46 protein-coding genes and 2 pseudogenes (1 of these 48 running past the window's edge) are annotated in these 57,671 nt (G+C 58.1%); 9 read left to right on the top strand and 39 right to left on the bottom strand.

Annotated elements, in window-relative coordinates:
* The 6 genes from F591_RS0114670 to F591_RS0114640 all read right to left on the bottom strand — a co-directional run.
* Positions 1–515: the 5' portion of a TVP38/TMEM64 family protein gene (locus F591_RS0114670; protein ID WP_019535376.1), read on the bottom strand. Its footprint begins 127 nt before the window's first position; the window shows 515 of its 642 coding nt (coding positions 1–515); the start codon lies at positions 513–515; its stop codon lies off the left edge, out of view.
* A 407-nt stretch (positions 516–922) separates the two neighbouring features.
* Complete coding sequence (locus tag F591_RS0114665; protein WP_019535375.1) at positions 923–1,822, bottom strand: NAD(P)/FAD-dependent oxidoreductase; 900 nt, start codon at positions 1,820–1,822, stop codon at positions 923–925.
* A 262-nt stretch (positions 1,823–2,084) separates the two neighbouring features.
* Positions 2,085–3,113, bottom strand: coding sequence for a hypothetical protein (locus F591_RS0114655; protein ID WP_019535373.1), 1,029 nt, complete (start codon positions 3,111–3,113; stop codon positions 2,085–2,087).
* A gap of 232 nt (positions 3,114–3,345) precedes the next feature.
* A complete protein-coding gene (locus F591_RS0114650; protein WP_019535372.1) occupies positions 3,346–4,227 on the bottom strand; it encodes an amidohydrolase family protein in 882 nt (293 codons plus the stop codon).
* Between the two features lie 19 nt (positions 4,228–4,246).
* On the bottom strand, positions 4,247–7,342 hold the full coding sequence (locus tag F591_RS0114645) for a GNAT family N-acetyltransferase (RefSeq protein ID WP_019535371.1): 3,096 nt from the start codon (positions 7,340–7,342) through the stop codon (positions 4,247–4,249).
* Between the two features lie 118 nt (positions 7,343–7,460).
* The gene (locus tag F591_RS0114640; protein ID WP_019535370.1) at positions 7,461–9,200 is read right to left on the bottom strand and encodes a glycoside hydrolase family 2 protein; all 1,740 of its coding nucleotides are present in this window, start codon (positions 9,198–9,200) and stop codon (positions 7,461–7,463) included.
* A gap of 248 nt (positions 9,201–9,448) precedes the next feature.
* Here F591_RS0114640 and F591_RS0114635 point away from each other — a divergent pair, with 248 nt between their 5' ends.
* Both F591_RS0114635 and F591_RS31480 read left to right on the top strand, forming a co-directional pair.
* Positions 9,449–9,844: a GyrI-like domain-containing protein gene (locus tag F591_RS0114635; protein WP_019535369.1), complete on the top strand. Its 396-nt coding sequence runs from the start codon at positions 9,449–9,451 to the stop codon at positions 9,842–9,844.
* Between the two features lie 83 nt (positions 9,845–9,927).
* Positions 9,928–10,089, top strand: a complete 162-nt coding sequence (locus F591_RS31480) for a hypothetical protein (RefSeq protein ID WP_019535368.1) — start codon at positions 9,928–9,930, stop codon at positions 10,087–10,089.
* 166 nt (positions 10,090–10,255) lie between these two features.
* On the opposite strand, the gene F591_RS0114625 is transcribed toward F591_RS31480, so the two are convergent.
* The 3 genes from F591_RS0114625 to F591_RS0114615 form a co-directional block, all read right to left on the bottom strand.
* Positions 10,256–11,227 (bottom strand): rhomboid family intramembrane serine protease, encoded by a 972-nt coding sequence (locus F591_RS0114625; RefSeq protein ID WP_019535367.1) that lies wholly within the window; start codon positions 11,225–11,227, stop codon positions 10,256–10,258.
* A gap of 40 nt (positions 11,228–11,267) precedes the next feature.
* A complete protein-coding gene (locus F591_RS0114620; RefSeq protein WP_019535366.1) occupies positions 11,268–11,717 on the bottom strand; it encodes a CBS domain-containing protein in 450 nt (149 codons plus the stop codon).
* A gap of 117 nt (positions 11,718–11,834) precedes the next feature.
* A complete protein-coding gene (locus F591_RS0114615; protein ID WP_019535365.1) occupies positions 11,835–12,350 on the bottom strand; it encodes a DUF2179 domain-containing protein in 516 nt (171 codons plus the stop codon).
* A 190-nt stretch (positions 12,351–12,540) separates the two neighbouring features.
* On the opposite strand from F591_RS0114615, the gene F591_RS0114610 reads away from it, so the two are divergent.
* Positions 12,541–12,756, top strand: a complete 216-nt coding sequence (locus F591_RS0114610) for a hypothetical protein (protein ID WP_019535364.1) — start codon at positions 12,541–12,543, stop codon at positions 12,754–12,756.
* Positions 12,757–12,850: 94 nt separating this feature from the next.
* Here the strand turns inward: F591_RS0114610 and F591_RS0114605 are convergent, their stop codons facing one another.
* From F591_RS0114605 to rpoD, 5 genes are all read right to left on the bottom strand, one after another.
* The gene (locus F591_RS0114605; protein ID WP_019535363.1) at positions 12,851–13,426 is read right to left on the bottom strand and encodes a class I SAM-dependent methyltransferase; all 576 of its coding nucleotides are present in this window, start codon (positions 13,424–13,426) and stop codon (positions 12,851–12,853) included.
* 290 nt (positions 13,427–13,716) lie between these two features.
* Positions 13,717–13,845: a hypothetical protein gene (locus F591_RS33295; RefSeq protein ID WP_281166702.1), complete on the bottom strand. Its 129-nt coding sequence runs from the start codon at positions 13,843–13,845 to the stop codon at positions 13,717–13,719.
* A 175-nt stretch (positions 13,846–14,020) separates the two neighbouring features.
* Positions 14,021–14,944: a S66 peptidase family protein gene (locus F591_RS0114595; RefSeq protein WP_019535361.1), complete on the bottom strand. Its 924-nt coding sequence runs from the start codon at positions 14,942–14,944 to the stop codon at positions 14,021–14,023.
* A gap of 169 nt (positions 14,945–15,113) precedes the next feature.
* Positions 15,114–15,725 (bottom strand): hypothetical protein, encoded by a 612-nt coding sequence (locus F591_RS0114590; protein ID WP_019535360.1) that lies wholly within the window; start codon positions 15,723–15,725, stop codon positions 15,114–15,116.
* A gap of 134 nt (positions 15,726–15,859) precedes the next feature.
* Complete coding sequence (gene rpoD, locus F591_RS0114585; protein WP_026326626.1) at positions 15,860–16,978, bottom strand: RNA polymerase sigma factor RpoD; 1,119 nt, start codon at positions 16,976–16,978, stop codon at positions 15,860–15,862.
* 513 nt (positions 16,979–17,491) lie between these two features.
* Here rpoD and F591_RS0114575 point away from each other — a divergent pair.
* Positions 17,492–17,944, top strand: coding sequence for a hypothetical protein (locus F591_RS0114575; RefSeq protein WP_026326625.1), 453 nt, complete (start codon positions 17,492–17,494; stop codon positions 17,942–17,944).
* Here F591_RS0114575 and F591_RS28175 read toward each other — a convergent pair.
* The 8 genes and pseudogenes from F591_RS28175 to F591_RS0114545 all read right to left on the bottom strand — a co-directional run bounded on the left by F591_RS28175 (position 17,928) and on the right by F591_RS0114545 (position 28,179).
* Positions 17,928–20,213 carry a heavy metal translocating P-type ATPase gene (locus tag F591_RS28175; protein WP_019535356.1) on the bottom strand — a complete coding sequence of 762 codons (2,286 nt, stop codon included), beginning with the start codon at positions 20,211–20,213 and terminating at the stop codon, positions 17,928–17,930. The two genes, F591_RS0114575 and F591_RS28175, sit on opposite strands and share 17 nt — an antisense overlap.
* 342 nt (positions 20,214–20,555) lie before the next feature.
* The gene (locus F591_RS0114565; RefSeq protein ID WP_019535355.1) at positions 20,556–21,599 is read right to left on the bottom strand and encodes a dienelactone hydrolase family protein; all 1,044 of its coding nucleotides are present in this window, start codon (positions 21,597–21,599) and stop codon (positions 20,556–20,558) included.
* A gap of 915 nt (positions 21,600–22,514) precedes the next feature.
* On the bottom strand, positions 22,515–22,904 hold the full coding sequence (locus F591_RS33410; protein WP_156829581.1) for a hypothetical protein: 390 nt from the start codon (positions 22,902–22,904) through the stop codon (positions 22,515–22,517).
* Between the two features lie 223 nt (positions 22,905–23,127).
* Positions 23,128–24,399, bottom strand: coding sequence for a stalk domain-containing protein (locus tag F591_RS0114560; RefSeq protein ID WP_019535354.1), 1,272 nt, complete (start codon positions 24,397–24,399; stop codon positions 23,128–23,130).
* A 165-nt stretch (positions 24,400–24,564) separates the two neighbouring features.
* Positions 24,565–25,134: a suppressor of fused domain protein gene (locus tag F591_RS0114555; RefSeq protein WP_019535353.1), complete on the bottom strand. Its 570-nt coding sequence runs from the start codon at positions 25,132–25,134 to the stop codon at positions 24,565–24,567.
* 70 nt (positions 25,135–25,204) lie between these two features.
* Positions 25,205–25,810 carry a pentapeptide repeat-containing protein gene (locus tag F591_RS0114550; RefSeq protein ID WP_019535352.1) on the bottom strand — a complete coding sequence of 202 codons (606 nt, stop codon included), beginning with the start codon at positions 25,808–25,810 and terminating at the stop codon, positions 25,205–25,207.
* 234 nt (positions 25,811–26,044) lie between these two features.
* Positions 26,045–26,322, bottom strand: a pseudogene (locus F591_RS32845) (carbohydrate-binding module family 20 domain-containing protein); the annotation flags it as partial.
* Between the two features lie 60 nt (positions 26,323–26,382).
* Positions 26,383–28,179, bottom strand: a complete 1,797-nt coding sequence (locus tag F591_RS0114545; RefSeq protein ID WP_019535351.1) for a glycoside hydrolase family 13 protein — start codon at positions 28,177–28,179, stop codon at positions 26,383–26,385.
* 529 nt (positions 28,180–28,708) lie between these two features.
* Between F591_RS0114545 and F591_RS0114540 the strand changes: the two genes are divergently transcribed.
* The 3 genes from F591_RS0114540 to F591_RS0114530 are packed head-to-tail and all read left to right on the top strand — an operon-like array spanning position 28,709 to position 32,174.
* Positions 28,709–30,013, top strand: a complete 1,305-nt coding sequence (locus tag F591_RS0114540) for a sugar ABC transporter substrate-binding protein (protein ID WP_019535350.1) — start codon at positions 28,709–28,711, stop codon at positions 30,011–30,013.
* Between the two features lie 20 nt (positions 30,014–30,033).
* The gene (locus tag F591_RS0114535; protein ID WP_019535349.1) at positions 30,034–31,341 is read left to right on the top strand and encodes a sugar ABC transporter permease; all 1,308 of its coding nucleotides are present in this window, start codon (positions 30,034–30,036) and stop codon (positions 31,339–31,341) included.
* A complete protein-coding gene (locus tag F591_RS0114530; protein WP_019535348.1) occupies positions 31,338–32,174 on the top strand; it encodes a sugar ABC transporter permease in 837 nt (278 codons plus the stop codon). The genes F591_RS0114535 and F591_RS0114530 overlap by 4 nt, the downstream gene beginning before the upstream one ends.
* A gap of 172 nt (positions 32,175–32,346) precedes the next feature.
* Here F591_RS0114530 and murC read toward each other — a convergent pair whose 3' ends face one another.
* The 6 genes from murC to F591_RS0114495 form a co-directional block, all read right to left on the bottom strand.
* Entirely contained in the window at positions 32,347–33,639 is a 1,293-nt protein-coding gene (gene murC, locus F591_RS0114525; RefSeq protein ID WP_019535347.1) for a UDP-N-acetylmuramate--L-alanine ligase, read from the bottom strand.
* A 238-nt stretch (positions 33,640–33,877) separates the two neighbouring features.
* Positions 33,878–34,138 (bottom strand): fibronectin type III domain-containing protein, encoded by a 261-nt coding sequence (locus tag F591_RS0114520; RefSeq protein ID WP_019535346.1) that lies wholly within the window; start codon positions 34,136–34,138, stop codon positions 33,878–33,880.
* A gap of 177 nt (positions 34,139–34,315) precedes the next feature.
* Positions 34,316–35,419: a GerAB/ArcD/ProY family transporter gene (locus tag F591_RS0114510; RefSeq protein ID WP_019535344.1), complete on the bottom strand. Its 1,104-nt coding sequence runs from the start codon at positions 35,417–35,419 to the stop codon at positions 34,316–34,318.
* A gap of 17 nt (positions 35,420–35,436) precedes the next feature.
* The gene (locus tag F591_RS0114505; protein ID WP_019535343.1) at positions 35,437–35,676 is read right to left on the bottom strand and encodes a hypothetical protein; all 240 of its coding nucleotides are present in this window, start codon (positions 35,674–35,676) and stop codon (positions 35,437–35,439) included.
* A 2-nt stretch (positions 35,677–35,678) separates the two neighbouring features.
* Positions 35,679–36,905, bottom strand: a complete 1,227-nt coding sequence (locus F591_RS0114500; protein WP_019535342.1) for a Ger(x)C family spore germination protein — start codon at positions 36,903–36,905, stop codon at positions 35,679–35,681.
* Positions 36,898–38,493, bottom strand: a complete 1,596-nt coding sequence (locus F591_RS0114495; protein WP_019535341.1) for a spore germination protein — start codon at positions 38,491–38,493, stop codon at positions 36,898–36,900. The genes F591_RS0114500 and F591_RS0114495 overlap by 8 nt, the downstream gene beginning before the upstream one ends.
* A 703-nt stretch (positions 38,494–39,196) precedes the next feature.
* Here F591_RS0114495 and F591_RS32840 point away from each other — a divergent pair.
* Positions 39,197–39,402, top strand: a pseudogene (locus F591_RS32840) (hypothetical protein).
* A gap of 550 nt (positions 39,403–39,952) precedes the next feature.
* Here F591_RS32840 and F591_RS0114490 read toward each other — a convergent pair.
* The 5 genes from F591_RS0114490 to cysC all read right to left on the bottom strand — a co-directional run bounded on the left by F591_RS0114490 (position 39,953) and on the right by cysC (position 48,206).
* Complete coding sequence (locus tag F591_RS0114490) at positions 39,953–40,420, bottom strand: GNAT family N-acetyltransferase (protein WP_019535339.1); 468 nt, start codon at positions 40,418–40,420, stop codon at positions 39,953–39,955.
* A gap of 141 nt (positions 40,421–40,561) precedes the next feature.
* A complete protein-coding gene (locus F591_RS0114485; protein ID WP_051109198.1) occupies positions 40,562–44,929 on the bottom strand; it encodes a DEAD/DEAH box helicase in 4,368 nt (1,455 codons plus the stop codon).
* Positions 44,930–45,413: 484 nt separating this feature from the next.
* A complete protein-coding gene (locus F591_RS0114475; protein WP_019535336.1) occupies positions 45,414–46,418 on the bottom strand; it encodes a phosphotransferase enzyme family protein in 1,005 nt (334 codons plus the stop codon).
* A 121-nt stretch (positions 46,419–46,539) separates the two neighbouring features.
* Positions 46,540–47,493 carry a D-2-hydroxyacid dehydrogenase gene (locus F591_RS0114470; protein ID WP_019535335.1) on the bottom strand — a complete coding sequence of 318 codons (954 nt, stop codon included), beginning with the start codon at positions 47,491–47,493 and terminating at the stop codon, positions 46,540–46,542.
* Between the two features lie 158 nt (positions 47,494–47,651).
* Positions 47,652–48,206 carry an adenylyl-sulfate kinase gene (cysC, locus tag F591_RS0114465; RefSeq protein ID WP_019535334.1) on the bottom strand — a complete coding sequence of 185 codons (555 nt, stop codon included), beginning with the start codon at positions 48,204–48,206 and terminating at the stop codon, positions 47,652–47,654.
* 334 nt (positions 48,207–48,540) lie between these two features.
* On the opposite strand from cysC, the gene F591_RS0114455 reads away from it, so the two are divergent.
* Complete coding sequence (locus F591_RS0114455) at positions 48,541–49,854, top strand: hypothetical protein (protein WP_019535332.1); 1,314 nt, start codon at positions 48,541–48,543, stop codon at positions 49,852–49,854.
* 43 nt (positions 49,855–49,897) lie between these two features.
* Here the strand turns inward: F591_RS0114455 and F591_RS0114450 are convergent, their stop codons facing one another.
* From F591_RS0114450 to F591_RS0114420, 6 genes are all read right to left on the bottom strand, one after another.
* Complete coding sequence (locus F591_RS0114450; RefSeq protein WP_019535331.1) at positions 49,898–50,137, bottom strand: hypothetical protein; 240 nt, start codon at positions 50,135–50,137, stop codon at positions 49,898–49,900.
* 54 nt (positions 50,138–50,191) lie between these two features.
* Positions 50,192–52,528, bottom strand: coding sequence for an S-layer homology domain-containing protein (locus F591_RS28170; RefSeq protein ID WP_019535330.1), 2,337 nt, complete (start codon positions 52,526–52,528; stop codon positions 50,192–50,194).
* A gap of 48 nt (positions 52,529–52,576) precedes the next feature.
* Positions 52,577–54,175, bottom strand: a complete 1,599-nt coding sequence (locus F591_RS0114440) for a DHA2 family efflux MFS transporter permease subunit (protein WP_019535329.1) — start codon at positions 54,173–54,175, stop codon at positions 52,577–52,579.
* Positions 54,176–54,186: 11 nt separating this feature from the next.
* A complete protein-coding gene (locus tag F591_RS0114435; RefSeq protein ID WP_019535328.1) occupies positions 54,187–55,500 on the bottom strand; it encodes an efflux RND transporter periplasmic adaptor subunit in 1,314 nt (437 codons plus the stop codon).
* Between the two features lie 19 nt (positions 55,501–55,519).
* Positions 55,520–56,179, bottom strand: a complete 660-nt coding sequence (locus tag F591_RS0114430; protein ID WP_019535327.1) for an HlyD family secretion protein — start codon at positions 56,177–56,179, stop codon at positions 55,520–55,522.
* Positions 56,180–56,857: 678 nt separating this feature from the next.
* The gene (locus tag F591_RS0114420; RefSeq protein WP_019535326.1) at positions 56,858–57,307 is read right to left on the bottom strand and encodes a MarR family winged helix-turn-helix transcriptional regulator; all 450 of its coding nucleotides are present in this window, start codon (positions 57,305–57,307) and stop codon (positions 56,858–56,860) included.
* Positions 57,308–57,671 lie beyond the last annotated feature (364 nt).

Raw genomic sequence — 57,671 nt, 5'->3', positions numbered from 1 at the left:
CGCCAAGGGTCCTCCGCATAGCGGGAAAGGTCGTAGCCGATATACGAGACCGTGAACACCATAACGGCTTTCCCTGCAGAGACGGCGAGCGCGAAGGTGCGAAACCGCATCCCTGCCAGCGCGGCGGCAACGTTGATGACGACGAACGGCCCGACGGGAAACAGGCTGAGCAGAAAGACGTAGCTGAATCCATTGCGCTGCACCCACCTCATGCCCTTGCGCACCTTGGGCTTGCCGGCCCAGTGCTGCAGCAGCCGGTGCCCGGCGATTTTGCGCACGAGCAGGAACGTCACCATGCAGCCGCCAATCATGCCGAGCCACGAGTAGAGAAATCCGAGCCATAACCCGTATACGACCGCGTTCACGCTGACGATGAGCAGCGTGGGCAGCGGCGGAACGAACGATTTCATAAACGTGAGCGCGATGCCCGGCAGCGGTCCGAACGACCGAAATCGCTCCAGCAGCTCGAGCAGCTGCGCTTCATTCAAATTCGCAATCCAATCGGTTAACCCCATGTTTCGTTTTCGCCCGCTTCCTAATATGTAGACACCGCTGACGACGAACGCAGCCTCGTCACCTGGCCGTCTCCTTCGGTTGCTAACCATGTGCTGACGATCCTCATCCAATGATTAAGAAAAACGTCTATCGACGCCCATTCAAGGATGAGCGACCGCGATTCAGCGGTTGTTTTTCTTGGTACAGAAAGTCGCACTTCGCTTGCCTTTAGCGAAGTTAGACTTTCTGTAACGATAAGAAAAACGTCTATCGACGCCCATTCAAGGATGAGCGACCGCGATTCAGCGGTTGTTTTTCTTGGTACAGAAAGGTGATCCCTTACGAATTCCATCGTACCGGAAGCGAGCCGAGAAAACAAGCGGTATCCCGTTTCTGCCACCCGGTCGCCACCGGTCTGGCATGGCGGTCAGTACATTTCTGCGGCCAAATCCATATGAACTCCGATGGCCGCCCGGCTTCCTTCGGCTGCGGCAATGACCAGCTGCGACGGCGCCACGCTGGTCGCGTCCCCGGCGGCGTATACGCCGCCTACGCTCGTGCGGCCGTAATCGTCTGTCGCGATGCCGCCCATCTTGTTGAAGGCGCAGCCCAGCTTGGCGCCGAACGCCGATCGCTGGGAAAGCTGCGGCGTCACGAAGCCCCCTTCCCTGAAAATCGTTGTGCTGTCCCGGAAGCGGATGCCTTCCAGGTGGCCTTCGCGGCCGTAAAAAGCGGCAATCGGACTGAGCGCGACGCGAATGCCGTGCCGGCGCAGCCGTTCCAGCTGCTCCGCGGTCAGCAAGGCACGCCCGTTCGTGCACACGACCAAATCCCGGCTCCAGCTGCGAATCAGCATCGCCGTGCGGAACACGCTCGGCTGCTCCGACACGAGCGCCAGCGGCTTGTCCCGAAGCTCCCAGCCGTGGCAGTGCGGGCAGCTGAACAGGCTTTGCCCGTAAAAATCGCGAAAGCCCTCGATAGCCGGGAACGATTCCTTCAGTCCGGTGGCGATGATCAGCTTGCGCGCTTCAAAGCGGTCGCCCTGCACGGTATGAATCCGAAAGCCGCCGGCCGTTTTCTCCACATCCGCAGCCTCGCGCTCGCACCGGCGAATCGACGGATAACGCGCCAATTCCTCGTGCGCGATCCGGCGCAGCTCGGACGGCTTGACGCCGTCCCGCGTCAAAAAGCCGTGAGAGGCATGCGCTGCGGCATGGCGCGGCCGGTTGCCGTCGATCAGAAGCACGCTCCGCCGCGCTCTGCCGAGCATAAGCGCCGCATTCAGCCCGGCCGGGCCTCCCCCGATAATGGCGCAGTCGAAGTGCATGGCTCTCTCCCCTTCCATTCGGCAGCGAAATCGTCGCTTGCGCGCTGTGCCGATTCATTCGCACCTACATCCTATGAAGGGGCCAAGCGCGATATGCGAAGCGGTTCGCCGCTTGCCAATCGAGCCGCTTGCGGAGCGGCCCTTCCTCCTCCGCCGACTCGAACAGCGCGTTGCCGCTCTGAGGTTCAGGGGGGAATCCCATCCGCTTCCATCTACTCATGCGGCGAACCGGGAGTCGCGGCTCTGCCTAATCGGCGCCGTTTCAAGGACGAGCGCTCGCGATCGCCTCGGCGGTCTCGCGGAGCCTGGGCAAATACCGAAGCGCCTCCCCGGCGCGGCGGCGGCGGGCTTCGGCGGTCGCGGCGCCCAGGTCCGCAAGCAACTCCTCGAACGCCGGGACGAGCGCCTCCTTCGCCTGCGGCAGAGCGTCGGCGGCCAATATTTTATGGCAGCGGGCGAAGGTGGCCGCGATCCAGAATACTGCTTCGCGGTGGTTGCCGGCCCGGATCAGCTGGATGCTGCCGTCGATGACGATCGGCCGGGCGGCCGGCGTAATGTCCGTGCTGAAGAAGAACGGCGTTCTGGCCGCTCTGGCCGCCGCATCGAACGTGCGGGCGAGCGCGTCCACATGATGCCGGACGCGCTGCGGCGTCATCCCGGCGCAGCCGAGCAGCTCCAGCAGCTCGCCGTACCGGTCGGCGAAGCCAAATTCCTCCAGCACGCCGCGCGCGGCCAGATAGCGGAGCCGCACCGTCGGATTGCGCAGCGCGGCGACGAGCGGCGCGTGCGCCATGACGCCGGTCGGAAACAGCCAGGCCGTCGCCTGGTCGTGCAGCGGCGCGGTCTCGTCGAGGCTGCGCAGACCGTGCTCGATCTTCTGCAGAACATGCTCGCTGCGGCGGCGCACCCACTTTCGCTCGGCGAAGCAGCGCGACACCTCGCGCTGCAGCTCGCGCAGCTGCCCCGTCGGATCGGCGATGATCGTATCCGTGCGGAAGCTGCCCGCCAGGTGGTAGGAAGCAAGCACCGCCTCAGGTGAGGATAGCTCGCTGCGGGACAAATACGTGACTTCCAGCAGAGCGTCCCGGTATATGAATTTCCCCGGCTTCATCGGCGCCTCGTCGTGGGAAATCACGACAACGACGTCGATATCGGAAGCGGATGACAGCTCCTCCCCGTCAGGTCGCCCTACCGTCGAGCCGCTGAAATAGGCTCCGACGAACCATTCCTCCCGGCCGGCGTACTTATGAACCCAGTCCGCCGCTGCCTGGCGCGCTTCGCCGATCTTCATGAACGCTCCCCCCGCCTCTGTGCCGGAGCGATTCCTTCAGCCGCAATCGCGCCGCTCCGAGCGCTTGTTTGGTTCCAAAGGTGTTGCCGCATCAAGCCCATCCCCTCTCTTGACTGCTGCCCATGCGGGAATTTCCATCAGCCTGCAGCCGGATCGCACAAGCCATCGCCATATTCGCGCGGGTGTTCCTGCACTTCCGGCAAGCCCGTTAAGCGCTAAGCGCAAGTCGCCGTCATTGCCCCAGGCGGGCGAGCCGCTCCTCCACTCTCGGAAAAACCCGCAGCGCATTGCGGTAAAACACGTCGTCATGATGCTGCTCGGGAACGAGCCGCCGGACAAAATCGATATAGACGTCGATCGGGGCGAGCGGCCAGTCGGTGCCGAACAGCATTTTGTCGTAACGGTCCGCATAGACGAGCGCCCGCCGGAAGTGATCCATGAACAGCGGCTCGTTCATAAACCGCTCGAAATGCGGCCGGTTGCCGACGACCAGACCGGACAAATCGGCGTACACGTTCGGGTTTTTGGCCACGACCTCGGCGGCGTCCATCACCCACGGGTCGCCCAAATGGCAGAGCATAAAGCGGACGTCCCTGTAACGATAAGCCAGCTCGTCGACCGTCAGCGGATGGGAATATTTCAGCAGGCCGTTCATGGAATAAGTATCCCCGGTATGTATGACGACCGGCACATCGAACTGCCGGGCCAGCTCATAGACCGGCGCGTACACCTCGTCCGTGACGAAATAATGATAATACCCGGCATACAGCTTGATCCCCGCGACCTCGTCGGAGGCCAGCCGCTCTTCAATGCGCTCCAGCTCCTTTCGGCCTTCGGGCGAAGCGAGACGAACCGGGTTGATGCCGACGCATTCCATCAGAAACGGCGGAAGCGGATCGGACAGATCGAGCCTCATCGGATTCGCCGCCTTGATGTCGGGAAAAGCGCCGGGGGACGTCTCCTCGACGCCCATGCCGACGCCCAGCACGACGCCGCAGCGCTCGAATTCGCGCCGCAGCCCGAGCTCGGTATAGTCCACGCCCGAGAGCTCCCGCGCCGTATGGCGGAAGCTCTCGATGCTCGAAAGATGAATATGAATATCGATAATCGGCATGATGCCCTCCTGTTGTCGCTTACGAATTGGCAAAGCGGATGTCCGCCAGGCCGCGCAGTTCCTTGTACGTTAAAGGGGCATGGGCAAAGGCGAAGAAGACCGGCGACGCCCATGCCGTATCTCCGTCCGCCAGCGGCAAGCGCTCCGCGCATTCGTGCTGGATGAGCAGATTGTTGGTATAGAAGCCCGCTTCCGAGCCCGGATGGCGGTTGACCGCGTGCAGCACCGCCTGACGGCGGTCGGAGCCGAAGCGGGTCACGCCTTCCGCCGGCGCATCGCAGCTGCTTTGGCCGCAGCGGTACCGGATGCCGCCGCTCGTCTCGATCCATCCTGCGTCAAGCGCCGGGCCGGGGAGGAAGAAGCTTTGGATCGTGCTCCGGAAACGGTGAAAAGACAGTCCGCTCCGATTCGTCAGGCGGGTTACGCAGCAGAGCACCGGAGCGCCCGGCAGCAATAGCGCGAACAGGGTGAACGCGATGCCGCGGTTTTTCTCGTGCTTCCGCACCCGGGTATGCAGGGCGATGCCGCGCCATTCGTTGCCCAGGTTGTCGGTCAGAGCGGCAAACTCGGCGCAGCGCTCTTCCTCCTGCTGCGACAGCGCGGACAGTCCCTGCACCGCCGCCGAAATGCCGCCGTGCCACGGATTCCACCACGAACGGGGGCCCGGCTGCGGGTAGGAGCTGTCAAGCCATTCCTCGCCCTCGTATACGAGCGAATGGAGACCTGCGCCGAACGCAGGCGACGCGGCAATCGTCAGCACGCCGTTCGTGCAGCGGTACAGTTCCCCGTCCGCCTCCCGTTCGCTCCGCACCGGTTCGTCCGACAGCGGGATGAGGGCGGTGCGCCGTTCCAGACGGTGCGCCGTCGTCTCCAGCTGCATCCGCACCGGCACGATCGTCCCCGGCTTCAGCGGCCCGACCGGGAACTCCGCGGCGCGGATATCGTCCTCCTGACGGAACGAGGCCCGGACCTCTTCGAACGACCCGTCCGGCGAAGACAGCGTCAGCTCTCCGTCCAGCGGCTGGTTCCGGTGCTGCCGCACCGCAAGCCGCGCGTCCGGAAGCACGAACGGATGGCCGCAGGCCGCCTGAAGCTCGACATCCTCCTTAAGCAGTGGCCGCAGCGGCTCCCTTCGCTTTTGCGCGTAGCTGCGAAAGTCCCACCAGTCCGTAAACGTGCCGATGGCAAGCAGCGTCGGCTCTGTGCGGAAGCTTGCCCCTGCGGCCAGCCGGCCGAGCGAATGCTCGATGCCGAGATGCCATTCGGACTGCACGAGCTTCGCGTCCGGATGCCAGCAAAAGCCGCTCGCCAGCCGCTTGCCGCGGCTGAACAGCCAGTTTTCGGAGATGCGCCCGATGTCCCATTCGTCAAAGTTGGTCGGTAGCTCCTCAAGATCGAAGTAGCTGCCGTCGTAAGGAAGCACCAGCCTCCTGGAATCATGATAGAAGCCTGTGATCAGATGCAAATCGCCGCGCCCCGGCTCGCCGGATTCGTTCGTCACCTCGCACTCGTGACGCACGATGCCGCTTGCCTGGAGCCGGACCAGCACCGTCACGGTATAGCCGGGAAAATCGTCAGACCGGTATACCGCCTTCAGCGCCATCGCCTCGCCGTCCTCATACACCTCGACCGTCTCCGCCTTTTTCTTCGAAAACTCCAGGGAATACGGCTTGCCGAGCTTCGGAAAAGTCCACTCCGTATACAGGTCGTGCATCAGACGGGACGCCCACACCGTGTTGCTCGTCTTGTTCAGCACGATCTTGTACGGGCCGTTCACCGCAACCCAGTTGTCGACCGCATCCCCGCCGAAGCGGCCGCTGCTGCCCTGGAACAAGCCGTGCAGCCTGCGGACGAAGACGAGCGGTTCGCCGCCCTCGGGCAGCGCCTTCATCTCCACTTCCTCCGAGTATAACCCGAAATCGCGAAGCGTGTAAGGCAGCCGCACCGTCGCCCTGCCGAGCGCCGGCACGCGGACCGAGACGCGGGAGAGACCGAAATCGACGAAGCCGGACGGCGGAAGCGTAAATTCGAAAGCTGCCGGCACCTTGTAATTATTCTCGAATGTGAGGAAAGCTTCCTCCTCCGCGCCGAGAAACTGCTCCTCCCTCTTCGTCTCCAGCTTCACCTTGGCGGGAAACTTCGGAGCGATGCCGGTGCGCAACTCCGCCTTCCTCCCGTTAATCGTCCATTCCGATGTCACGGCGGGATGCGTCTTCCACTCGTTCTGCTCCTCCAGCACCGGGTCCAGCGCGAATTCCCCTTCGACCGTCACCTCATCCCGCACCTGCACGGTGCGCTCCAGCCCGAAGCGGATATTTTTGTCGTCGCGCCCCCGAATCGTGCATTCCAGCGGTTTGCCGGATTTGTTGCGGATCACGTAACGGACCGGATAACGGCGGCCGAACACGAGCCCGTGCCCTTCAATCTCGGTATGAATCGAATAATCGTCCGTCTCGATCAACCGCAGCCCTCTGCCTGTCTTCTCGTATTCCAGCCTGAGCGATGCGCCCTCGCGCTGCCAACGGTATTCGAAATAATCGAAGCCGTTCTCGGAGCGGCCGTCCGGCGCGATGTCAAGGCTGCGGCAGCTGTCGGCATACCAATCGAACTGCGCCAAATAAGGCTCGAGCGCCTCGGTCTGCAGCACAGAAGGTATGAAATTCATCAGGTGGACGGAATCGTCCTTCTTTTCCCAGAAAAAGCCGCATTTCTTGTACATCGGCACCGCTTTCGTATTGCCGGCCCAGGTGAACAGGTCGAGCCGCGGCCAGCCGAGTGCAACGGTCGTCTCCACCGCTTTGAGAATGAGCGCCTTTCCGATCTTGCGTCCGTGATAATCCGGCCTCACGTTCAGCAGCGGCACATACAAGGCGCCTTCGTCGTGCCGGTAATGGGAGAAGCTGCAGAAGCCGACGACCTCTTCCCCGTCCACGGCGAGAAACACCCGCAGGTGTCCGGCGTTTTCCAGATCGCGGGCGACGTTGTCCGCGCTTTCGACGGTGCTGTCCCCGCCCCAGCTGTCGCGGCTGCGGTTCCACATATCGGCGATGGCCTGAGCCCATTCGGGAGCATAATCAATGATGCGAACGCTTTCGAGTACATTGCTGCGATGCATCGCTTCACCCTCTTTTAAATATGGAATACCTGAATTGTAAAATACTTCATACCAGAGGGTAAAGGGATTTTTCCAATCATAATCGTTTTTGCTTGTTCGGGCGAGGCGAAAGCTGCGCTTAATCCTCGATGGCCGCCTTGCGCGCATTGATGCGGCGAATCCGCTCGGGATCGAATTTCGGCCTGCGGTCGTACGTATACAGTCCGTTCACTTCCTGCTCGATATCGTACAGCTGCGTATAGCAGAAGCCGCAAATCATCGGATGCTCCAGAAGCGCGCTCGTCAGTCCCTCGTACCGTTCCAGAAATTCCTGCTCCGATGCAGGCCTGTTGCCGTATCCCCACGCCTTGCCGTCCTGCTGCCCGGGATTCCACCAGATGCCGCCGTATTCGCTGACGAAGTAAGGCTGCCCCTCGTACGTTTGCCTGTCGGGGAACGTATTGTACGCTTCGCCGCCCGCCTTCATCGGCTCGAACTTGGCCCGGAACGTCTCCGGGTTTTGCTCGTAATCGTGGATGTCGAATATGTCGGTCGCGACATGGAAGTTGCCGCTCGTATCGATGACCGGGCGCGTCGGATCGAGCCGCTTGGTCGTCTCGTACACGATGCGCAGCACCTCGTCGTTCTGCCTCGTCCCGTCTCGGTCCCACGTTTCGTTGAACGGGCACCAGCCGATGACGGAAGGATGATTCCGGTCGCGCTCCACCCCCTCGAGCCATTCCGGCAAAAAGGCTTCCAGCCCGCGAGAAGTCGTAATATCGAGCCCCCAGTTGCCGTGCTCGCCCCAGACGAGGTAGCCGAGCCGGTCAGCCCAGTACAAAAAGCGCGGCTCGAACATTTTCTCATGCAGCCTTGCTCCGTTGAAGCCGAGCCCCAGCGCGATTTCGATATCGCGGCGTAGGTCGTCGTCCGTCGGGGCCGTGTAGATGCCGTCCGGGTAGAAGCCCTGGTCGAGCACGAGCCGCTGAAACAGCGAGCGGCCGTTCAGACGAAATGCCAACCCGTCCAGCGCGACTGTGCGCAGGCCGAAATACGAGGCGACCGTATCGCTTTCATATCCGGGCCTGTCGAGGGACAGAGACAAGTCGTACAGCCGGCCGCAGCCCGCCTCCCACAGGTGCGTCTCGGCAAGCGGAAGCGTCAGCCGCACCGTGCTGCCGGACGCCTTGGCGGATGCGCTGCCCATCGGCTTGCCCTGATACGAAGCGGAAGCGTTCAGCGTCGCTTCCGCCGCATAGCGGGACAGCTTGGCCTCGATATGCACGCAGCCATTGTCCGGATCGGGGACGAGGCCGAAATCGGCCAAATAGACGTCCGGCACATATTCCAGCCACACCGTCTGCCAAATGCCGGTCGTTCTCGTATAATCGCAATCGTGCGATTCGTACCGCCCGCTCTGCTTACCGCGCGGCTGCAGCCCCGATCTGACGTCGTCCTCGGCATAGACCGTGACAATATTGGCGCCCGGCCTGACGACAGCGCTGATGTCGAAGCAGAACGATGCATAGCCGCCGCGATGAATGCCGACGGATTGGCCGTTAATCCACACCTCCGCCGCGTAATCGACCGCGCCGAAGTGCAGCAGCGTGCGGCCGTTCAACCAGGCTTCGGGCACAGTAAATTCCCTTTTGTACCAGACGGCGGCCATAAAATCTTTGTACTCGACGCCCGACAGCCGGCTCTCCGGGCAGAACGGCACGGTAATCGCGCCAGCCAGCTGCGCGCCGGGCTCCTGACGGCCCCGCTGCTTGCCGCTGCGGCCGTGATCGATCTCGAACTGCCAGACGCCGTTCAAATTGATCCAATGCGGCCGAACCCGCTGCGGCCTCGGATGCTCGGGACGGGGAATGGCGGTCATGGAACATCTCTCCTTTATTTTACTATATAGTTAATTAAATAACATATTCAACAATCATATTAGCAATATAGCCGAATTAATGTCAATAATAAATTATTATATTAACTAATAAGTTAACTATTCTTGCAGCCAGACGAGAAATGATAGAGGAATAATATAGAAAATATTTTGATTTATCCGAACTGGTGTTCTATAATTAAAAAAGCACAGTTTCTTAGTTTACCATGTACACGAAGGGAAGATTGCAAGTGCAGCTATTTTTGCTCGACAGCATTAGAACGAATAATTTTAACGACGAACGGGTGATGGAGAAAATCGGAGCGCTGTGGAAAGAGGTCTCCCGCAAGCTGGCAAGCCATCGGGATTGCATTTACGGCGTTTACTACGATTACGCAAGCGATTATAAGGGAGACTATACGCTGGGCATCGGGATCGAAGGCGATGGATCGCCCCGGCTGGATGTTCCCGATACGGAGAGCTGCCGCATTTTCAAAGTTGACAACAAGGATGCACAAGGCTTGCTGCATGCGTGGAAGCAGATTTGGGCATTGGAAGAGGCCGGCGAATTGCGCCGGGCATATACGTTCGATTATGAAAAATATTACCCAAGCGGAGAGATTGAGATTTATATCGCTTTAAAATGAACGCCGGGCCTGTGACAAGTACCGTCTCGAAGGAGGGTTAGCCCTGTGGACTGGTTTTCGGAGAGCGGCTACCCGTTTTCACCATGCTGACCCCGCAGCACCTGCTGCCGCTGCTGGTCATCGCCGGCTCGATCGCCCTGCTGTATGCGTATCGAAAGCCGCTGCGCCGCGGGATGCTGCGCCGTACGGTCCGGGTCCGCTACGGGCTCGCCGCCGTGCTGCTTGCGTTCGAGGCGGCGCAATGAGGCAAATGGAGAAGGCCCCCGCAGCTGGCGAGGTTCCTTGATCGCGCGCCCCCATTTGGAGGAAAGAATAGATCAAGATAGATAGGTATGCCGAGAAGGCATCCGCCGCCCGCATCTCCCGCCTGCCCTTATTCTCTGCCATTCCAGACTGGAGAAAGCCTGCATCCTATTCCCAGGATTCCGGCCGCTCGTCCCTGCTCTCGGCCCGGTGCCTGCGGCGGACGAACAGCGTCAGCAGCCAGATGACCGCCACGCCTCCGACAAAGCCGCCGGCATGCGCATAAATATCCACATTCGGGATGACCAGCGAATAGACGAAGCCGATGATGACGATGATTCTTATCGTTTTCTTCGCTTCGCCGTCGATCAGATCTTTGCGGAAGACGGACAAGAACAAATACGCGCCATACACGCCATAGATGGCCCCTGACGCGCCGGCCCCGATATAATAGTCCGGATGCAGCCACGCGCTGGCGATGTTGCCGATGACGCCGCACGCTGTATAGAACAGCATATACCTCCAAGCCCCCAGCATCCGCTCCAGCGGCGCGGCAAACACATACAATGCAAAGCTGTTGAAGAGCAAATGCTCAAACCCGACATGCAGGAATATGGAGGCGACATAGCGCCAAGGCTCGGGTCGAAGGCCGGGCAAGTCGAACATCGCTCCGAAGCGAAGCAGAGTGGCGTTATCCGTCGACGAGCCGTACCATTCCATAACCGCCATCATAACCAGCTGAAGGACGATAATTGCAGCGGTAACCGGATACAACCGAATATACTGCTTGAGGCTCTCCCTGCGTGCGAACACGGCTCTCTTCCCTTCCGGACGCCCGATTCCGCTGACGGTTTCCGGCATCCAAGCATCGATAATGGATATTGTTCCATTATAGCGGACCCGGCTTCGTTTTCCAAGAAAGGGCCGAAGCTCCTTATGCGCAGAAGTCCCCGGAAACAAGGGCGGCAGCTGAACGCGGGGCAGCAGCTGCGCCGAGCTCATGCCGACGCTGCGCCCCGCTTCCGCAATGGCCGGGTCCACCTGCGTCAAGTCGACATACGTATTGCGGATGACCGGCAGCAGCGAGTACAGGAACAGCGCAATGGCCACAGTCATAAAGCCGAGCCCGAAGACGATCATCAGGAGCACAAGCAGAGGCCAGACTCGGAAAACACCTGGATCACATTGGCTGTCGCCAGGATGACCGGGCCAGCCGCGGCCGGCGCGCGGCAAGCACGCCGGGCGGTATCGCCAGCGCCGCGCCAAGCAGCACGGAGACGAACGAAAGGATCAGATGCTCCTGAATCGCTTGAATAATGTCCCCCTGCCGTTCCGCCAAAAAAGCGAGACAAGCTCCGGCGCCCCCGTTCATTCGCCCCCCTCCCTGCCCGGACCGTGGTCCGGATTCGTCCTCCGTCGGAATGTACACCTCGGGCAGATGGCGGACGATGCTGCCTTTCGTCATCAAACCGGCCAGACGCCCGTCGCGGACGACCGGCACGTACCACATGCCCTTCTCGTTCATGAGCGCCACGGCTGCCGGCAGCGGCGTGCCCGATTCGACGACATGCTCGAACGGCTTCATAACGTCGGCCAGTGTGGCGTTTTCTTCCCGATACCGGTCCAGCACCTGGCCTCCTTTTCCATTTTAATTGGTTTGCCCCAATCCTGCGCCGATAAAACATCGCTCCGCAAAAACAGATAACGATCTTTGCGGACGCAAAAAAGACCCTGCCTGGCAGAGTCTCTACAACCGTTTCGTCCAAAATCCGCCGCGGAACGTGCGCGGCTCGTAGGAGATCACGAACGCTTTCGGCGCCAGCTCCTGAATGAGCTTCATCAAGCTTTTTTCCCGATTGCGCTTGGTCAGCACCTGCATTACGAGCCGAGGGCCGTCCTTGCCTTCCGCCGTCCAGCTGGTGACGCCGTACCCGTGCTCGCGCAGCAGCATGGGGAGACGGGTCGATTCGTAATCGACGACGATCTGCAGGATCGAGTAACCGAGCGCCAGCCATTCCTCGATCTTGATGCCGAGCCATACGCCCGCTCCCCAGCCGATACAGTAAGCGGCCAGGTTCAAAGGCTCGTCGATGTTGCTGAGCACGATATTGAGCGCCATCAAATAGACGAACACCTCAAACATGCTGATGACCGACGCCAAAATTCGCCGAGACTTCATCACCAGAATGATCCGAATCGTAAACAGCGATACGTATACGATATTCATGATGCCGATCGTCGCGACCGTTTCCAGTACGTTCACCTGTCCATCTCCCTTCTCGCGGCGCTAATCCGTGACGCCCCGGAGACAATTCGTGAAGCATTGAAGCTCCCTGTCGGGAACACGCCGCCGGAGTAAACGGGCTTGGGCAAAGCTTTTCCGCATCCCTGCCTTCTGTTACAATAAGCCTGACAATCATTCAATCCTTGAAAGATAAAGCGAGGAGGTCGCTATGGCCAGGAACCGCCGATTAATCACCGATCAAGATATGCAGGAAGCCATGGAACGCCAGACGGCCGTTCGCGTATTTCAGAACGACCATGTCGTCGATTCGGGCGGCGTGATCGTTCGCTTCGATGACCAGACCGTCGTCACCCAGGCCGGGGTGAGCGAGATCAGCTATCATGACCGGACGTTATGCGAGTTTTTCGAGATGAAAAGCAAGTAACGGCGGCCGCACACAGCAGCCTTCCCCGGGCCGCAGGGCCGGCCTTCTCTTGCGGCTCGGGAGCTTCGCCGAAGCGGCCGAAAGCGCAGGCCGGTTACGATTTTTTGCGGCAAAGATAGACGAATGCCGGCGGCAAATTGTACGGTACGAATTGAATCGCTTCGATATCGAATTGCCGGCTCAGCTGCCGCTTCATCTGCAAAGAGTATTGGAAAGCGACGAAATATCCGCCTGGGCGCAGCGACTCCTGGATTTCCTCCATAATCCGGTCCCTGACCGGCTGGGAAAAATTAAAAAACGGCAGCCCGCTAATGACGACGTCCAGATAAGGTATGCCTTCCACACTCATCGCGTTCCTGATTTGACTGGCATCGGCATAGCAGGGGAATCCCGGATATTTGACAAGCAGCCGTTCGCGCAGCTGGGGGTCCTTCTCGAACAGCATCACGCGCACCTTCCCTCCCGCCGCTTGCCGCGGACACGACGTAATCGCGCCGGTGCCTGCGCCAAGCTCCGCCGCATGCTCGACCTTATCCCAATCAATGCCCTTCACCATGGCCGCTGCCAAGTATTTGGTGCTCGGTGTAATGCTGCCGATTTCTTTGGGCGATTGAATAAATGTATTGAGAAAGCGGATTTTTTCTTGTACCAGCTCGCTCAGCTTGGACATTCGCCATACTCCTTCATCACCTAATATTTTTTAAAATACCCAGCGGCGTTTCATTCTATCTTGAAAATTTGGCGGTATACGCCGACAAAATTTCAATACCGCAGGTGACGACCGATGACGATAGGAAGCGCTCGTCATAGGCGTCTCTATCTCGCAGCATACTAATGTTGGTTACGTTCGTACAACGGATAGCGGGCAGCCTACAGACCTTAAACCCGCAAGCCGGATAAGTGTCGTCCCCTAACGCATGCCCTGCATCGCTTCTATACAATTCGGCGCGGCGTCGCCGTTCAAGACCGCCTAGGGAAATATCGTTCGAGCAGATCGCCTCCAAGCACGACGCACCCGCTATACAGGCGCCAAGCCCCGTTCCGATCGCGCATCAGCTTGCCGGGAAGCTGGCGCGGCACCTCCATCACATGGAAGCCTCCTTTCTCTCATTCCAAATAATGCGCTTTCATGTTGCGGCGGACGAATACGAATGCTGGTTTTCATCTTAATCGTTCACATTTTTTATAATTCCCTCTCCCATCGCAATACTCCTCTCGCCCTTCAAAAAAAAGAAAGCCGCATGGCGCGGCTCCATGCAGCTCTTCAGTAACGCACGCCCGGCTCCAGCATCGTCACCGTGCCGGCATACGAGTTCAATCGGACGACCGCGCCAATCGGTATGGCCGCTTTAAAACGCCCGTGGCCTGTAGCCATATTGGTGATGAGCGGCTTGCCGAGCGGAAGGATCACTTCGCGGATCAGCTCGCTGTACGACACGCCGTACGCTTCCGGGCAATCGCTGCACTCCCCCATAATGATGCCGACGCATGCGGCGAACTTGCCGGCCAGCCGCAGCTGCTCGATATAGCGGTATACGGTATTGATCGGCTCGTGAACTTCTTCGAGCAAAAGGATGCAGCCGGTCGTGTCGATCTCGTAAGGCGTCCCGAGCGTGCCGACGAGCGAAGTCAAATTGCCGCCGACGACCGGTCCGCTCACAATGCCCAAGCCGTTGCCGGCCAGCGGCATTCCTGCCGGATTGCTTATTGCGCGAGGCACCGCGGTGGAAGAAGTGATAGCGAAAAACTGCTCGAAATTGTACGGAGGCGTATCCGGTCTAAAATCGATGAGCAGCAGGCTGTGAAACGTTACGAAGCCGGCAAACTGGTACAAAGCGTTCAGCAGCACCGTGATATCGCTATAGCCGCTGACGATCTTCGGATGCAGGCGAAGGAAAGCAAAATCGAGATACGGCAGTATCGTTTCGACGCCAACGCCGCCCCTGACCGGCAAAATCATCTTGACCCGCGGATCGGCAAACATCGCCATCAAATCATCTGCCCGTTCGGCGGCCGTCCCGGCCAAAAAACCATTTTGCGCATACACATGCCGGCCCAGCACGACCTGCAGGCCCATGCTTTGCAAATATGCAATGCGGGCATCGATCACGCCTGCATCCAGCGGACTGCCCAGCGTGACGATGCCGACGGTATCTCCTCGCTGCAGAGCCAGCGGCTTCACTGCCATGATCGATCGCCTCCAAGCTAAAAAAGCTGCTGGTACTATGATATGTTGCGAAGGAGGCGAATAGCATCAGGCCGAAGGTTCAGCAAGCTTCATCCGGGGACGGCTTCGCGGATGGCGATAGTTCGCTCCGGGATCGGTTCCGGCCGGCGCCCTCCCGCAGAAAGCCGCATCAAGCGTTCGCTCTGCGCAGCATACAGTGCGACAGCAGCGCACATAAGACCGCCAGCAGCACAAGCCACGTTGCGACAGATGCAGCCGAATGAGCTATCAACCAGCCAAACAGCTCGCTCCACATGCCGGTTGCGGTCAGGATGACGGAGCCGATGCTGGATACGAGCAGACTGCCGGTGAAGAAGACGAGCATGCCGAGCCTCCCGTATCGCTGATAGACGCTGGCTATGCCGATTCCCGTAAAAAGAATCGAGAGCATGATGCCGAAAATCGTCCCTGCCTGCTGAACAGCCGGGCCGCTGTTGATGTACGGCAGCCGAAAGAAGTAGAAGTTCCACCCCCACGCTTCCGTCATCTCTTCCGCCAGAGACAGCAGCGTAAGGATCAAGGAAGCGGCGACGGAGAACAATACCGCCATCGCGGCCGTTCCGAATGTGCTTCTGGCGAAAATGTCAATCTTTATTCCGCCTATGTTTTGCAGCGTTAGGGGATGCTCCGCTAGCAGCCCCCCGAACAACGGGGCCGAACGCCTCCAGCTTCTGGTTCCCCCGCTTTCGCGGTCGAACTTCACATAAGCGGCAAATTCCGCGTTAGCGCTGCCCCTCCCCATGCCCCCTCAGGTACACGAGACGACGAATTCTGCAAAAAACGCAACATTAGCTGACTCTCTTGATTTTGCAACGTAAAAAAAGAGCCCGATTCGTACGGACTCTTCCTAAGATACATCGTATAATTGCGATCTTATTATTCCAAAAAGTCTTTCAGCCGTCGGCTGCGGCTCGGATGTCTCAGCTTGCGCAGCGCCTTGGCTTCGATCTGGCGGATTCGCTCGCGGGTGACCCCGAACACTTTGCCTACTTCCTCCAGCGTGCGCGTGCGCCCGTCATCCAATCCGAAGCGCAGCCGCAGCACATTTTCCTCGCGTTCCGTGAGCGTGTCGAGCACATCCTCCAGTTGCTCCTTGAGCAGTTCGAAGGCGGCCGCATCGGCCGGCGCCAACGCTTCGTGATCCTCGATAAAATCGCCCAAATTCGAATCGTTCTCCTCGCCGACCGGAGTTTCCAGCGAGACGGGCTCCTGGGATATTTTCATAATTTCCCGCACCTTGTCCGGCGTAATGTCCATTTCCTTGGCGATTTCTTCCGGCGTCGCTTCCCGCCCTTTGTCAAGCAGAAGCTGGCGGGCCGTGCGGTGATACTTGTTGATCGTTTCCACCATGTGCACAGGAATGCGTATCGTTCTGGCCTGGTCGGCGATCGCTCGCGTAATTGCCTGCCGAATCCACCAGGTCGCGTAAGTGCTGAATTTGAAGCCCTTCGACTGGTCGAATTTCTCGACCGCCTTCATGAGGCCCATGTTGCCTTCCTGGATGAGATCGAGAAACAGCATGCCTCGCCCGACATAACGTCTTGCAATGCTGACGACAAGACGCAGATTCGCTTCAGCCAGCCTGCGCTTGGCCGCCTCGTCTCCCTGTTCGATTCGCTTGGCCAGTTCGACCTCTTCTTCGGCGGAAAGGAGCTGGACGCGGCCGATTTCTTTCAAGTACATGCGCACAGGATCGTCCGTGCGAATGCCCGGCGGCAATGTCAGCTCGCCGCCGACATCAAGCTTCTCCTGCTCCCGGCTGTCCGCCCCCGCCAACATACCGTCATCCGGCTCGCCGCTCACTTCAATCCCAAGCTCGGAGAGCCGGTCGAGGAATGCGTCAAGCTGTTCGGGACTCGGGCCAAACGGCGCAAGCTGCTCCATAATTTCCTCGGAGGCCAGCGAGGAACGCTGTTTCCCCTGCTCTGTCAGCTGCTCCATCACCAGTTCCATCGTTCGATCGGCTTCCAATCCCGGCAAATGATCGTTCGACATCATCCAACTTCCTCTCCCCCGAAATAGTTTCCCGCTTGACAAACAGCCAATGTTGTGATAATCTATATATGAAATATATTAAACTGATTAATCATCGCAATGATTTCAATATTATAGCACGACCTTTTATGCAAAATCAAGTCATTTGTTTATTTTATATCGGACAACTTTGTCTTTCCAGGCTGCGCCTTATATGGTGCAGCTTTTTTCGTGCTTCGGGACCGTCGACATGACGCGGCTTTCAGTCGGAGAGATCATAGACGGTGGACGACTTGGATGAATGAATCATTCCCGTCAGCGGTCGCCAGCTTCGATTGCGAACATTTTGGCCGAGGACAACAGCGCATGTTTGGGCCAGGGATGTTCCAATCCATGTATATGCCCTTCGGCGCCGAACATTCTTCGAGCCTCCGATTCGCCCTGGCTTCGCTTCCCCAGAAACAACGAATACTCCCGCTGTGCGCCCCATACTACTAGAGAGAAAGCGTTAGCGGGAGATGGGAGGTGGAATCCTTGAGCTTGTGGCCTGCCAAAGGAAGCCGGGCGATCTCGATCGGGCTGAAAAGCGCACTTGTGCTCTTCGCCGGAGCGGCGATCCTCCGCTATCATCTGATCCGGCCGGACGCCGCGTCATCCGGATCGGCGGAAACGCACACAATGGCCCCGCCATTCGATATTCGCATCAGCATGGACGATTATCCGGCCCGTGTGCTGTCGCCGAGCCGTTTTACCGTCGAGCTCAGGGACGAGGCGGCGCTGCCGATTACCGGGGCCCGGATCGCGATCCGTCTGTCGATGCCGGAGATGCTGTGCGGGACCAGCGAATTTACGCTGCGCGAGCGGCAGCCCGGCTTCTATGAAGGGCAGGGGATTCCCTTCATGCCAGGGACGCAGTCCGCCGCTGTGCGCATCGCGGCGCCGGAAGGCGAAGTCGTCGTGCAGCATGCGTTTACGGCTGTGCGCTAAAGGCCGCCTTGCCGCGCTCCCTGCGGGGAAAATCCGCCGGGCGCCGCCGTCCCCGCTTCAGGCTGTAATCCATGCGCATGGCATTCAAGACGACCGTCAGCGAGCTCAAGGTCATCGCCGAGCCGGCTGCCCACGGCTCCAGCTGGCCGGCCATCGCGGCGGGAACGACCATGGCATTGTAGATGAACGCAAGCGTCAGATTTTGGCGGATGTTGCCGAGCGCCCTGCGGCTGATGGCGATGGCGTCGACAATCCCGCGCGCATCGTCGCGCAAAATTTGCACATCGGCCGCCTCCTTGGCGGCCGATGCGGCGTTGCTCACGCTGATGCCGACCGCCGCCGCTGCCATAGCCGGGGAATCGTTCACTCCGTCGCCGACAAAAGCGACGATGCGGCCTTCGCCTTGCAGCTTCCGAACGAGCTCCAGCTTCTCCTGCGGAAGGGCGCCTGCCCGAATATCCTTGAATCCGCTTTGCCGACCGATGAAGCCGGCCGTGCCGCGATCGTCTCCCGTCACCAGCAGCAGCCGCAGCCCTTGGCCGTTCAGCCGCTGCACCGCACCGGCAATGCCGGGCCTGAGCGCATCGCGGATGCCGGCCGCGCCGGCCCAACGGCCGCCAACGGCGATATGAACGACGGTCGCTCCCTGCTGCTCCCATTCGGCAATTTCGCGAAGCTGGGGGCAGCGGATGCTGCGGCTTTGCAGCAGCCTTGCGGAGCCGATCAGCAGCTCCCTGCCCTCCACGGCCGCGCTGATTCCGTATCCCGGCAGCTCCTCCATCCGCTCGGCCTCACCTAGCCGAACGCCTTGTTTCCCGGCTTCGCGGACGAAAGCGCCGGCGATCGGATGCTCCCCGTCCCGCTCCGCCGTCGCCGCGAGCCGCAGCAGCTCCCGCGCCGGCCGATCCTTGGCGACGATGCCGACGACGACCGGAATGCCTTCGGTTACCGTACCGGTCTTGTCGAACAGGATCGTATCGGCCTGGCTCAAGCTTTCCAGCGCTTCGCCGTGGCGGAACAGGATGCCGAGCCGGGCAGCCTGGCGCGAGGCCAGGAAGACGGACAGCGGCGCCGCCATGCCGATCGCGCAAGGACAGGCGCTCACGACGACCGCGATCGCATGGGAAAGCGCCGTGCCGAAGGCGCCGGGAGCGCCGCTCACGTACCAATACAAGAACGTCGCCGCCGACAGCGCGATGATCCCCGGGACGAACCAGGCCGCCGCCCGGTCCGCCTTCGCCTGGAGCTTCGGCTTCGTCGTCTGCGTCTCCTCCAGCGTGCGGACCATCTGCCCGAGCGACGTCTGCGCCCCGGCCCGCTCCACGCGAATCTCCAGCCGGCCGCGAACGAGGCGGGTGCCGGCGGATACGGCGTCGCCCGCCGCCTTGTCCTGCGGCCGGCTCTCGCCGCTCAGCGTCGCCTCGTCCACGAGCCCCTGCCCGGCAAATACGACGCCGTCCACCGGAAGCGTCTCTCCGGCCAGCACGATGGCGGTATCGCCCTTCGCGACGCGAGCGGAATCTTCCCACGTCTCCCCTTCGGGCCGCAGCACGCGAACCGACGGCGGCACCAGATGGGTCCAGCCCTCCATCCATTGCCTGACGTGCAGCCGCGCCCTGGCCTCCAGCCATTTGCCGAACCAGACGACCGTAATGATCGTCGCGCTCGCTTCAAAATAGAGCGGCGTATGGCCATGACCGCTCACGGCCGCTCCCGCCGGGTGAAAAACAAGATAATGGCTGTACAAATAAGCGGAAAGCGTCCCGAGTGCAATCAGCACGTCCATATTGGCCGACCCGCTGCGCAATGAGCGGCAAGCGCCCTCCAGAAACGGCCAGCCGCAAATCAGCTGTACCGGCGTAGCGAGCAGCAGCTGCATCCAAGCGTTGTGCAGGATATCGGGAACCCATAGCGACGAAGTCCACGAAAAATGATGCAGCATCGGCCACAACAGCGGAAGCGTAAACAGCAAGGAGAAGAGAAACCGCCGCTTGTAGATGCTGGCCAGGCTAACCGCTTCCTCCGGGCCTGCCGATGCCTCTTTCATCGACGCGCGAAACCCGAGCTGAGCGATCCGGTCGGCTACATCCTGGACCTTCACCCGCGACGGATCGATGCGGACATAAGCCGTCTCCATGACGAGATTGACGAACACAGAGGCGACGCCGTCCATTTTTTGCACATTCTTCTCGATGCGGTTTGCGCAGGCCGAGCAGGTCATCCCCGAAACCTGCAGCGTTAGCCGCTCCAACTCGGGCGCGGTATTCATTGTGCATCACTCCACATCCGTATAGAGGGACATCCCCTATCACCATATGGAGCAAGCCCGAGTTTTATTACTCTTCCCGCGGCGTCCCCGGCTTCGTACGGCGCAGGCAGCCTGCGAAACGTGGCAGCATTCGCTTGGCGCGGAATCGGACCGGCGCGGTTGGCCGGCCCGTCCGCTTCCAGGCCCGAATCCCGCTTGCCGCTTGCCTGGCGATGATTTTGCAGCATCCGCCTTTCCCGACTTTTAGCCTGTTCTGAATTTTATCTTGTTCCGACTTTTAGCCTGTTGCCGACTTTTAGCCTATTCCGACTTTTAGCCTGTATGATCCTGTATTAGCCTATATTAGCTCGGGCCGCCCTTCAGCGCCGCCGCCAGCCATTCAAACGACTTCCGGCCGCTAACCTCATGCTTCCCTTCAAAGAAATCGCTTTCAAATCGATCTGCCGCTTCCATCTCCGCATAAATCTCCTTAAGCTGGCGGACCGCTTCGCGGGCCGTATTTGCGGGAAAAATCGGATCGCCGATGCCAGCCTCGATAAACAGCGCGCGCGGCGCGATCAGGCCGAGCAGATCCGGCATTTCCGCGTGCTGCAGGATGCCCGGGATATAATTACACAGGCAGTGGCGCATCGCCAAAATGCTCCCGCGATACGTATTGCCGTATATGCCGACGACGGAAGCCTTGATGCGCGAGTCCAGCGCTGCCGACAGCGAAGCGACCGTGCCGCCGCCGGAATGGCCGATGTTGCCGAGCCGCTCGGCATCGACCTCGGGCCGAGATGCCAAATAGTCCGCTGCCCTCATCGCCTCGTATGCGCGCAAGCCGGCGGTCGTCCGCCCCGTCATTAGCAGCGAGACCGACAGGTTATAGCAGGAGTTGCCAATCGTTGGCTCCTTGACAAGATCACGCTCCAGCTTGCGGTCCCCGAACCCGACGACCTCCGGCGCGATGACGACGAGGCCTCTGCGTGCCAATTCCAGCGCGATGTTATCCGACAGTTTGCCCGTTGCCGGCCGCGGACTGCCGTCCTCCTGAAGTCCGACGACCGACCGGCTGCCGTATCCGTGCCCATGCCATAGCAGCACGCCGGGGGCCCGCTCCCCAGGCTTCAACGCTTTCGGAATCATGACGTAAGCCGGCATCCTCAGTCCGCCGAACGTCGCGAATTCGACCCGTTCGCGAACCGCCTCCTCCAGCTCGACCCTCTCCAGAAGAACCGGCTCAAACGGCTCCCCGCCCCCTGGCGAATATTCGAACTCTCCAAGCGCCTGCTTCAGCTTCTCCAGCAAGCGGTCCCTCCCGTCCTTCCAGGAGCCGCTCTCTTCTTCCCTTCGGCGCTGCAACTCGTCATATATCCGCTCCAAATAACCATCCGGTTTCACCATCAAGCTTTCGCCTCCTTGTGAGATGACACCCCCATTATAATCGCTTGCTTCAGGAAAATATACCCTTTTGGCTGCCTTCCGAAAACTGCAAGCGGGGACGGCTGGACAGTCCCTGTATTCCGCGTTAGCGCACAACTTTGTCTCCAGCTTCGCCCTCCCCCGCGACGTTGGGGTATGAAGCGAAGCAGAGCGGCGACCCAAGCGGCCAAGTCGGCAGCCCATTGCCGCCACAGCAAGCCGCTGCTTGTACCGGCCGCATCATGCAACAGAGCATCTTTTCCGCAAAATGTATAGCTCAAACCGCAAGGCATGGCCTAGGCAGCATAAAGCGAGGCATCGCGGTACGGAAAAGCTGGCCGGGAACGAAAAGCGGCGCCTTCTGGAACCTTCCGGATTGCAATATCATCTCTAACGCTTGTGACAAACGCTATTTTGCTGAAACGTAGCCTCCTGGAAATGTAACGAAACTGGGTAGCGCTATTTTGTCCAAAACGCTGAATCCGGTCGCCAAAAATGCCAAATAAGGCCGCTCACTTGCTTTAGGAGCGTTTCGAGTGAAATAAGCTCTCTGGCTGGCGTTAGCCAGGCCAAAAGCCAAACGAAAGCAAGCGAGCCGCGCGAGTCGCCTTTGCTTTTGCCGCGACCCGGAAGCAAGCCGAGCAATCCGCCTTTGCTTTTGTCGCGAGTCCCGGCACACTTCCGATGGACCCCCTCACAGACTGGCAGCTTCTAGCCATTCTTCCGTTCTTCGCGCCCCCGGAAAGTTGGCGAAAAAATCCTTACTCTCGGCAAGGCATACTTTACTGCGGCGGGATGCTCAATCGACGGCCCCCGAAAAGTAGCGGTCGAACTTCGCGTTAGCGTTCGAGCTGCGCGCTAGTTGTTCGAGTTTCACGTTAGCAGTCGAACTCCGCGTTAGCACGCCCCCTCCCCGGGCATATGAGCGGCAAATCCTGCAAAAAATGCAACATTTTCATTATATTTCGGGCCGGAGGAAGGGGAAAGTTGTATTTTGTACAACAATTTGGGCGCGATGGGCTTCAAACCGAGGCACATCGCCCAAATTGTTGCACGTTCTACAACATTACGCCGTAAATAGGGTTTATCTCCCGGTTTTTGTTGTACAAAATACAACATTCGCTGGCTCTCTTGAAAATAGCGCCGGGCCCGCGGCATATTTTCATCATCTGATGGTGCTGCGCGAGCGGAATGGGCGACTCTCTCTTGAAAATTTGGCGGTAATCCACAAGGCCAAAATTTCAACACCGCAGGTGACGTCCGATGACGAGAAGAATCGCTCGGCATAGGCGGCTCTCCCCGAAAATTTGGCGGTAATCCACAAGGCCAAAATTTCAACACCGCAGGTGACGTCCGATGACGAGAAGAATCACTCGGCATAGGCGGCTCTCTCTGCGGCGCCTTACTCGCACTTCGCTTGAAGCCTTTAGCGAAGTTAAACTTTCCGCAGCGTTCAAATTAAAGAAGCCCTGCCGGCATACCGGATTCGGGCTTCATCGATGACGAATGATTACTTCGTCCTAATATAGACGGTCTGGGTAGCCTGGTCCCAATCGACCTCCGCGCCGAGCGACTCGCTGATGAAGCGAACCGGCACCATCGTGTAGGAATTGACGAGCTGAGCCGGCACCTCCAGCGGCTTCGCGACGCCGTTCACCGTCGGCTCCGTGCTGCCGATCTGCAAATAGATCGTGACGTCCCCTTTGACGGCCGTTACGGAGCGTTCCGTGTCGTTCCAGGTAATCTTCGCTCCCAGCTTCTCGAAGATGGCCCGCATCGGCACCAGCACGCTACCGTCCTTGTTGACCGGAGGCTGCTCGAACCGCTGCAATTCGCCGTCGATGACCACCTTGATCTTATCGAAGCTGATGACGAGCGGCTTGATCGCAAGCTTCCCGCCAAAATGGCGTTCCCGGATGCTCATGATTTCATCCAGCGAGCTTGCCCGCTGCTCCAGCACCTTCCCGACAGTCTCATCCCGCAGCTCCGTCAATTTCCGCTGCGTGTCCTGCTGCGTCTTCTCCAACGAAGCGACGGATTCAGCGCGGATTTCCTGCAGCCTCTCCTCGCCTTCGGTGAGCACCGCGTTCATCTGCTGCTCCGCCTGGGCCCGCGTCAGCTTACCGATCCGATATTTCCACATCGTGCCCCCGCTATAGCTCGGATTGGATTCATTGCGAAGCTTCCACATGGCGGAGTTGGAATAGTTCGGATTCATTTGGTTGCTGTAGTTCCACATCGTGCTGCTGGAATAATGGGGATTGAGCTCATTATGATAATGCCACATCAAAGACGAGTTGTAATTTTCGTTAATTTGCGTATGAAAACGCCAATGCGTGCTCGACGTGTAATTTTCATTGGCTGCCGTCGCGTATTTCCACATAGCGCCCGACGTGTAATTCGGGTTGATCTGCCGCTTGTAGACGTTCAAAGGTTCCTTATAGGTGCGGCTGGTGTATTGATCTGACAAGCTGGCGTGGTCTCGTCCCAGCAAATCCGCGAGCGCGTCCAAATCGTCCTTGACCAGCCGGTTGAACGTTTCCTGCTCGTCATGAATCTGCTTGTAGAACGCATCGTAGGCCTCGGTAAATTTTTTCTTATCCGCTTCGTAAAGATTGCGGTACTTGCTTTCCAACTCGTCGTAACGCCGCCCGATCTCCTCGATGAACGAATCGTTGGCTTTGGCCGCATAGGCCTGCGGGGCCGGCCAAGCCGGGACAAAGGCCAGCGTCAGCGCGCAAGCAAGCACAGCGCCCGTGATCAGTCGTCTTGTTCTTTTCATCTTACCCCTCCTGGATGTCTTATACGAAATGGATATGATATCCAAGAGGAGCTAATTCGCGATAAGGAGGCAGATTCCTTTTGGGATTGGCAAAAATGAATCCGCAGACTCAAGGCGGCAGGCCGAAATTCCTAGGAACAAAATCTGACGATGCGAAAGGGGCCTTCAAACTGCGGATGCCCTGCTTACATGAAAGGGGTCCACGTTCTTTTCTTCCAACAAGTCCTCGAACTTGTCAGCTCCGTATTGAACAAAATATTCGCACTCCGCCTGCGAAATATAAAAGGCCAGCAGCATTCTGCCGTCTTGATCCTCGCTGTTCGTATGCACAATGCGATATTCCTCCGGGAAAGCATACGGTTCAGTAAAATAAATGGCGCTTTTATCGTATTTTTGCACAAAATCTTTATCGAGCCTTTCAATGCCGCTTACCGCGATCCCCCTGCCTATTGGCATTTTGTTAGCGATACAAAAAAATAAGGCGCTGGCCAGAAGGTATCCGGTGCTCCGAAAAGCCCCATCGACGACCATGGAAACCTCGACATTGGCCCCCACGATATCCTCATACTTACAAAATCCAAGCGAGTTGTAGACCAGGCATTCTGCAAAAACATGCTCATACTTCAATATCTGTATACTTGGCATCTCTGCAGTGCTTCTGAACACCTCTCGGTCAACAGGCTCGCTTAAAAATTTGCTGTAATGGTCGTAGTAGAGTTCGCCGTAGTTAATCATCCTTTTGCTCCTTTACAAGATGACAGGACGCTGGTGCCATGGGCCCAAGTCATGGGAAGCAAGCAGGCCGCTAGTCGATCCTTGCCCCATAAGAGCGCGCGAACAAGACCGCCTGCTGCTCATCAAGCCGCGCTCCGCGAATATCAAGCTGTGTAAAATCGACCCCGTCTACCTTGGCTCCCCTTAGATCCGCACCGGCCACCCGCGCCCTGCTGAGCACGGCGCGGCTTAAGTCGGCATCCCGAAGATCGGCTTTCTCCAGATTGCAATCGGACAAGTCCGCCTCCGTGAACCGGACTCGGCGCAGCTTCTGCTTGCTCAGATTGGCATGCCGAAGATTGGTGTACGACCAGTCTCCCCCTTCGATCGCGATCCCGTCCAGCTTCGCCTTCGCAAAATCCGAGCCGACCGTCTTGCATTCGGCGAAAGTGGCGATGAACAGGTTTGCCCCTGCAAACAGGCAGTTCGTGAAAGCGGATCGGCGATACGTCGAGGCGTTCAGCGCTGCGCCCGTGAAATCACAGTGAGTGAAGATGCAGCCCGATGCAACCGCCTCGTCCAGATGAGCCCCGCGAAAAACGCACTTCGTGAACGTGCAGCCATCCCATGCCCATTCCCGCAAATCTGCGCCGCTGAAATCAACCTCGATGTACTCCCTGCCAGCTACCTTATTCATGATCTATACGCCCTCGCTTTGCGGCCATGATGAATTGCGCGAACATGTCGCCTGTACCCTGTACTATAGAACAGACCCGTTCATTGTAACACACGGCTGCACAAAGAGGAAACATACGTTCCTGGCGAAACGGCAAAATACGTAAGACGCGCGCGCTTTAGCCAAACATGGCAAGCTCCAGCCGGGCGAACCTCCCGGCCGGACCTTTGCGCTCCCCGAGCCTCTGAGAACCTGCGGCTGCCAGTCGACAACGACGGTGCCGACACCGCTGGCTGGCGTCGTATAGCTGTGGTTGGCGCCGCCTTCCCGGGTGACAGCCGTGCCGTTCTTTTGATGAATTTGAACTCTAGCTCGGTTCCGGCAGGCACGCTGACATCATAGGACCAGGCCGGGCAGGCGGCGATGATCTGATTGAATAACGGGCCGATCGCCTTGTTCGGGTCCCGGCCCCCAAGCTCCGCCGTGTTGCCCGTCAAGTAGACATTCTCGCCGTATACGGTGCTGGCGTTGTTCCTGTCAAATTAACAACAAATCCGCGATTTCCATCTGACTGAGCTGCTCCTGGCCGGGGGCTATTGCGCCAATAACCGGATCGCTTCGCTGGCGCGATCCGCAGCAGCGTGCAGGATGGCATAGCCAAAGGCAGGAAGAGCAATCTGGATCGCTCCCTCGTCTGTCCGAACATGGGCGATGCTGCCCGCGTCTTGCCACAGCCCGCTCTGCCCGCCGGCCTGGACAATGACCGAGCAGGCGGTCTCGTCATTGTTCAGCAGCAGGAGGAAGCGGTCGCGGGCGTCGTGCCGTTCATAAGCGAGCAGCTGCGGATGCCCGGGAGCCTCCAGAAAGCGAAGGCCGCTGCCGCGCAGCGCTGGGTAAGCCTTGCGCAGGGCGATAGTGCGGCGGAAAAAGTCCAGCAGCTCGCGATCCTGCTTCGCGGGGTCCCACTCCATGCATTTGCGGTTGTAGGGATCATGCTCGCCGTCGAGGCCGATCTCGTCCCCGTAGTAGATGCAGGGCACTCCCTGAAAAGTCAGCTGGAACAGCACGGCCAGCTTCATCAGCCGCTTGTTGCCCCCGCACAGCGTCAGCAGCCTGACGGTATCGTGGCTGCCCAGCAGATTGAAGGCCGCCTCGCTGACCTGCTGCGGGAAGCTGGCCAGCTGGGCATTGATGCACTGGGCAAATTGGCTGGCGTTGGTGCGCCTTCTGGCGAAGAAATCAAGCACGATATTGGTGAACGGGTAATTCATCACGGCGTCGAACTGGTCGCCCTGAAGCCACGGCATCGCATCGTGCATAATCTCCCCGACCAGATAAGCCTCCGGGTTCACCTTCTTGATCTCCCGGCGGAACTCGCGCCAGAACTGGTGATCCACCTCGTTGGCCACGTCCAGCCGCCAACCGTCCAAACCCAGCTCGCCGGTCCAGTACCGGCCGACCTCCAGCAGATAGGACTTGACTTCCTCATTGCCCGTATTGAGCTTCGGCATCCTCGGTTCGAAGCCGAAGGTGGCGTAGCTCGGGATGCCATTTTCGACCTTGAGCGGCCATTGCTCAATATGAAACCAGTCGGCATAGCGGGAGGCGGGGCCGTTCTGCTGCACATCGACAAACGGCGGGAACATGCTGCCGCAATGGTTGAACACGCCGTCCAGCAATACGCGGATGCCCCGCGCGTGGCAAGCATCGACCAGCTCCTTCAGCTTCTCTTTCGTGCCGAAATGCGGATCGACGAGCATATAATCGCGCGTATCGTATTTGTGATTGGTCGTCGCAGCGAACAACGGATTGAAATAGATCGCGTTGACTCCCAAATCGGTGAGATGGTCCAGATGGTCAAGCACCCCCTGCAGATCGCCGCCAAAAAAATTGCTCGGGCTTGGCACGCCGCCCCATTCCAGCACCCCTTCCGGGTCGATGGACGGGTCGCCCTTGGCGAAGCGTTCGGGGAAAATCTGGTAAAACACAGCATCCTTGACCCATTCCGGCGGGGAGTGAACATCCTCGGGGCTTAGATAAGGGAAATCAAACAGCCCCTCATACCGAATCCTCGGCGGCTTGTCGAAGAAGCCCTTCTCCAGAAAATAGACCGTCTCGCCCGCTTCCTCGTGAAGGGCAAAATAATAGACGAACCGCCGAAACCGCGGCGCGACAGAGGCTTGCCAGTAATCGAACAGGCTGTCTGAAGCGAACCGCTCCATGGCGACGGTCTCGTTGTATTTCTCCCAGCTGTACTTGTCGCCGCACACCAGCTCCACCCGTGCTACATTGCCGCGCTTCGTGCGCAGCCGGATATGCGCCGTCGATTCGTTATACGCATAGGACCAGTTCAGCCCGATGCGATGGTATACCGCTTCCAACATAATCATCCATAATGTCCTCCTTCAGGCATGAAAACGCAAAAAAGGTCCAACCTCCAAACAAGCCGAGGTTGAACCCGAAAGTTGCATTGCCTTTAAATTTTCTTCATCTTACCACACCGTTTCCGCGATGGCAACCGCCTGACGAACCGCTTTGCGAACAGCTTTGGGAGCGGCCGCGGCAGATGGATATCGAGCGTATGAGCAAGTAAAATAGCGAAAAAGCGAGATACCGCAAGATAACAAAGGAAAGACAAGCAAATTTCGTGACTGCAGCAGTTTGCAAACGTTTTTATAATTGCAGTATGATGATGGCAAGCAAACGGTTATCCATCGCCTATGATAATTTAAAGGCAATGTATCCGAAAGGGTACAACCTCGGCTTATGCTGCGGGTTGTGCCCTTTTTTGCATTCGCGCCCGCTGCCGGTTATGGATAGCGTGTGCTTATGCCAGCAGCGCATCCTGCTCAAGCGGACACGGCGTGCGCATGAACCGCGCATGCGTCACTAAATGAAAAAAGTAGGGGTGGTTGTACGATGAGAAAAACGCCGAAGGAAAGATGGACATTCAAGCGGATCGGTCTGGCGATGCTGCTCGCGATGTCTGCCTGCAGCGGCAGCGAAGGGGGCCATACGCCGGAGGGTACAGGTCCCGGGAACGCTGGAAGCATGGGCGTGGCGTCGGCAGGAGAAGAAGAATTTGCTCCGGAGCAAGGAGCGAAGCTGGTCGTATGGGAAGCGAAGGAGCAGCTGGAGTATATGCGGCAGCTCGCGCAAGCTTTTGAAGCCGAATACGGCATTCCGGTTACGGTCGAGGAGCTGGCTGGCGGCCAGCAAGGCGGCCGCCTGGCGACAGACGGCCCGGCCAAGCTGGCTGCGGACATACTGACGCTGCCCCATGACCAGATCGGTCAAGCGGTCAAGGCGGGATTGCTACTGCCGAACGATCTGTTCGAGGAGGAGACGCGCGCATCCATGGTTAAAGCGGCTTTGGAGGCCTCGTCCTATGAAGGAGTGCTGTACGGCTATCCCAAATCGGTGGAAACCTACGGATTATTTTACAACAAGAACCTGATGCCTGAAGCGCCGAAAACATGGGAGGACGTGATCGAGTTTGCCAAAGCCTACAATGATCCGAAGCAAAATAAATACGCGATCATGTGGGAGTTCGTCGGCTATTACACATATCCGTTCATCGGCAGCTTTGGCGGATATATTTTTGGCGATAACAATACGAATCCTGAAGATATCGGGCTTAACAAGGAAGGAACGATCAGAGGCTTCACCTTCCTGCAAAGTCTGCGCAGCATTTTGCCGATGAAGGCAGGCGATGTGACCTACGATGTGAAGACCCAGCTGTTCCAGGAGGGCAAGCTGGCCTTGAATATCGACGGCCCATGGTCGGTGGCGGCCTTCAAGGACAAGGTCAACTTCGGCGTCGCGCCGCTGCCGGCAACGCCTGACGGCAAGCCCTCGCTCTCCTTCTCCGGAGTGAAATCGTATTATGTCAATTCGTACAGCAATTATCCGATCGCGGCGCGGATGTTTGCGCATTTTGCCAGCAGCAAGGAAAATCAGCTGAAAAACTATAGGATGACCGGAGCGATTCCGGCCCATATCGAAGCCGGAGAAGCGCCGGAGCTGCAGAGCGACCCGATCATGAGCGGCTTCTTCCAGCAGTTCCAGCAATCCATCCCGATGCCGTCGATCTCTGAGGTCAATTCGGTATGGGACCCGCTCAAGGCAGCGTTCATCTCCGTATGGGACGATCCGAGCCTCGATGTGAAGCAGACGCTCGACCAGACTGTGAAGACGATTCAAGCGGATATTTACAGGAAGTAACATGGAAGGGGGTTAACGGAATGCAGCATCGGACAAAAGCCGTTATCCTTTCCATCCTCATGATGGGTCTGGGACAAATCTATCATCGCCAGTATGGAAAAGGACTGCTGCTGCTGGCCGGTTATGCGGCCGGGATTTACGGTATCGCGTTTTATCTGAAGGATTACCTATACGGCTTGATTACACTGGGGGTCGAGCCGAGCAGGATGGTCAAGGCAGGCAAGCTGACCAAGCTGGTGGAGGGCGATCACTCGATCTTCATGATGGTGGAAGGCCTGATGGCGCTGCTGGCCCTCCTGCTGTTTGCAGCGGTATATTTGCTAAATGTCCGGGATGCTTACCTGGTCGGACGCTCGCGCGACCAGGGGGTGCCGCCCCATCGTTTTTATGAGTCGCTGCGGGAGCTTAACCGCAAGCACTTTGCCTATCTCGTGCTGGCGCTGCCGGCAGTGTCGGTGCTGTTCCTGACGATTTTGCCGATTATTTTTTCCATCCTGCTCGCTTTCACCAATTATGCCGATCCGATTTTGCCGCCGGCCCATCTGGTCGACTGGGTAGGCTTTGACAATTTTGCCAAGATGGTCAATCTGAACGTATGGAGAACGACCTTCGTCGGCGTGTTGACCTGGACGCTCACCTGGGCCGTCATTGCCACTTTCACCACCTATGTCGGCGGCGTCCTCGTGGCAGTGCTGATTGAACAGCCGGGTATCCGTTTCAAGAAGCTGTGGCGCACGATGCTGATCATTCCCTTTGCGATCCCGAGCATGATCTCGCTGCTTGTGATGCGCAATATGTTCAACAGCCAGTTCGGTCCGGTGAACGTTTATTTGCAGGCAGTTGGCCTGAAGGGGCTGCCGTGGCTGACAGACCCGTTCTGGGCCAAGGTGACGGTCATTCTGGCCAATATGTGGCTCGGCATTCCGGTCACGATGATTTTGGCGATCGGCGTGCTGACGACGATACCCAAGGATTTGTACGAAGCGGCGGAGGTGGACGGAGCGGGAGCGTTTCAGAAGTTCCGGATGATCACGATGCCGATGGTGCTGTATGCGACAGCGCCTGTTCTGATCATGCAATTTGCCGGCAATATGAATAACTTCAACGTCATCTATCTTCTGACGAGCGGCGATCCGGTCAACGCCAATTACCAGTATGCCGGCCATACTGACCTGCTCGTGACCTGGCTCTACAAGCTAGCTCTTAACCAGTCGCAGTACAGCTTCGCATCGGTGATAGGCATCATCATTTTTCTGCTCGTAGCGGCATTCTCCATCTGGAGCTACCGCAGAACCCGTTCCTATAAAGAGGAGGACATGATCGCATGAACCGACGGACAGCCGCCAGGACGAAATTAACGCTCAGCTACGCTCTGCTGGTGATGCTCAGCTGTATCAGCCTGTTTCCGGCCTTCTGGATTGTGATGTCCTCGTTTAAGACGGGCAACAGCCTGTTCAGCGAAACGCTGATTCCGCGCGAATTTACTCTCGAGCATTACCGCAATTTGTTTCAAAATACGCATTACCCGGTATGGTTTATGAACACGCTCAAGATTGCCGCGCTGTCTACGGTACTCGGCACCTTCTTGCTGCTTCTTGCCTCCTACGCCATCTCCCGATACCGGTTTGCCGGCCGCAAAACGACCTTGTCCACGCTGCTGGTGCTGCAAATGTTTCCGGGCTTTATGGCAATGATCGCGATCTATGTGCTGCTCAACGCTATGAATCTGCTCAATTCCCACTGGGCGCTCGTCCTCGTCTACAGCAGCGGAGCGATCGTAACGAACGTCTTTGTGGCCAAAGGCTTTTTCGATACGATCCCGCGCAGCCTGGAGGATGCGGCGCGCATCGACGGCGCAAGCCATATGACCCTGTTCTTCTTCATCATGATTCCGCTGTCGCGGCCTATGCTGACTTATGCCAGCCTGATGATCTTCAATGGCAGCTTCGTCGATTTTATTTTTGCCGAGCTGGTGCTGCGCACGGAGGAACAGCGGACGCTCGCCGTCGGATTGTATCAGATGGTAAGCCAGCGCAATTCAACCGAATTTACTTTGTTTGCTGCCGGGGCGGTGCTGGTCGCGCTTCCGGTGACGCTGCTGTTTCTGTTCCTGCAGCGCTTCCTGGTCGAGGGCCTCACTGCGGGAGCTTCCAAAGGATAGCTTAAACAGGTAACGAAACGGAACGGGCGCTGCTTGGCCCGATACGCTGAATCGGGTAGCCAAACATGCGGCATCAGGCTGCTTGCCAGCGTGACAATGCCAGAATCGATCGTTTTGAGCGGCAAAAAAGCGGTGCCCGAAAGCGGCACCGCTTCTTGTTCTATCGCACCTGTCACAGCTGCTCGAGCCGATGCTGATACTTCTGGATATCACCCGCTCCCATGAAGACGAGAACGGAATCCTCGTAGGACAGCAAGTCGGTCACGGAGTTCTCCGAGATGAGCTTCGAATTCGGGATGCGGTCGCGCAGCTGTTCGATCGTCACCCCTCCCTGCTGCTCGCGGGCGGAGCCGAACACCGAGCAGAGGAATACGTCGTCGGCGCCCCTGAGCGAGACGGCGAAGTCGTCCATCAGCTTCTCCAGCCTGCTGAAGGTATGGGGCTGGAATACGCCGACCAGCTTCTTGCTCGGGTATTTGCTTCTCGCTGCCTCCAAGGTCGCTTTAATCTCCGAAGGATGATGCGCATAATCGTCGATCAGCACATTGCTCCTCCATTCCTTCTCCGAGAAGCGCCGCTTGACGCCGGCAAACGTCGCCATCCGCTCCCTGATCTCCTCGATCGGCAAATCCAGCGTCAGCGAAGCGCCGATCACGGCCAGCGCGTTGAGCACGTTGTGCCTGCCATAGACGGGAATCGTGAAGCGCTCCAGCTTTTTCCCGCGCCAATACGCGTCGAAGGTGACGCCCTCGCCCCCGACCGCAAGCCCGCCGGCCGTCAGCTCATTGTCGTCCCCGAAGCCGTAATGAAGCAGTCGCTTGCCTGTGGCCATCCGGCGAACTTGCCCGTCGTCGCCGCAGACGATGAGCTGCTGCCCGACAAGGGAAGCCATCTCCTCGAACGCGCTGCGGACGTCGTCTATGCCGCTGAAATAATCCGGGTGATCGAAATCGATATTCGTAATGACCGCAATATCCGGTTTATAGGCAAGAAAATGTCTGCGGTATTCGCAGCTTTCGAATATAAACAGCCGCGCGTCCTTCGCGCCGCGGCCTGTACCGTCGCCGATCAGGCTGCATACCGGCCGCGACGCTCCCAACGCATGGGCCATCATGCCCGTCGTCGTTGTTTTCCCGTGCGACCCGGTGACGGCAATGCTCGTGTAATCCTTCATCCATTGTCCCAAAAAATGATGATACCGCTGCACCGGAAGGCCGGACAGGTGACAGCGGGCAATGGCGGGATGGCGTTCGTCGAAGGCGTTCGAAGCGATGACGGTCATGCCCGGGGACAACGGCGCTTCGCCGAACGGATACATCGGAATGCCGCGCTTCTCCAGCGCCGCTTGCGTAAAGATGGACGATGTCACATCCTCCCCTTGCACGGAATGGCCGAGGTCGTGAAGAATCTGCGCAAGCGCGCTCATGCCGCTGCCCTTGATGCCGATTAGATGATAGTTGGCCATGTTAGCGGGTCCTCCCTTACGGATTCTCATCATGTCAATAGTATATGTCGCCATGGGAAAATGTGCTTTTGCCCAGAAAGCGTTTGACTGAAATTATACCGAATTCGGCGCGCGATTTCCAATGGGGCCCATCCTGCCGAGCGCAGGGATTGCAAGCCTTGGTTGGCCAGCTGCCTTGCAAACGGCCCGTTCAGCTCGCCGGAAGCCGCATACTGCTCGATAAGCTGACGGATGACCGTCAAATTCGTCTCGGTGCGAACCCGAAGCTCTTCGCCGGCGCGGAAGCGGCCCCGCTCTCGTCCCTGGCCACGACGTAAAACCGGTATTCGGTATCGGGAGCGAGCCCCTGCACGGTATAGACAATCTCCGTCACGGAGGAATATACCGAGTCCGTCACTGATGCGTATTGCCGGCCATCCTTATAAATGTCGTAAGTGACGCGGGAGCCATGATCCGCACCGCTCCGGCTCCAGGCAAGATCGACGGACGTATCCGTCACGCCGGCCGCTCTTTGGTGCCGCCGATTCCTCCGTGCAGCATCGGCATCGTCTCGCTCGCGGACGTTCCGTTGTCGGCAGCGGCTGCCCGCTTCATCGAGACGCTGCCATAAACTCGCGCTGCTCACCGCGCCAGGCCCTGCAAGACGGCGGCCGGCCGAATAAGCTACGGCTGCCGCTCAGCCAGGGGCAGACCGACGGCGGCGCCGCAGCGCATACATCCCCAGCATCGCCAGCGGCAGCAAGAGGCCGAACGTGAAGTCCAGAAACGGCCAAAAACGTACGATCACGTCGTTGTAGTAGATAAAGTTGGGCACGCTTGCCCTCGACAGCGCAAGCAAAATCATGGCGAAGGGAAGCGTCAGCACCCGATAGTTTTTCAGCTTCAGCCACTGGGCAGCCCCAAGATTTATGGCATAGAAATAAAGCGCGGTCTTAAAAAAGATCGTCACAAACCACATAAATGCAAGAATGGCTTCCAATCGCTCCAAAAAATCGCCGATGCTGATTTTTTGCGCCAGGTTATAGGTCGAGAAGATCTTCATCACCACAAGGGTAGGACCAAGCACGAGAATCGACATCAGCAGGATAATGAGCAGAATCATCCCGCCGATGAAGGCGCCGGTGAGCAGCGGCTTCATTAAACTCCCCTGCCTGGCGACCGAAGGAGCGATCACGAGAAAGCAGAGCAGCTCCGCGAACGGATACGCCATCAAAAACACGGAGCCTTCAACGACCGGCTGCCAGCCTTCGGCCAGGATCGGCAGCAAGTTGTCCGCCTGGATATCCGGCAGCAGAAAAATAATCAAGAAAGAAAACAGCAAAACAAACCACGGGAACAATAGCTCGCCTGTGCGTGCTGTCGTCTCAAGGCCAAGCCTGACCGCAAGAACGATGACTGCCATGAATAAAAGCTCGACGGCCGCAACCGGTGTTTCCGGCATAATTTGCGTCGTCATCACCCCGCCGATCTCCACCAGGAACGAGATGATTTCATAGCCGAAATAAATTAATAACAGCAGCCCGATCACCGAGCCGAGCTTTGTTCCAAACAGGCTGCGCGCGTACTCGATCGGCGATTGACGGGGAAATTTGTCCGCCAGCATGGCCATGAGCCCGACCATTGCAAGTCCAACAGCCAGGCTGATACACATGGAAATCCAAACATCCTGTTTGGCGTCGCTCGTCGCTATGGAGGGAGCGATCAGAATGCTGTCCCCGACGGTGGCCAGAATGACCATCATCATGAATTGCCGGGAGCTGATTTGTCCAATGGTCTGCATACCGTTTTCACCTCTTTTCATGACAGCAAGCTTTTGTACCATTCATATACGGGGGTATACACAACCACCAACAGCTCGAGCGGGTTCGGCAAAGCAAAGCGCAGCGCCCGCGCCCCGCACAGCGCGGTTCCCGCCAGCAAAGCCAGGGTGAATACAACCATCTCCTTCTTTAGTCGGTTTCTCAGCATCACGGGCAGCTCGATGGCGGCAATGATTGCGGCGGAGGCAATCACGCCTAAGAAGGCGGCAACCGTCACCTTTATCCCTCTTTTCTCATTTCGTTCTTATTCAAGTTGGTATTGCCGATCGTTCCGGTGCGCAAAATATCGGCCTTGATATGAATCGTAACGGGCAGCTGCGGAAAATATTCATCGTCCCAGCGCAGCTTGAGCTTCTCCCACAACTGCGGATTTCCTCTATTCAACGCTTGGCCAAACCCGAAAATATCGGCTTTCAATGCTTTAGCCCTCTTGAGTGATGCCTCCGCATTCTTCCTCATCTCCTGCTCAAGCTGTTTTCCCAACCGGTCGATCGTATCCGGATCCGTTAAATCCACCTTGCCGCAGCCTATTTTCTCTACGACATTCGCTTTTGTGCGAATCGTCACTTCGACTGTCGGCTTTCCGTTTTTTACGAGAGCTTTCGTTTTCGCATTGGAGCCTGCAATCTCGACTCCGATCAAGCCGGGTTCGGAGCAGGGAAGCTTCACCGAGGTGCTCTGAAGCTTATCCGTAAGATCGGTATATCCTCTGCTTTCCTTTTCGTTCAGCCAGCCGATCAGCTTGCCTTCTTTGAATACCGCCATCTCCGTAAATTGAAACCTTCCCGGCGGGCGGTATCGGAATACGTTTTCTTTCTTTGTCGCCAGATGCTCATCCCCGACGATATGAATGCCGGGCAGCACCAGACGGATGCCGTTGTTGGCGGATAGGATAGAAGCCATCTCATCCATGGTCATCGCGATGGCCGGGGCCCAGTTCCGTTCGGACGTTTCCAACGAATGCCTCATATTTTGCGTAGGCAATTTTTCCAATGGGGTATAGATCTCCAAGATATTCTCCGCTTTTTCACCCTTGGCCACGATCACGTTGAAGTCCAGTCTCGCTTCGTTATCCCGAAGCAAATTGTCCATTACGTCGATGATGCCGTGCCGGGCCACCTTTTCTCCAACCACAAGCAGCTGCAGATGCCCGAGATACGCCTTGCGCGGCGCTTCGGTCGTGAGCCGGCGGGCCGCCTCGAACATCGAATCGCCTTTGCTTTGATATAGCGTGACCGGCGCCCTTTCGCTCGCCTGCTTCTGGGACGCAACTTCGCCGGGATTGACCACCTGATAAGATACGACATATTTCCCGTTCTCCCAGTCCACCCCTATGCCTACGATGATCGAGAGCTCGTTCAGCTCCCTGCGGCTCCAGCAGCCGGTCAACAAAATAAGGACGGCGAAGATAAGAAGCAGTTTGGAGCCTGCGCGAAAATCAGTCATTCGCACCATTCTCCCCGCCTTTCGATACTGGAGCGGCATCCTTCAATAACCGGTTGCCGCTGTCAGCCGTTTCACTTCGGCTTAGCTTCCACCGTTTGGGCAGCCGAATCAGCGTATCCTTCTGCTTGCCGACAACAATCGGGGCAAAGGGCGACATATACGGCTCACCGAAGGAGCGCAAGCTGCTCATGTGAAGCAGCAGCGCAAACAGGCCCAAAATAATCCCGAAAAGCCCGAAGCTTCCGGCCAGCATCATAAACAAAAATCGCAGCATGCGCGATGTGATCGACATGTTGTAAGCGGGGAACGTAAAGTTGGAAATAGCCGTAATCGATACGACGATGACCATAGCCGCCGATACGATGCCGGCCTCGACGGCTGCCTGCCCGATGACGAGCGTGCCTACGACGGAAACGGCTTGGCCGATGGCGCGGGGCATGCGCAAACCCGCTTCCCGCAAAATCTCGAAGGTGATTTCCATCGCCAGCGCTTCGACAAAGGCGGGAAACGGCACATTTTCGCGCTGGGACGCGAGGCTAATCAGCAAGGCGGTCGGCAGCATTTCCTGGTGAAAGGTAGTAATCGCGATATACAGGGACGGCGCCAGGACGGAAATAAATGCGCTCAAATATCTCAGCAGCCTGAGGGCGCTGGAAAAATCGGCGCGCTGATAATAATCCTCCGGCGACTGGAGGAACGCGACGAAAGGAGCGGGAACGACGAGCACGTTGGGCGTCCCCTCGACCAAGATGGCCACCCTGCCTTCCAGCAGATGCGCGGCGACCGTATCCGGCCTCTCCGTGTTGATGATCGTCGGAAAAAACGTATACGTCGTGTCCTGTATAAACTCCTCGATATCTCCGCTCTCCAGAATGCCGTCGATCCGAATCGTTTGCAGCCGTTTCCGCACTTCCTCCAGCACGCTATCCTTGGCGACCCCGCGAATATGCATCACCGTTACGCTCGTTTTCGTCACGCGGCCGATCGAATAAGTTTCCAGCCAAAGGTTCGGATTTTTGATCTTGCGGCGAATGAGCGACGTATTCGTGCGCAGCGATTCGGAGAAGCTCTCCCGCGGTCCCCGGATGGTCGTCTGGTTCGAGGTCTCGGTGACGCCGCGCTCTTTCCACCCCTTGACATCAATGGCATATGCGAAGGTGTAACCAGCCAGCAAAACGACGACATCGCCCGAGAGCATGGCGTCATACAGCCCGTTATAATCGCTAACGGTATCCACCGCGCCCGCGGCCACGACAAACGACTCCAGCAGCCTTACGGCGTCCGGGACGACATCCGGGCCGGCCGGCTCTTCGCCGGCTAGCCAGTTGAGCGACAGCGATTTCATGACGAATTGGTTGATCGCATGCGCGTCCACGAGCCCGTCCGTATACGCGATGGCCGCCATCGTAAGCCCGTCCGCTTCGCTGCGGATTTCCCTGATGACGATATCGTCGCTGCCCCCCAGATCTTGCCGGATGCGCTGAATATTGACGGATATCACCGCTGCGAGAGGGACGCCTGCCGCATCCGCGCCGGTTCCCTTGACGCCGCCTGAATTGGAAGAAAATGCATTATTGCTGTTGAACATGGCCTGCTCCTCGACTTCACAGTTCTTCCCATCATTATCGCCATGGCGCGGAAGGGATAAACGTCAGCGTCAACCGAGTAATGTTCATCCCTGCTGATGAACTGCATTGGCGCAGCGACAGAGCCTCTTTCTTGTAAGCGGATACAATTTGATAGAAACCAATATTCTGTTTTGAAAATAGCGCGGGGGGCGCTGTTCCTTCCTGCGCTGCCCCTTAAGGCGCTCCCGCTGAAAGCTTCTGAATCTCTAACGCTAGTGACAAGCGCTATTTGGCTGAATTGCACCATTTTGAAAATGTAACGAAACTGAGGAGCGCTATTTGACCAGAAACGCTGAATCCGGCAGCCAAACATGCGGAATAAGGCTGCTCACTGTTACGATTTCAAATCGAGCGTTTCGAGAGAAATAAGCTCTGTGGCTAGCGTTAGCCCGGCAAAACAGCGCCCTGGGCTAGCGAGCATTTAGAGAAGCTTCGGTCGAAGCACCATTGGTAAATCTACACTTGCGGCGATGGGGATGCTCAGCCGGCGGCCTCCGAAACCTGTTTTTAGCGTGCGAACTCCATGTTGGCGTCATGCTAGCGTTCGGAGCCCACGTCAACGTTCGGACTCCGCGTTAGCGCGGCCCCTCCCCAGGCATATGAGGCGACAAATCTTGCAAAAAATGCAACATTTTCCGTCCTCTTCGCGCTAGAGAAAGGGTAATGTTGCATTTTGTGCAACAATTTGGGCGAAATCGGCTGCAAACCCGGGAACATCGCCCGAATTGTTGTACATTTTACAACATTGAGCCGCTACCCGGTTGATCCCCCCGTTTTTGTTGTACAAAATACAGCATTTGCGGACACTCTTGAAAAATTCGACGAAATCCTTCGGCGAAATTTTCAACACCGCAGGTGACGACCGATGATGGAAGAAGCGACCGTCATAGGCGTCTATCTTGAAAATAGCGCTTGGTACGCCGCGGCCATTTTCATCTTCTGATGGTGCTGCGCCAGCGGCATGGGGGTCTATCTTGAAAATTGGGCGATAGTCCGCCGACTCAAATTTCAACACCGTAGGTGACGACCGATGACGGAAGAAGCGACCGTCATAGGCGTCTATCTTGAAAATTGGGCGATAGTCCGCCGACTCAAATTTCAACACCGCAGGTGACGACCAATGACGGAAAAAGCGACCGTCATAGGCGTCTATCTTGTAATAATCCGCTGCGAACGCGGCGCGTTATGCGTAGCTAGGCGCGCTCCCCCGGCATGTGCTGCTTTTACTGCACGGCGGCTCGGGCAGCTCGCCCTTCCGCTCACGTCCGGGCGGCCGCTGACCGCGCCGCTGATGACCGGCAATCCGATTCGCCCTTCCGCTCTCGTCCGGGCGGCCGGCAGCTCATGCTGCCGCTTTCGGATAATCCGGCGCGACAGGCGGCGCGCATCTCATCCTGCAGCGCTCTAAAGCCCAGGCTCCTACCGCGGGACGAGACGGAGCTCGAACTCGAGCTCGTGGCGAATCGGAATGCCCTCGCAGCCGAACAGCGGGATGGAAGGCTTCCGCTTTCGCGCTTCCGTGATCGCATCCCGATGCACGGCTACCAGATCGAAGCCTCTTTTTTGATAAAACCGGATCGCCCGAATATTGTCGTTGGACGTAATCAGCCAAATTTTGCGGCAGCCGGCCGCTTCCGCCCTTTCCTTCACGCTCTCGATGAGACGGGTTCCGATCCCGCGGTTTTCCACGCGGCTCTCCAAAGAGACGATCTCGCATTCATCGCCGGCGATGGCATAGAAGATCCACCCGACGAGCTCTTCATCGATGCGGCAGCCGTCTCCCGGCAAATGAGCAAGCTCGTGCACATGTCCCCGCGAGACGACGATGGGCCCTTCCTGAGCGATGATCGCTTCCCGATCCTTCTTGGTTATCGGCAGGATCTGCAAAGTCCATTCCTCCTTACTTACTCCCGAAAACAACTCTGCACGTCCACCGGGCGAACGATTCCAGAACGGTGCAACGCCCTTCTCGGCGAAAGTAGGTTGATTCGCTGCCTTCCGGGTCAAATCACGGCCTGACGCCATGTATCAGATTACGCTCGGCCAAATGACGAGATTTCGGCCGTCCCGCTCGGCGCCAAGCTGAACAAACGGCTCTTTGGCCGGACTATCGGCAATGTCCGCGCCGTTCCACTTGCTGACGACGATTTTTTTGCCGCCTGTCCGCTGGAGCAGCAGCCTGAACAGCGGCTTCAGGATCGCGGGTTCCAGCAGCTCGTCGCTCCAGCCTTCGGCGGTATGAAACCGGCGCCCGTTGTTTTCGATCCAAAGCGCCCAGCGTCCGTGCAGCAAAGCCAAATCGTTGCCCGCCTTTCTGGCAAAGGAGACGCGGTCCGAGGACGGCCACGGAACGACGAAACCGAACGGATTGGCCGGGTCGGATGCATTCAGCAGCACCCATTCCGGCTCGCCTTGACGCGAGATGAGATTCGGCGCTCTCAACGCTTCGAGGTTCGCTTCGTTCGAATACTGCAAATGCGAAATGCCCTGAACCCAAAAGCCGCGGGTAAGCAGCCCCCGCTGCTCCAGCTGCTTCAGCACGCTTTGAACATCCTCCCATGAATATTCGGACTGCAGCGCTGCAATCTCTTTGGTGACGATGCCGTACGCTTCGAGCAGCTGCTGCACCCACCCGATGACAGCGCGCTCCCTGCTGTCCTCCGGCTCGGCCATCGTCTCCAGCACATACCAGCGTCCGAGCCCGGACTGAAAACGGTCCGTCTTCCGCGCCGAACGGCTCTTCCCCGCCCCGTGCAGGCGAAGCGGAGCGAACTGGTCGCCCGCGACTTTGCCCTCCCACACCAGGTCCAGCAATTGCGCCATCGCCTCGGACGGCACAAGCCCCAGCTCGCGGCTGATCGCCGTCAGGAAGCTCGCTCCCTTGCGCCGAAGCAGCTCGTACAGCTCCGGGTGCGACGCGGGCGCTCCCCGCCTAACCGCAGTGGCGAGCAGCTCCCTCGATTCCGGCAAAAAGAAAGCCAGCTTCCCTTCCTGCTCTCCGGGCTCCTTGCGGCCGATCCACATCACTTCGCCGGATGCGCACAGCATATCGAGCCATTCCTTGCGATATTCCGCCAGGCGAGCCGGAAATACAGCCGACTCCCACAGCGAGAACGGCAGAAACAGTCCCTGCAGCCGGGAGATCACTTCCTTCAGTCCGTCCGCGCCGCTCAGTTTCGATTCCGCTGCAACATATTGACGGGCAAGCAGCTTGCCCAAATAACGGCTGGTGTCGAGTGCTTCGCCGCGTTCCCGCAGCTTGCCGGCCGAGTAGCGAATGATGGAGGACAGCGACTTGCTGCTGGTCCATAACGTGCCGCGTTCGGTTTCCCCGGCGAACGGCGACGGTTCGACGGCTCCCCGCTCGCACCAAAGCCGGATATGCCGTTCGGCCTCCCCGATGTCCATGCCGTAAGCGTCCGCCAGCTGCGCCGCAGTAAACGATGTCAGCCGGTCGATATGCCTGCGGAGAATCCAGTCGGCCGCCAGCTCGTCTTCAGCGAATCGCTCGTACAATTCCGCTTCGTCGGCGGCGATCCAGCGCTCCTGCCCGGCAATGGACACAAGCGCCGCGCGATTTTGGCCCCGGAGCGATGCGAGCATCGCCTCGAGAGCTTCCGGATCGGGCGCATACTCGCGCATTTCGTCCGTCGTCATGTCGCCCAGCCGCCTCAGCAGCCGAACGATCTGCTCTTCCGTGTCGAGCGGCGGAGCTAGCGCGGCTTTCCAGGCTTCCGCCGATTCGGCGATATTCGCCAGCGAGTCGCGGCCGAACACTTGGTCAGCCAGCTCGCGGCTGATCGTAAGCAGCTGCATGGACAGCTCTTTGCCGAGCGCGTCGGATTCGTACATCTGGACATTGACAAAATCGGACGCCAACTGCATCGCGAACGGCGAAGGCGCATGGCTGTCCCGGGTATGCACCTCCACTTCCCCGCTGCGGATGCCGGTAAGCAGCTGCTTAAGATGAGAAAGATCCAAGTGCTCCTCGATACTCAGCTTGATCGCTTCAGGGATGAAGGGGAAGCGTTCCTGATAGGGCAGCGCTTCCTTCAACAGCGCTTCGCTGCGCAGCCGCTTCTTCCATGTCGGCATCCGGGCGAACGAGCGCGGCAGCAGCAGCGCCGTCTCGGCGAGCCGACGGAATGTCATGCCAAGCAGCGGCGAGCCGGGGACGGCCTCCAGCAGCAGCTTCTCGGCTTCGTCCGCAGCGACGGCGAACAATTGCCCGAGCCATCGCGGGCTCCACTCGCTCAGAATCAGCTCGATGCCGTTGTCCGTCGCCGTCGTATGAACGAGATGCTTGCGCAGCGAGGGCAAGCCTCGCTCCAGCACGAGCAGCCAAGTGCGGTTCAATCGCCGTCCGAACAGGCTGTGGATGACGACATGATGCTGCCCGAGCTCGTCCGCGTAATGCTCGGCGACCAGCTTGCGGTGAGTCGGCACGACACTCGCCGAACGCTGCGCTAGGAACAGGTCCGCAAGCTGCTCCGCGGCCGGCTCGTCCATGGCATAATCGCGGACGAGCCATGTCGCTGCGGCATCCTTGCCCTGCTGCTGCAGCACACCGTCCAGCTGCTCATGGAATTTGCCCAGCTCCAGCGAAGCCGCATACGACCGCCCGGGCGCCTCCGCCCGCCAAAACGGAATTTCGCTGAACGCGTTCGCCACCTCGGTGACATATACTTTGTCGCTTTGGATCGACTGGATTTTCCATGACGACGTTCCGAGGCGGAACACATCGCCGACGCGGCTTTCGTGAATGTATTCTTCGTCCAGCTCGCCGAGATGAACGCGCGTTTCGGCATGATGGACGCGATAGGCGCTGCTCTGCGGAATCGTCCCCGCACCCATGATCGCCGCCATGCCGGCTCCCTTGCCGCCGCGAACGCGGCCGGTCGCCCGGTCCCATTCGATCAGCGGCCGCACGAAGGGGAAGTAGCCCGACAGCACGGTAAGCGCCGACTCCAGCCGCTCGCGGGCAAGCCCCCGGTAAGCGTCGCTGCGCGCAAACACGTCCGCCAGCCGCTCTACGGTCCATTCCTCGAGCGAAGCCATGGCGACAATATGCTGGCACAGCACATCGAGCGCGCCTGCCGGGATCTCGATGTCCTCGATCTCCCGCAGGCCGATGCGGCGGGCCAGCATGGCGCACTCTGCCAGCAGTCCGCGGGAGCGGACGATGATCGTACCGCGGCTGACATCGCCGACGTCGTGGCCGGCGCGGCCGATCCGCTGTATGCCGGCGGCAGCGCTTTGCGGTGAATCAATCTGCACCACCCGCTCAATATGGCCGACGTCGATGCCAAGCTCCAGCGAGGCGGTGGCCACCAGACAGCGGAGCGTGCCCTCTTTCAGCTCCCGCTCCACCTGCAGCCGTATCTCCCGGGAGACGCTGCCGTGGTGAGAGCGCGCCAGCTCGTACCCGAAATGATCGTTCAGCCGCTGGGTCAGCCGTTCGCACAGCCTCCGGTTGTTGACGAAAATGATCGTCGAGCGGGCGTCTTCCAGCAGGCCGGCGATTTTCTCGACCAGCGGCGTCCAGAGCGCCTCCTTGTTCGCCGTGATCATCGTCCGCTCTGGCATCGTGACCGTCAGCTCGAATTCCTTGTGCATCGGGCTCTCGACGATCCGCACAGGCCTTGGCGCATACACCGTGCCGCCGAACGCTGTCTCGGCCGCGCGGACGTCCGCATCCGGGTTTAGCTGGCGCGGTTCCCAGCCGCCCAAATACTGCGCCACCCGCTGAAGCGGCTTCTGCGTCGCGGAGACGCCGATACGCCGGATCGGCGATTCGCATAAGGCGGCCAGCCGCTCCAGCGTGACGGACAGATGAACGCCCCGGCTGTCGCCTGCAAGGCTGTGAATCTCGTCGACAATGACATGGCGCACCGCAGCCAGCGTATGCCTCGCCTTGACCGAGGTGAGCATCAGATAGAGCGATTCGGGCGTCGTGACGAGCACGTCCGGCGGCCTGCGCAGCATGGCGGCCCGCACGTTCCGGGGCGTATCGCCTGTGCGGACGCCCGCGCTCACCCCTGGCCAGACGATTCCTTGCTCCGCCGCCCACTGACCCATTTCTTCCACGAACCGGACGACATGGTGGTGCACATCGTTATTCAGCGCCTTCAAAGGCGTAATATAAAGAACCCGCACTCCGGGCCGAACCAAGTCGCCCCGTTCTTTTTCCTTGACGATCGCATCCAGGCAGGGAAGCAGGGCGGCAAGCGTCTTGCCGGAGCCGGTCGGCGCCGCGATCAGCAGATGTCCGTCCGGCGAATCGCCGCCGCGCCATGCCTGCCGCTGGACGTCGGTTGGCTCGCCGAACCGGTCATGAAACCAGGCTCCGATCACCGGATGAAACGGCATCTCGTGAAATGTGGTCACAATCCTCATCCTTCAGGCGAATTCTGGAATTGCTAACATCATATCACGACAGACCGGTCCCCTCAACGTTTCGCCTGCCTGTTTACGGCAAGCGGATCGGCGCGATTCAGGCCTTCCTGCGCGGGCTGGAGCCGGAAGAAGCACGGGCCGCGGTGGCTCGAGGATTCATCGACGTCTTTGCGGACCAGATGCGGACCAGAGCGGTGCCGGATGAGGATGATTACGTCTTCCCGCGGCGCTCGCGTTCGTCTCGCGGCTTCCCGGCGAGGATTCAACGTGCCAAGCACCATAAAAGACCTCTTATTCAGCGCAAATATTCACGGTATGATCCGGCGAGAGTGCGGCAACGCCCTCGCGGGCGATAACCCGCCCGACGCCGGAGTTCGGCGCTTTCCCCTTCGCGGAGCGCAGTCCCGCCGCCCCAATGCCCCGGGTCGCCTGTCGGCACCCCGCTTACAGGAAGGCGCCCTGCGATGTGGGATGGCGCAATGGATCACACGTCCAGCTCGAAACAAGGCTGTCCGCTAACCATTGCGGTCAGATTGCGCTTGATCCAGGCTCGCTCGGCTACTGTGCCGTTTTCGCCCCATAATTCAAGCAGGATGAGGCTCAGCTCGCAATGACGCTGATTCATGAACAAAGGCAGATGCCTCAGCCACGCCTCGTCCAATCGGTTTTCCAGGAAATACCCTCTCATGAAACGTTCAAAAAACCGGTTGGCCGAATCGGACGCCTTCTCCCGGTCGCTCTCCGGCATGCCGCCGCCCGGGAACATGGACGCGTAATAGACCGCCATCGCGATATCGTGCGCAAAATAGTCGTATCCGCAATCGTCAAAGTCGAATGCGCAAATACGGCCGCCGCTTACAAAAAAATTGCCGTGGTGCAAATCGCGGTGGCACATGCCGTACCCGTCTTCATCTTGAGGCAGGTCGCGAATCAGCGATTCCAGCTCCCGGTATTTGCGGTAAACCTCAATCGCCTCCGGCTGCCAGGATGCAAACTTGTCCTCGCTCAAGGTCAAATCCATATCTTCCCGCATCCGGCGGGCCATCCCCTTCGGCAAGGTATAGGTTTTGGCGCAGGCGTGCATGCGGCCGATCGTCCGCCCCCACTCCTCGAACAATGCCGGTCCCCAAGCCGGATGTTCCGCATGAACTTGTTCGCCGGCCGCTTTCTCGAAGGCGTTCAGAATAAACTGCCCTTCGCTATGCGGTATCGTCTCCATCAGATTGCCGCCTGCCGAAGCCAGCGGACGGCTGACTCCTACACCTTCTTGCGCCAGATGGAGGAGCCAGTCGATTTCGGCTTCAATCTGCCGAACGCTGCGATGCGAAGTATGGGACACCCGCAAAATCGCATCGATGCCCGCATACCCGAAACGGAAAACTAGATTTTCAAAACCGCCGACTTTGACGATATCTTCTTCCGCAACGCCGTATCGCTTAGCCGCCTCGGCCAAATGTTGCTCATTCAAAGCAGTCTGCCATTGTGCCATTGTACGCCTTCTCCTCTACGCCTCATTTTCCAACTGAAACCATCATCATATAAAATGAACCTCGCACCGTCCTGGTAAAAGTTTCATTCTCGTGTTTCTTTCTAATGCTTCATTCTACATGTCAATACCGCTTCTCCAAATCGATCCGGTTTCTCGACGGTTCGCGCCCCTGCACGTAATCCGTCAGGTTATGGACGAAAATATCGACGATTCGTTCATGATAATAGACGGTGTCCCCGGAATTGTGCGGCGTGATGATGACATTGTCCATGCCCCAAAGCCGGCTGTCCGGCGGCAGCGGCTCCTGCTCGAAGACGTCCAGCCCCGCTCCGGCAATGACCCCGTTCTGCAGCGCTTCGATTAATGCTTCGGTGTCCGTCGTACCGCCTCTTCCTATATTAATGAAGAAAGCTGACTGCTTCATGCGGCGGAACCGGGCCCGGTCGAACAGATGCTTCGTCTCCGGCGTGAGCGGCAGCGTCACGACGACGAAGTCGCTCTCGCTCAGCAGCTCGTCCAGGCCGCTCAGATCGTACATGCAGTCGACATGCGGCGACGGCTCGCCGGATCTGCGGACGCCGAGCACCTTCATGCCGAACGCCTGCGCCAGCCTGGCCGTTTCCTCGCCGATCGCACCGACGCCGACGATCCCGATCGTCTTGCCGTGAATTTCGCCCAGCGGGCCGAATCTGTGCCAGCGGCGCTCCGACTGAGCGCGGACGGATTCATGAATTTTGCGCGTCCATCCCAGCATCATGGCGAAAATCGTCTCGGAGATCGGATAGGCGTGAACGCCGCTGGCGTTCGTGACGGCGACTCCTCTAGCCGCCAAAGCGTCCAGCGGCATCCGATCGACGCCCGCCCCCCAGCTCTGCACCCAGCGCAGCTTCGCCCCCGGCTGCAAGCATTCTTCCGCAGCGGCGGCATTCCAGCCCAGGACGATTTCCGCTTCCTTCAGATGCGGCAGCCACCGCTCCCGTTCCTTGCCGGCAATGAGCTCCCATCCCGGAGCCGTCCCGCGAATGAGCTCCGCGTGTTGCGGCGATAGCGAATGGACACATACGATCTTGGACATGCGCAGCACCTCGTTTCATTTTTAACTTGATCATAACACGAACACGGCCGAGGACGGCATGCGGCATAAAGATAATGACCGGACCGGCCCTTGATCATGAACGTCCGCCCCGTACGGATACTCCCAAGAAGCGCCGCGTGATATCGATCGAATGAGGCTTAGCGCCCGCATATGGACCAGTCCGCCGCATAACGGCGGTCGCGCAGCCATTGCAGCACGCGCTCCACGTTGCTTTCCACCGCATCCCGGTGCGTGTCGATGACGATGTCTGCGCTTTCCGGCTCCTCGTACGGATCGGAAATGCCGGTGAACCGCTCGATTTCGTTCCGCCGTGCCTTCGCATACAGCCCTTTCACATCGCGCGCTTCGCAAATCTCAAGCGGGCAGCGCGCATATATTTCCACGTACCCGGGCAGCGTCCTGCGGACAAGCTCCCTCATCTCCCGATACGGCGTAATGGCCGATACGATGACAAGGACTCCGTGCCGGGACAACAGCCCCGCCACATAGGCGATGCGCCGGATATTTTCCATCCGGTCCTCCCGGCTGAAGCCGAGCCCCCGGCAGATTGCCGCCCGAACCGCATCGCCGTCCAGCAGTTCGGCAGGACGCCCTTCTTCCTTCAGCCTCTGCAACAGATAAAGCGCGGTCGTCGTCTTGCCGGCTCCGGAAAGTCCGGTAAACCAAAGCACAGGCTGACACGAGCCGTCCATTCGTCCTCCCCCTTCCCCTGATGTCATCGGCCTTGCGCTGCCGCGTTCCCTGCTTCATTGTAGCATTGCAGCGGTCAAATCATCGTCCTATCCGCCAGAAGCATAGCCGATTCGGCCAAACCGCAGTGAAGGAGCAGACGGTCCGCCAAGAAGGCCGCCTTCCAAACATATATCCGTATCTTGGAAACGTTATCGCCATAATTTTCAAACAATGTTCAAATTTCCTTAACAAAAGCTATTTCATTTAAAATGTGATTTTGTTAATATTTCGCATAGAAACGTTTTTAGTTCGAAACGTTTTATTATAAAGAGAATAAAAAGGTGGAGTGTGGAAATGAGAAAGCGTAAAAACAAAGCACTGGTGGCAACGATTATTTCGGCAGCCATCGCCTGTAACGGGTTTGTTGCCCTGTCCCCTAAAGCATACGCCGACGAAGCTGCAAATGCAAGCAGCGCTTATTTGAACGAGGTTGTGAATAAAAAGCTGGGCAGCCTGGTGCTCCTCGCCTACGCTTATTCAGACGAGGAATACGATATGATCGAGAGCCGGCTGAGCCAAGGGGAGTCGTTGGTGCAAGCATCTCGCACCAATAAGGACACCCTTTTGAATCAAATTCTGGATTCGATCCAGCAGGAGCTTGCTCTTGACGCAGACACCGGCCGAATCGCTGCCGACCACGTAGCAACGCTGGTTGAGCAAGCTAAGCCTATCATCGAAGAAGCGATTACGAAGCCGGGAGGCGCCCAGGCAACGACGTTCGATTTCGAAGAGCTGCTGAGTGAACGCCTGGACACTCTTCAGCTGGCGGCAATCACTTACTCCGACGATGACGACGACGAAATCCGCAATCGTCTGGAGCGGGGCGAAACGCTCCTGCAAGCAACTCGCATGCAGCAGCACGAGCTGCTCGATAAGCTGCTGGCTCCGGTCCATCGAGAAATTGAATACGCTCGGTCCATGGGCTGGCTTTCGGCCGAGGATGCCGAGGCGAAGAAGGCAGAGGCGCGGAAAGCCGTCGCTGAGGCAATCTCCACGCCAGGCGGCAGCAAGACAGCCGTTTTCGATTTCAATACCGTGCTCAGCAATCGTCTGGCCAACTTGACAATGGAAGCCATCGCCTATTCCGATGATGACGACGAGGATGTCAAGGATCGGTTGGAGAATGGCGAAACGCTCGTACGGGCGACTCGTATGCAGCAGTCCGAATTGCTCGACAGACTGATTGCCCCGGTCAAAAAGAAAATCTCAAGCGCTGCTGACTTCGGCGCCATTACGGCAGAGGAAGCTGCCGAGTACACCGCGCAAGCGAGAAAGGCGATCTCCGAAGCGATCACGACGCCGGGCGGGATAAATAGCTCGTCCTCCTCCGCGCTGGACGCGCAGGCATTTCTGAACGAAAAGCTGGGCGATATTGTCCTTGAAGCATACGCCGTTGCGGATAACGACGATATCGATTTGAGCGATCTGCGCGAAGGCTATGCAGCCGGCGAAAGCCTCATCAGCCTGACCGGCTTGTCCTCCGAAGAACTGGCGAGCCGCATCGCCGATCAATGGAAAAGCGACCTGAAGGCGCAAGGCGCTGCGCAGGATCAGATCGATACATTCATGGCGGAAGCGATCAAAGCGATTCGCGAGGCTATTCAGTAATCAGGGAAACGTCTATTGACGCCGTTCTAAAGATGAACGACCGCTAAAACGCGGTCGTTTTTCTTGTGCTGTCCGTTTTCAGCGAATGTTGTATTTTGTGCATTTTTTGCAGGATATGCCGCCTATTTGCCCGGGTGTGCCCGGAGAGGCAGCGCTCTAAGAAAAGTGCAGGCTGCAGCGGGAATCCCGCCCTTGCAGCCTGCATTTTCTTTTCGATCCTCGTTGGGTTCCAAGCATAGGCGCCATAGAAAAAAGAAGCCTTCCTCTGAAAATGATCGCTCATCGCTTCCATGCTTCTTCGGGAAGGCTTCCGGCAAACGGCCGTTACTGTTTGTCGCTACTGCCTTTTCAGGTCGGCCAGCAGACGGCGGGCATCGCCGTACGGAGTGCCGACCAGCTCGTAAACTTTGACCGATACATTGGAATGGAATTCGTCGTCCACGCTATCGAATATGACCGTCTGCACGCCGTTCATGATCCGGTTGTCGCCGGCGAGCGAATACGTCTTGGAGCCAAGCCGCTTGCCGTCGTCTCCCTCCAGCTGCAGCAGCAGCTTCGGCGTAGCCGGATCGACCGCCACCTCGTCCGTCGTTTGCAGATCGACGCTCATCTCCAGCTTGTAGCTGTACACGTAAATGCCGGTCATCGCGTTCTTCGCCGCTGAATTGGTCAGGCTGTAGCTGCTGAGCTTCATTGTATAAGGATAGAAGGAGAACGTATTGCCGATCGAATCTTCCGCTGTTATCGTTGCGGCAACTTCGGCAATTGGCGCTTGAGCCGCCTGCGCCGGCGCTTGTGCCGGTTGGGTCGGCGACTGACTGGGCTGATCCAGCAAACGAAGCGTGTAACGTTCCGACGTTTCCGACAAAGGCACGGTGAAGGTGACGACGCTGACGACGCCCATCCCGGGAGAGACGCTGCTGGCGGCGCCGGCCTGCTGCGTCCCGCTGTAGACGGCGCCGCCGGGCGCGACGAGCTCCGCCCCGAGCTGCGGCACAGCGATCGGATTAGTTCCGCGGTTCGTAAATTTCAGCTTGGCAACCGCCGTCTTGTAGCTCTGTCCGTCATTCTCGAACCATTCCAGCTCCTGCAGCGCCACCTGCAGTTGCGGATTGATAGCCCGGCTGAGGCGGTCAACCTCGATCGGCGTTCCCATCTGGTATGCCAGGGCCGCATTGGAGGTCGAGCCGCCGGCCGGCAGCGCGAACCCGATCCGCCCCGTATAATAGCGCAGCGGCGTCGTCTGCCCCCGCTTCAGGAAGCTCTCGGGCGTCAGGACGTAGAAGGCGCTCAGTTCCACGCCTGGCTCGGCGGTCACGGAATAGCTTACGTATTTTTGCTCTCCCGGATTGACGGTGACGGGCTCCTGCCCGATTTTTTGACCGATATAGGTTCGTCCTTCCGCTTTTCCGCCCAATGTAAAATCAGGCACGGTCTCCGCATAGCTCCCGCGGTTGTCTACTTGCAGCTGCACAACATAGGTGGGCGATTGGCCCGTATGCTGCCTGGACAGCTTCGCTGCGGAATAGATCAGATTCGATGTGACCCCGGGAATGGCGAACGAATCGCCCCATTGCCCCAAATACGCCGCATCGCGAATGACCGCATCCTGGCCGTTCCATACGAGCCCGTCAACCGGCGCATCCGCCAGGACGGTTTCCTGCTTCGGATACACTTTCTCGTTGACGTGAACCCATTGCAGCCGTGCGGCCTGAATATCCTGCTTCGTGTCCGGCTCGGCCATATAGCTTAGTTCCACATTGCCGCGAGCGGGAATGGATGTCGCATTGACAGCGCTGGCCTGCAGCGTGTATGACGTGCCGTCCGCCGTCTTGAGGCGCAGCTCATAGTCGGGAAGGCGGATCGCTTCGTCCGAGGCATTGTACAGCTTCACGACAGCCGCAAGCCGCCAGCCTTCCGCGGTCTTCTCCTGCAGCACGCTCTTGATCTGCGCCTGCACCGCATTCGTTATCGCATAAGTCGGGCTCGGCTGCGCCAGGAGGCTTGCCTGCCCGCCGTTATCCTGCGCGGCAATCTGCTGCTTCGCTTCATATGACGAGGTGACCAGCAGGTCGCGGGTCGCCGCATCCCGTCCGCCGAAGGTGCCGTCCGCCTTGTTCTCCATCAGGTTCAGCTGCAGAGCAAGCGCCGCATAGCCGGCGGCCCAATCGGATACGGTGCCGTCCGAGACGCCCTGCACCGTTTGCGCATCCGCCTCCCGGTGCAGACCGCGGATCAGGAAAGCAGCCAGCTGCTCCTTGGTCACCTCGCCGGCCGGATTGTAGGCGTTCGGGCCGGTGCCGTCGGTCAGGCCGGCGCTCCGGAGCGCTTCGATATACGGCAGCGCATAGCCGTTCGCCGGATCGTCCGCTCTTACATCGGCGAAGCGGGATGTCGTGAGCGACATATCCGGCTTCAGTCCGAAAACAAGGGCCGCAGCCTTGGCGAATTGCGCCCGGTTCATCTTCTCGTTGGGCCCGAACGTGCGCTCTCCGACGCCGTCGAAGATGCCGGCTGCGATCATCGCATCGTATTTCGCCTTTACCGCTTCGCTTAGATGGCCCAAGTCGTCGAAGTCCGCCGAGCTCTTCCCGCCGCTTTGGCCGAAAGCGACGGAGCTGCCAATCGCGCAGGCCATCGCTGCGGTCAATAAAATTCGCATATTTTTGTTCATCGTTGTCATCCTTCCGAGTGCTTCCAAAGTATTGGGTTCGAGCGCAAGCTACCCGCCAAGCTCCTCCGTCGCAGCGCTTGCCGCGCCCGGCCGGCTTGCTGCCGGCGCTTTTTTCTCCCTGAAGAGAAAAACGAACGGAATGCATACGAAGGCGGGAATCGCCGAAATGAAAAATGTATCCGCAATGGAGCGAACCATCGCTTCCAGCTGCATCATCCCTGCCAAATAAGAGGACGCCGATCCGGCAGCGGTCGCCGCATCGACTCCTTGCGAAGCGATGGCCCCCGACAGAAGCTGGATCGTATCATTCGCAACGACGGAATCAACGGTGACGCTCTCGGCAATATGCTGGAAATGCACGACTTGCCGGTTGCTCATAATGGCTGTGAAGATAGCGATCCCGAGCGATCCGGCGACCTGGCGGCACACGTTGGACAATGACGACGCATTGCCGACCTGCTCCGGCAGCACGGCATTCATCCCTGCCGTCATGAGCGGCATCATGCACAATCCGATACCGATCCCGCGAATCGTCAAAATCGTGTTGAACCACTGATGCGAGGTATCGGCCGTCAGCTGATGCAGATCCACGGTCGTCACGCCAAGGATCGTTAAACCGATCATGCTTAGCGGAACGATGCCGAGCTTCTCCGCCAGCTTCCCGCTCATCGGCATCATAAGCGCCATGGCAATCGACTGCGGCATCATGAGCAATCCCGTATCATAGGCGCTGAGCCCCTGAATGTTCTGCAGATAGAGCGGAGCCAGGAAGGTGCCGCCCATCATCGCCATCATGACCAGACTGCCGGCGATGACGCTGATCGTGAACTTGACGTTCGCGAATATTTTCAGATCGAGCACCGGCTCCTTGCTGCCACTCTCCACCCAAATAAGCAGCAGCAGGCTGAAGAAGGCGATGAACAGAAGGCTGATAATGAACAGCGATGTCCAGCCCTCGCTCTGCCCTTTGCTCAGCGCCAGCAGCAGCGTGCCGAAGAAGATCATGGACAAGACCGCTCCCGGCGTATCGAATTTCAGCCCCACTTGCTTGGGCGATTCCTTGAGCAGGAATTTGCCGATGATGACCGCCAGAATGCCGATCGGGATATTGATAAAGAACAGCAGCCGCCAGCTGTAATATTGAATCAAATAGCCGCCGAACGTCGGGCCGAGCGCCGGGGCGACCATAGCCGCAACCCCCCACAGCCCGATCGCTGCTCCTACCTTCTCCTTGGGAAAAGACGAATAAACAATCGCCATGCCGACAGGCATAATGAATCCGCCGGCCAAGCCTTGGACGATGCGAAAAGCAATCAAGGTCATATCGCTCCAGGCGAACCCGCATAAGATGGAGCCGATCGTAAAGCCGGCGACGGAATATATAAAGACTGTCTTATTGCCGAAGCGCGCCCCAAGAAAGCCGCTCATCGGGATGACCATCGCCGAGGCCATCGTATATCCGGTAATAACCCACTGCATCGTGTTGATGTCCGAACCGAACACCGCGATGAACTTCATCATCGCCACGTTCATCAGACTGTTGTTCAATACGGAGACGAACGTGCCGAGAATGATCGCGATGAGTCCCAGCCACATCCCGCCGCCGGCTTCCGGCTTCTGCTTGCTAACCGCCGCTTCAACTGACATTGCCGCACCTCCTACCGGGCCGTCACCTTGGTGCCTTCGGCCAGCTGATCGCTCGGGTTCGCCACAATCGGATCATTGCTCTTCACCTTGCCGTTCGCCTGCACGTAGACCCAGTTTTCGTTCTTCGGTTCCGTGGTGACTTCCACCAGGCGCGCCGTACCGTTATCTACCGTAAATACGAATTCCTTGCCGTCCTTCTGAACGACAGCGCTCTTCGGCAGCTCCAGGCGGCCGTCCTGGGCGCCGTCCAGGCTCACTTCGGCGACCATTCCGGCGAAGAGCAGCCCGTCCTTGTTATCGACCTTCACTTTAACCGGGAACGTGTTGCTGTTCGGATTCGAAACCGGGCTGACGAAAACGACCGTGCCTGCAAATGTCTGATCCGGCACGTTATGCACCTTCACGCTGACGGCGGAGCCCGTCTTGATCTGCGATATCTGATTGTCGGCAACGCTCAGTTCGACCATGACCGAATCCATATTGACCAGCGTAAGGATCGGGCTGCCCGGCTGAGCCATCTCTCCGGGCGAGATGCTCTTCTTCACGATCACCCCGTCGGCCGGCGCCGTAATCGCCGCATTGGTCAGATTGCTGGTCGCCAGCTCCAATGCGGCGTTCAGGCGATTGACCTCGGCCTCCAGCGCTTTGATCGTGTTCTCCGTGGCTCCGCTTCTGGCCTGTTCCAGCTTCGCCTTGGCGGCCTCCAGCTGCCCTGCAGCGCCCTTCTGGGCAGCCAGAGCTTGCTCGTAACCGGCCTTCGCCTTTTCGTATTCCAGTGTGCCTTTGTCGAGATCTTCTTCCGTAACGCTCGAGCTGCTGTCATATTTGTTTTTCAGCCGATTATACGAGCTTGTCGCCAGCTCCAGGCCCGCCTTGGCCTGCTCGACCGCCGCCGTGGCCTGCTCATAAGCGCCCTGCGCCGCCGTAACCGAGCTTTCCAGCGCCTTGATTTCCTCCGGCCGAGCCCCTGCCCGCACATCGTCCAGCTTCGCCCGGGCGGCCGCGACGGCCGATTCGGCCTGCTTGACCTGCTGCGCGAAATCGTCCGATTCCAGCTGGATAAGCACGTCGCCTTTGCTGACGCGGGCGCCTTCCTCGACCAATACGGCGGCTACCTTGCCAGACAGCTTGGAGACGATCTTCACTTCCTGCTCGGGAATAATCTTGCCGCTTAATCCGCCGGAGACGGCTCCCCCTACCCTTACGACCTGGACCGGCACGCCAGCGGCAGCGCCGGCTTCAGGCGAACCGGAGCAGCCGGAGACAGCGACGGCCGCAACAAGGGTAATCACGGCCGGTTTAATGAATGTATACGGGTGTTTCATGGATGAATGGACTCCCCTCTCAATTGCCCTTGAGATGAATTTTGATGACCGTGCTCATTCCCGGCGACAGATCCAGCCCTTGCTGGTCGTCGATCGCGATTTTGACCGGAATGCGCTGCGTCACTTTGGTAAAATTGCCGCTCGTATTCGTTGCGGGGAGCAGCGAGAAGGTCGAGTTCGTCGCTTTGCCGATCTCCGTAACCTTGCCTTTCAGCAGCTTGCCGGGAAACGTATCCACACGGATGTCGACCGTCTGTCCCTCGCGGACTTTATGGATATCGGTTTCCTCGATATTCGCCGATACGTATAATTGCTCCTTGTTAACGACCATAGCGACCGTCTGTCCCGGGGAAGCGATCTCCCCGGCTTTGATCAGCGTCTTGATCACCGTTCCGTCGATCGGGGACCTGAGCACGGCCTGATCCAGATTGCTGGTCGGCAAGTTGTTCGTATCCTGCTGCCCGATAATTTGATCGGCAAGCACCTGCTCGCCTTCCTTGACCGTCAGCGAGGTTACTTTGCCGGTAATTCGCGGCATCACCTTGTAGATGTCGCCGGCCAGCCTGGCGTCTTCGGTCGATATGTAATTTTGTCCTTCGTACCAGAAGTAGCCCCCGATCGCCCCTCCGACGATCACCGCTGCGGTCACTATCGCATACAATATGCCTTTACGATTCATCCTTTTCCCTCAACCCTCTTCTGATCGATGTTTAAACTGCACGCACCCTTAAGTTTGTTCCAAAGCAGCCAAGCGCCGTCATCGGCTTCGTCATATAAGGTGCTCCCCCCCTTTTTGACCGATCCGGACCTGGTCGGCCGAACCGAATCATCTCATCTCTAAAATTATTTCGTCACTAAAATATTCGTGAACGAAATTTTAATATATGAAATATATCATAATTATTTCGTATTGAAAATAAGCAAATTGATCCGTTAGCTTCCAAAAAAACGTTTCCAACCAAATACTGCTTGCTTACGCTTCCTTAAGCTTGCAAACAGGCGGCTGAGCGTTAAGATGGACACGACCTGCGGCGCATATAAGAAAAGCATTGCGGCGTCCATTCAAGGAAGAGCGGCCGCGGTCTAGCGGTCGTTTTTCTTGGTACCATGATGCTCCGGGACAGATTCGTTTAGAAATGGAATGTTCGGTAAAATTGATACGGAAAACTAAAGGATTAAGTTAGTTAGCGGCGATAAGGCGGCGAATCCTGCAAAAAATGCAACATTTTCCGCAACCTTCGCGCAGGAGGAAGGGAAATTCTGGAATTTGTACAACAATCGGAATATCAACATAAAAACCCGAGGCAGTCCCTCGGGTTCATTGAGTACGATATCGCTTGCAGACGGAATCAAAGATTTATTGCTCGTCCACCATTTTTGCTTGCAAATGACAGACCAGCGTTCTTAAAGCCCGGACGATCTCCTTCAGCTCCTGCTCGCTCAAATCGTCAAACAGATGCTCGAAGAACGATTCCTTAAGAAGAGACAGCTTCTCCTTGTTCTCGTCGAACTTCTTCGTCTTCTGAATCCAGATGATCCGGCGGTCCGTTTCGTCTCTGACACGCTCCAGCAGCTCTTCCCGTTCCAGACGATCGATGATGCCGGAAACCGTGCTGTAGGACAAATGGATCGAGCGGGAAATTTCGCCGATCGTTTTCGGCTCATGCATAACCTGCATCAAAGTAAACATTTGGGGAGGCGTCAAGCCGAGATCTTTCAAATCTTTGAGCATTAAGCCTTGGTACATTTTGGTCAATTGTCTGAGCAAAGGGCCAACTTGCGAACTCTCGGTGTCATTCAGCGACATTGCATACCCCCACTTTCGACTAAAATACGTGTAACCAGGATACGCCAAAGCAAAAATTAAATTTTATTTTACCACAATTGACAAATATTTTCAACAACATATAACAACATGACCTATGCACTTCAATCCAGTAACTGGTAATCATTCAGCGTGTCATAAATGTTGAAAAATGTTCAAAAAGCATTGAAAAAATCCCTTGACTTTTCGAAATCGACCCCATAATCGCGAAGGATACCTTTATTTCCAAGGTATATCTTCTAGATTATAGGTGGTCTTCCAATGTCAGCGTTGCAGAAACCGAGATTCAAAGCATTAAATCACAGCGAATGCGCCGGAGCCCCCATATTAAAGAATCTGTGGAATC

Origin of the sequence: Paenibacillus ginsengihumi DSM 21568, from assembly GCF_000380965.1 — a bacterium.
Lineage (GTDB): Bacteria > Bacillota > Bacilli > Paenibacillales > NBRC-103111 > Paenibacillus_G > Paenibacillus_G ginsengihumi.
This window is presented reverse-complemented; position numbering and strand designations above follow the sequence as displayed.

Excerpts from the sequence above, each read along its gene's own strand:
- F591_RS0114665 (WP_019535375.1), bottom strand. The coding sequence starts at position 1,822 with ATGCACTTCGACTGCGCCATTATCGGGGGAGGCCCGGCCGGGCTGAAT.
- F591_RS0114655 (WP_019535373.1), bottom strand. The coding sequence starts at position 3,113 with ATGAAGATCGGCGAAGCGCGCCAGGCAGCGGCGGACTGGGTTCATAAG.
- F591_RS0114650 (WP_019535372.1), bottom strand. The coding sequence starts at position 4,227 with ATGCCGATTATCGATATTCATATTCATCTTTCGAGCATCGAGAGCTTC.
- F591_RS0114645 (WP_019535371.1), bottom strand. The coding sequence starts at position 7,342 with ATGCATCGCAGCAATGTACTCGAAAGCGTTCGCATCATTGATTATGCT.
- F591_RS0114640 (WP_019535370.1), bottom strand. The coding sequence starts at position 9,200 with ATGACCGCCATTCCCCGTCCCGAGCATCCGAGGCCGCAGCGGGTTCGG.
- F591_RS31480 (WP_019535368.1), top strand. The coding sequence starts at position 9,928 with ATGCTGACCCCGCAGCACCTGCTGCCGCTGCTGGTCATCGCCGGCTCG.
- F591_RS0114625 (WP_019535367.1), bottom strand. The coding sequence starts at position 11,227 with ATGATCGTCTTCGGGCTCGGCTTTATGACTGTGGCCATTGCGCTGTTC.
- F591_RS0114610 (WP_019535364.1), top strand. The coding sequence starts at position 12,541 with ATGGCCAGGAACCGCCGATTAATCACCGATCAAGATATGCAGGAAGCC.
- F591_RS0114605 (WP_019535363.1), bottom strand. The coding sequence starts at position 13,426 with ATGTCCAAGCTGAGCGAGCTGGTACAAGAAAAAATCCGCTTTCTCAAT.
- F591_RS0114595 (WP_019535361.1), bottom strand. The coding sequence starts at position 14,944 with ATGGCAGTGAAGCCGCTGGCTCTGCAGCGAGGAGATACCGTCGGCATC.
- F591_RS0114590 (WP_019535360.1), bottom strand. The coding sequence starts at position 15,725 with ATGGGGAGGGGCAGCGCTAACGCGGAATTTGCCGCTTATGTGAAGTTC.
- rpoD (WP_026326626.1), bottom strand. The coding sequence starts at position 16,978 with ATGTCGAACGATCATTTGCCGGGATTGGAAGCCGATCGAACGATGGAA.
- F591_RS28175 (WP_019535356.1), bottom strand. The coding sequence starts at position 20,213 with ATGAATACCGCGCCCGAGTTGGAGCGGCTAACGCTGCAGGTTTCGGGG.
- F591_RS0114565 (WP_019535355.1), bottom strand. The coding sequence starts at position 21,599 with ATGGTGAAACCGGATGGTTATTTGGAGCGGATATATGACGAGTTGCAG.
- F591_RS33410 (WP_156829581.1), bottom strand. The coding sequence starts at position 22,904 with ATGCCGAGCGATTCTTCTCGTCATCGGACGTCACCTGCGGTGTTGAAA.
- F591_RS0114560 (WP_019535354.1), bottom strand. The coding sequence starts at position 24,399 with ATGAAAAGAACAAGACGACTGATCACGGGCGCTGTGCTTGCTTGCGCG.
- F591_RS0114555 (WP_019535353.1), bottom strand. The coding sequence starts at position 25,134 with ATGATTAACTACGGCGAACTCTACTACGACCATTACAGCAAATTTTTA.
- F591_RS0114550 (WP_019535352.1), bottom strand. The coding sequence starts at position 25,810 with ATGAATAAGGTAGCTGGCAGGGAGTACATCGAGGTTGATTTCAGCGGC.
- F591_RS0114545 (WP_019535351.1), bottom strand. The coding sequence starts at position 28,179 with ATGATTATGTTGGAAGCGGTATACCATCGCATCGGGCTGAACTGGTCC.
- F591_RS0114540 (WP_019535350.1), top strand. The coding sequence starts at position 28,709 with ATGAGAAAAACGCCGAAGGAAAGATGGACATTCAAGCGGATCGGTCTG.
- F591_RS0114535 (WP_019535349.1), top strand. The coding sequence starts at position 30,034 with ATGCAGCATCGGACAAAAGCCGTTATCCTTTCCATCCTCATGATGGGT.
- F591_RS0114530 (WP_019535348.1), top strand. The coding sequence starts at position 31,338 with ATGAACCGACGGACAGCCGCCAGGACGAAATTAACGCTCAGCTACGCT.
- murC (WP_019535347.1), bottom strand. The coding sequence starts at position 33,639 with ATGGCCAACTATCATCTAATCGGCATCAAGGGCAGCGGCATGAGCGCG.
- F591_RS0114510 (WP_019535344.1), bottom strand. The coding sequence starts at position 35,419 with ATGCAGACCATTGGACAAATCAGCTCCCGGCAATTCATGATGATGGTC.
- F591_RS0114500 (WP_019535342.1), bottom strand. The coding sequence starts at position 36,905 with ATGACTGATTTTCGCGCAGGCTCCAAACTGCTTCTTATCTTCGCCGTC.
- F591_RS0114495 (WP_019535341.1), bottom strand. The coding sequence starts at position 38,493 with ATGTTCAACAGCAATAATGCATTTTCTTCCAATTCAGGCGGCGTCAAG.
- F591_RS0114485 (WP_051109198.1), bottom strand. The coding sequence starts at position 44,929 with ATGAGGATTGTGACCACATTTCACGAGATGCCGTTTCATCCGGTGATC.
- F591_RS0114475 (WP_019535336.1), bottom strand. The coding sequence starts at position 46,418 with ATGGCACAATGGCAGACTGCTTTGAATGAGCAACATTTGGCCGAGGCG.
- F591_RS0114470 (WP_019535335.1), bottom strand. The coding sequence starts at position 47,493 with ATGTCCAAGATCGTATGTGTCCATTCGCTATCGCCGCAACACGCGGAG.
- cysC (WP_019535334.1), bottom strand. The coding sequence starts at position 48,206 with ATGGACGGCTCGTGTCAGCCTGTGCTTTGGTTTACCGGACTTTCCGGA.
- F591_RS0114455 (WP_019535332.1), top strand. The coding sequence starts at position 48,541 with ATGAGAAAGCGTAAAAACAAAGCACTGGTGGCAACGATTATTTCGGCA.
- F591_RS0114450 (WP_019535331.1), bottom strand. The coding sequence starts at position 50,137 with ATGAGCGATCATTTTCAGAGGAAGGCTTCTTTTTTCTATGGCGCCTAT.
- F591_RS28170 (WP_019535330.1), bottom strand. The coding sequence starts at position 52,528 with ATGAACAAAAATATGCGAATTTTATTGACCGCAGCGATGGCCTGCGCG.
- F591_RS0114440 (WP_019535329.1), bottom strand. The coding sequence starts at position 54,175 with ATGTCAGTTGAAGCGGCGGTTAGCAAGCAGAAGCCGGAAGCCGGCGGC.
- F591_RS0114435 (WP_019535328.1), bottom strand. The coding sequence starts at position 55,500 with ATGAAACACCCGTATACATTCATTAAACCGGCCGTGATTACCCTTGTT.
- F591_RS0114430 (WP_019535327.1), bottom strand. The coding sequence starts at position 56,179 with ATGAATCGTAAAGGCATATTGTATGCGATAGTGACCGCAGCGGTGATC.
- F591_RS0114420 (WP_019535326.1), bottom strand. The coding sequence starts at position 57,307 with ATGTCGCTGAATGACACCGAGAGTTCGCAAGTTGGCCCTTTGCTCAGA.